Here is a 57671-nt window from a genome sequence, read left to right as displayed (position 1 = left end):
TTTAATTCCTCTGTTTCAAAAATAGAAGGTGTTGCGTCACGAATATCTCTATCAGTAACTAAACCAATTAATTGCTGATTCTGATCAATGATAGGAAGATGACGAATTTTTTTTTCATCCATTACCTGGATTGCCTCTGCAATACTATTATTCTCAGATAATGTAGTTATAGTCGTATTCATAATTTCTTCAACAATCACTTTACTTCCCCCCATTTATATAGAAGATAAAACTAATACATAAAACGGTTCTTGAAGCGAAGAAGGTCAAATTGCTGGATAGAATCTAAATCTACCCTTTTTCCGATTTTCGCCATAAGACAATTGGCTGGATGCGAGCTAATTTCTGGATCATCTGTTGCGTACCATACGAGGCCACCCGCATTCATCATTTTCTCCATTACTTTTCTATATTCCCATATATTTAACCCAGTCCCCTTTAAATCCCAATGCCAATAATACTCAGTTGTAATCGTAATATAATCTTCCATTGCATCATCCATCATCGAAACAATTAGCAAGTTCTTCCCAGTCCCGCTGCCTCTGAATGCCGGAATTACCTCAATTGCCCCAAGCTCGATTAAGTTGTCCATCTCCCCTTCAGACCATCTTTCAAGAGGATCTGGATACACATAGGTTACATACCCAACGATTGTATCTCTGAAACGAGCAATAATAATTCTTCCTTCAGGAAGCGCGGCAATTTCAATCAGTGCTTTTTTCTGTTGCTCTGGCGGACGAAAGGCAACGAGATCATGATGAAATTCGTATTCCATTAATTTCTCGGGAGAGACAGGACCCTCAATAATTAAATTTCCTTTTGGTGTCTTAATTTCTTTTGCGTTGTATGTTTTTTGATGTTCCATGAAATCACCGCCTGAAAAATTGATAGTTAATAATTCTATTATACATAAATTATTATATTTGTTAGAGCTTTCTCGACATTTTCTGTATAATTAGAAAATTTTTGTGACGAAACAGGGAGGAGAATATTTTAAAAATTGAGAATTAATTAAATGTATAATATAATATAACAATCTAAGAATTGTGAATGACGATTAACAATTATTTTTAGCAATTGAGATTTATGTGAATGTATAAGAAGGGAGATTACGATTTATGAAAATGGAAGCGTTGTCAGCTAAACAAGGGAATTATAATTTAAAAAATTATGATGAAGTGTATAAAAACTTTGAGTGGAAAGATGCTGAAAAGGTATTTTCTTGGCATGCAACTGGAAGAGTTAATATGGCGTATGAGGCAATTGACCGACATGCAGAAACCTTCCGCAAAAATAAAATTGCCCTTTATTTCAGAGAAGGCACTAGAAAAGAAAAATATACATTTAAAGAAATGAAAGAGCTCTCAAATAAAGCTGGAAATGTGTTAAAAACCTATGGGGATATCGAAAAAGGAGATCGGGTATTTATTTTCATGCCACGTTCTCCAGAGCTCTATTTTGCTGCCTTAGGGGCGATTAAGTTAGGGGCAATTGTAGGGCCATTATTTGAAGCATTTATGGAAGGTGCGGTAAAGGATCGATTAGGAGATAGTGAAGCAAAAGTATTAATTACTACCCCTGAACTATTAAAGCGCGTTCCAGTTGATGAATTACCAGCCTTGAAAACAATTTTCCTCGTTGGTGATCATATTACCGAAGATGGGCCATATATCAGTTTTAATAAAAGATTTGCTGAGGCAAGTAAGAATCTTGCCATTGAATGGGTAGAGCGGACAGATGGGTTAATTCTTCATTACACATCAGGCTCAACGGGAAAACCTAAAGGTGTTCTCCATGTTCATAATGCGATGATCCAGCATTATCAAACGGCAAAATGGGTGCTTGATTTACAAGAAGAGGATGTGTACTGGTGTACAGCCGACCCTGGGTGGGTAACAGGAACTTCGTATGGCATATTCGGACCGTGGCTGACAGGATCAGCTAATTTGATTGTTGGTGGAAGGTTTAACCCAGAATCATGGTATAAGATGATCGAAGAATATGGGGTTTCTGTATGGTATAGTGCTCCAACGGCATTTAGAATGCTGATGGGAGCGGGCGATGAAATTGTTAAGCGATTTGACCTAAGCAGTCTAAGGCATGTAGTAAGTGTTGGGGAACCTTTAAATCCAGAGGTAGTGAAGTGGGGAATGAAGGTATTCCATTTACGCATTCATGATACGTGGTGGATGACTGAAACAGGTGCTCTATTAATCTGTAATTATCCATGTCTGCCAATTAAGCCAGGATCGATGGGAAAGCCGATTCCAGGTGTGAATGCTGCCATTGTAGATGATCAGGGGAATGAACTTCCTCCATATCATATGGGGAATCTTGCAATTAAAAAAGGCTGGCCAGCGATGATGCAAACGATTTGGAATAATGAGCAGAAATATGAATCATATTTCATGCCCGGAGATTGGTATGTATCAGGTGATTCTGCTTATATGGATGAGGACGGGTATTTCTGGTTCCAGGGACGTGTGGATGATGTAATTATGACTTCTGGTGAACGTGTAGGCCCATTTGAAGTAGAAAGCAAGCTGCTGGAGCACCCTGCTGTTGCAGAAGCAGGTGTAATTGGAAAGCCCGATCCTGTAAGAGGGGAAATCATTAAAGCATTTATTGCACTATTGGATGGATATGAACCAACTGAAGCGTTGATCGAGGATATTCGCCAATTTGTAAAGAAGGGTCTTGCTGCTCATGCTGCTCCTCGTGAAATTGAATTCCGCGATAAATTACCAAAAACAAGAAGCGGGAAAATTATGCGTCGTGTATTAAAAGCTTGGGAGCTTGATCTGCCTGCAGGTGATTTGTCAACAATGGAAGATTAAATAGCATGATAAAGAAAGAACCGCTAGCCCGAATGGCTAACGGTTCTTTCTTTTTTGTTTAGGAACGCACGCTGTGGATAACTTTATGAGTAGTTTAGTCTAAGTCCAGCTCCGGCGCCAGTGCTTTTGTTCATGATACATGATAGGGCAGTTAGTCATTATTGCCATCAGCAGGCGGTTGTTCTGTATCGTTCCCTTGGTCATTTCCATTGCTATTCTCATTTCCAGGGTTTGTATTTCCGCCATCTCCAGGTGGATCCTTTGGTTTTTCTGTTTCTGGCGGAACATTATCTTCTACTTCTTTTTCAGGTGGACTTCCTACTTTATAAATATTTGATGGAGCAGATTCCTTGCCCGCAATATCAACAGCAGTCACATAAAATTCTCCATTTGGCACAGTATAAGATAAGGTGCCTCCTGCAGAAACAATGCCAATTTTCTTTGCCCCATTTTCTGTTTTCTCATAAATGCGGTAGCCAATTACATCCCCTTCAGGATGTTTGCCCCATGTCATTGTTGAATGGCTGCCACTAATACTAATTGTCGCAGGTGTTTTGCCATTCTCCTCTAGCTTTGATTCAGCAACAAGTAAATTCCCCCAACGTTCTAGATTCGGGATTAAGGCAGTTGGGTCCTTGATCGGAATGCCATATTTTGTTTCAAATAAAGTTGGGCTTAGCAATACACCTGATGACGTGAATTCATCCGGAGTGCTATCTAATGCAAGATAACGATTATCGCCAATTTGAACATATTTTCCGTTTGCAAAGCTATTATCAGAACCAGTAGGTACGAACTTTGCATTAAACCAATCTGATTCAACTAGCCCCGCATTTGAACAAGCTTCAGTAGGCAGAAGTCCTGATGCTGCACAGTAGGATCTGCGGACAATTCCACCAGGCATTTTAAATTGCTCTTCAGGGTCCACGACTTCAGGAGCGACATCATATGCTGCATTCATTAAATGTGCCCATAATAAAATTGTACGTGGACTATGATGAATGCCTTTATATCGAAGCTCTAGTGGTTTAGGTGTGTCGTATCCCGTCCAGATGCCAAAGCTAACATTTGGGTTCACAGCAACAAACCAAGTATCCTTTAGATCCTGCCCTGTTCCTGTCTTTCCTGCCCAGTCAGAGCTGAATTTTAATCGGCTTTTCAAGGAGTTTCCTGTTCCACTATTTATAACATCTCTCATCATATCAATGGTCAGAAAGGCTGTTTGTGGGCTAAATACCTCAACAGGCACTGACTCATGCTGATAAACAATATTTCCAGAACTGTCAACAATTTTATCAATCAAATAGCTATCAACGAAATTTCCGCCATTTGCAAATGTTCCAAATGCGTTTACATTTTCTTCGACTGTTACACCGTTCGTGATTCCTCCAAGTGAAAGCGAGGGATTTGCATAATCACTTTCAATGACCGATGTAAAGCCCATTTTTTCTAAATATTGAGCTGGCCGCTCATTCATAATCATTTTATACGTAAGCATAGCCGGCACATTGTAGGACATCTTTAATGCATGTCGTGCTGATACGAGTCCACTGTATCTCTTATCATAGTTTGTAGGATAGGGCACATCAGGTTTTGCTGGATTAAGGTATACAGGCACATCAGGAATAACTGACCCAGGTGCGAGAACACCAAGCTCCATAGCTGGTGCATATACGACTAGAGGCTTCATCGTAGAGCCATTCGGTCTTTTGGCATAGGTTGCATGGTTTAGCTGTTCAATTTCATAATCTCTTCCCCCGACAAAAGAAAGGATTTTCCCTGTGCTATTTTCAATTAGAATCGCCCCAAGCTGTACAGGCTCAATTACTTCTTTCATTTCACCTGTTTCAGGATCCTCCACCATTTCTACTTTATCACTACCATAATATTCATAACTATCTTTTGCATCCTGCATTGCATCATAGATATTTTTGTTAATTGTTGTATGAATTTGATAGCCGTTTTGTCGTAAATTACGGTCAGCTAGAATGGTATATTCATTTTGAAGCTCATTATCATCTTTTAAATCTTGCTCATCATATCCATCATTTTTGGCTAATTGTAAAGACATTACTTCAACTGCACGTTTTTCAATTTCGAATGTTAAGTATGGATAAGTTTCCACTGTGCTTTCGACACGAGGAATGAAATCCTTTGTAATATCATAGGCAATTGCCTCATCATATTGTTTTTGATCAATACGGCCATCATCGAACATCCGCTTTAGAACCGTTTGCATTCTCGATAAACCAGGCTCAATTCCTTCAGTAGACTTTAATTCACCCTTTTGTGTATAAGGGGTATAGCCAAATGGACTTTGTGGAAGGCCAGCAATGAAGGCTGCTTGTGGCAGATTCAAATCTTTTGCGCTTACGCCAAATATTCCTTTAGCTGCTGCCTGGACTCCAGCAATGTTTCTTCCTGAAGAGTTTCTTCCGAATGTAGAGACATTTAAGTACGCCTCTAATATTTCTTTTTTATCGAAGAACTTTTCAAGACGAAGTGCTAATAAAATTTCTTTTGCTTTTCTTTCAAAAGAAACTTCGTTTGTTAGCAGCTGATTTTTGATTAATTGCTGCGTAAGCGTACTTCCACCCGTTTGAACAGAGGAATTAGTCACTTCCTGGAAAATTGCACGCATAATTGCTTTTGGGACAACACCATCATGCTCATAAAAATACTCATCCTCTGTGGCGATTACAGCATTAATAATATAGTCGGAAACATCTTCAAGTTTGACCTCTTCACGTTCGAGATCGGTACGAAGCTTTCCTAAATAGACATTATCTGCAAAATATAATTCCGAGGTCTCTTCGTAATTATAAATGTCCTTTTTCATGCTTTCATAGGGTCGTATTTTTTCTTCCTTAACAAGTGAAGCAAAATATCCAGCACCAACACCACCTGCAAATGAACCGCCAAGGACAATTAAGATAATGAAAAGTAGTGCTAAATTCCATGTCACTTGTAGAGTGATGCTTGCGCCCTTCTTTGTTTTTTTATTCGTAAAAAGGCGTAATGACGACTTTAATTTATCTATTAAGTTTTGGTTTTCTTTCATTTAATCATCCTCCTAAAATCACATACATTATAGCATAAACTTGCATGGTGTAATGAGAAGGTTTTCCTTTTTTCAGATTTTCCCTCCATTAGTTTGTCGATTGTTTCCTTACAATTGTTTCATTAAATGATTGCTTTTTTTATTTGACATTCATTCATTAGTATGATAAAAAAGTGTATAACCTAATATAAATATGAGCTTTGATGGGATCTTAGTAATGCTTTTGCCTCTGTTTCAGAAAGCCGGCGGTTGCTGCAAGCCGGTACATGTAAAAGGATGAATTACCTCCCTGAGCTTTCACTGTCAATTTGCATTAGCAATAGTAGCGGTGAACGGTAATCCGTTATCATGTAATGAGTGGAGGAGTTTTTTCCTCAATTTGGGTGGTACCGCGCAAAAAAAAAATATGCGTCCCTGCAATTATGCAGGGGCGTTTTTGTTTTGGTCATCTAATGGATGATTGCGTTAGGGAATGTAAGTGGAAAAATAAGAGGAGGTATATGTAATGAGCTTACTTGAAGATTTACAATGGAGAGGCATTCTTTACCAGCAAACAGATGAAGCAGGTTTAAAAGAGACACTTGAAAAGGAGAAGATTTCCTTATACTGTGGGATGGACCCGACAGGTGATAGCATGCATATCGGGCATTTGCTGCCATTTCTAACGCTAAGACGATTTCAAAATCATGGGCATCGCCCAATTGTTCTTGTGGGAGGAGCAACGGGACTAATTGGTGACCCGAAAGCTACTGAAGAACGAACACTGCAAACGATTGAAACGGTACAACATAATGTGGAGTGCCTGACGAAACAATTGCATACAATTTTTGATTTCGAAGGTGAAAATGGTGCAGTGATGGTGAATAACTATGATTGGACTTCACAATTAAGCCTAATTGCCTTTTTAAGAGATTTCGGAAAACATGTTGGTGTGAACTATATGCTAGCAAAGGATACAATTGCTTCACGATTAGAAACAGGTATTTCCTTTACTGAATTTACTTACACGATCATGCAAGGAATGGATTTCAAGCATTTATACGAAAATCACCAATGTAAATTACAAATTGGCGGCAGTGACCAATGGGGAAATATTACGACTGGTCTTGAGCTAATCCGCAAAATGGTTGGAGACGGTGCAAAAGCTTACGGCATGACCATCCCGCTTGTGACAAAAGCAGATGGAACGAAGTTTGGCAAGACAGAAGGCGGAGCAGTATGGTTAGATCCAGAGAAAACAACTCCATACGAGTTCTACCAATTCTGGATTAATGCGGCAGATGCAGATGTCATTAAATACTTGAAATACTTCACATTCCTTTCTAGAGAAGAAATTGAAGCACTTGAGCAATCTGTTCAAGAAGAAGCACATCTACGTAAAGCCCAAAAAGCACTTGCTGAGGAAATGACTCGTATGATTCATGGGGAAGATGCATTAAATCAAGCGATAAAAATTTCTGAGGCTCTTTTCAGCGGCGAGATTAGTAATCTTTCTGCAGCAGAAATTAAGCAAGGATTTAAAGATGTTCCATCATACGAGCATTCAACAGGAGAAGAGATCAATATCGTTGATGTACTTGTTGAGGCGAAAATTTCATCATCAAAACGTCAGGCACGTGAAGATGTTAGCAATGGCGCCGTTTATATAAATGGCGAACGTGTAACGGAGCTTGAATATGTTCTTTCTGAAAAGGATCGGATTGAAGGGCAATTTACTGTCATTCGCCGCGGGAAGAAGAAGTATTTCTTAATTAAGTATTAAAAATAAAGCCCTTTATGGGCTTTATTTTTTTATGAATCTTAGTTCTGCAAGGGGAACATCTGAATTTGAAGTCCAATGTAAAATATTGCGGACTGTTGTTCCGCTATTTTTTAAAATCGTATTCGTTTCTTAGACTTCTGGACTCTGGTTCCGCTATTAGTGTTAAAGAGAGCGAATTTCAGCTGATTATGATCAAATTACGGAACTGGTGTCCGCTAACGTTGTAAATTCAGTGGGGATTATATAAATAGCGGAATAGGTGTCCGTTAAATTCCCGAAAATAAATAAAAAACCCTAGCACCATTAGGTTTCTAGGGTTTTTATTATTGCTATTAACGAGAGTAGAATTCTACGATTAATGATTCGTTAATTTCAGCAGGAAGCTCAGAACGCTCAGGTAAGCGAGTGAAAGTTCCTTCTAATTTGTCTGCATCGAAAGTTACGAAGTCAGGAACGAAGTTGTTTACTTCGATTGCTTCTTTAACGATGTCAAGGTTACGTGACTTTTCACGAAGTGTAATTGTTTGACCTGGAGCTACGCGGTATGATGGGATATCAACACGACGTCCATCAACCATGATGTGTCCGTGGTTAACAATTTGACGAGCTTGACGACGAGTACGAGCAAGACCTAGACGATAAACAACGTTATCAAGACGTGATTCAAGAAGAATCATGAAGTTTTCACCGTGTTTACCAGCCATTTTGCCAGCTTTATCGTATAAGTTACGGAATTGGCGCTCATTTACACCATACATATGACGAAGCTTTTGCTTCTCTTGTAATTGTAATCCGTACTCAGATAATTTTTTACGTTGGTTTGGACCATGTTGTCCAGGAGCGTAAGGACGCTTTTCTAATTCTTTACCAGTACCGCTTAGTGAAACACCAAGACGACGAGATAATTTCCAGCTTGGGCCAGTATAACGAGCCATAAATGACTCCTCCTTTAAATGTTTTTATTTTGGTAAAATAAAAACAGATGCACGCAACATTCATGTCCATTTTGTTTTCATGTACCTTCGCCTCAGCAGCAAGAGGTTACGCAGTACCCCATCCTCGGAAGACCGATTGAGGAACAAAATGAGAACATCAAGGCGCTCACATAGGCTGCAATATTTTACACAAATGTTATTATATAATTTTTGCGTATAATAAGTCAATGAATACTTATGATTTTTCTTGCAGTATCCAACTTTTTAACTATCCACTATTCTTAAATGTGGTATAATATATTTAGAAATAAACTAAATAAAGAGTGATTCAAATGAAAGAGTCGTCAAAAGAGAAACGTGTCCGATTGATATTAATCGGTTTTTTTATGTTTATAACTGTTTGTGCCTTTCTATACCGTGCGAATCTAACGCCTTTAGATGAAGAATTCCTGCCTCAAGTTGTCGTTCTTCAACAAAGCGAGAGTGTGGATGAGAATCCAATTGTTGCTTTATATGAGTATAAGAATGATCAACATGTTTTAGCGATATATGAAATTGAGCAATCCAATCGATATCAATTTAAAACAATCCAAGCAATTGAATTGCAGGCAGCACCGGAGCAAATGAAACCAGATCTATCTGGGAAAGGCATATGGCTGAATGTGAAAGGCGATTGGCAGTTCTACACGCAAAATTTAATCACAAAAACAAGGGATATTGCACAAATGAGTTCAAAATCACCATTTGAAGTCTCATTTCACTATAATGATAAGAATTCAACGATACAAATCGATAGTCAGCCATTTATTTCTATGGATGAAGAGGAAAGTCCCACGGAATTACATATGTTAGCTAAAGATCAGTCTTTATGGCTTATTACGATGGAAAAAGGCGTAAAAATCGCTGTGGTTGATACAAAATAGACAAATACTAGTGCGAACCTTCAGAAATATACATATATAATAAATGTCAGTATTACTAATAGGTGATGATAAAAATGAATCAAGATGAGCGGCAAATGATAATAAATTTAAAAAGTTATTTTTTTGATCTTATACAAATCGAAGATAGCTTATTAAATTATGAAGAAATAATCAAGGCGATGCTCGAGATTATAAAAAAAGTTACATGTGCAGCAGATGCTGCCTACTTCAGCAATAATAGCTGGCATCCGCAGTTATTTGGACTAGAAGATAAGGTGCCTAGTAATCATCATATTATAATGGCTGAACTCAGTCACCAAAAAATAGTGTATAGACAACCAATCGTTGGTTTGGAAGAGTATGATTTATTATTGTTACTGAAAACCGATGATAAAATAACAGGATGGATCGCATTAAAAGGAAATGATGATTCTTTCAATGAACTTTCAGATTGTGTACTTGAAAAATTAAGTGAAGTATCTCTCAAATTCCTTGAAAAGTATAGACAACTAATGAAAACGATTTCAGATAAGAGGCGTTATAAACAGCTTTATCGGGTCACAGATAAGTTTCATTCCTCAATGAATATGAACGATGTACTTGGTGAAATAATCTTTACATTACAGGAAGTATATCCATCCTTTACCTATTATTTGCTCCTATCACATGACAATCATCATCACGGCGATTTGCCGATCAAGGATTTGGAATATGATAGTGAAAATACGGCAGCCATGCAGGCATATGTGACAGGTAATTGTCAGTTTGAAGACTCACTTCAGGAAAAAAGGTCCATTTTATACACACCATTGAAAGGGAAGCAAGGGGTGTATGGGGTATTACAGGTTATTGCACCAAATACACTTTTGTTTCCAAATAGAGAAGTTGAATTTATCACTCTTCTAGCGAATACAGCTGGAACAGCGATTGAAAATGCCCAGCTTTACCAGCAATCCAAGCGTTTAATTAAAGATCTTCAATTAATTAATGAAACTTCTCATCGATTAAACTCAAATTTAAGACTAACCGAAACAATGTCATTTATAACCGAACAAATCATTCGATCGTTTGATGCTGAAGAAGTTGGATTTATTCTTTTTTCGGAAGATTTTAAGGAAAGTAAGATTTTGAAAGGAAGCACAGGTTTCTTCCTTCAGAAAGAGGCAGAAAGCTACATCAATCATATTAAAGGAAAAGTAGAGATTGAGAAAGAAGCGCTTTTTATAGGTGATTTCAATCAACAAGATGACCCTTTTGTGATGCAGTACAAATCGATAATGGCTGTTCCAATGATACAATCAGGCGTGCTTAAGGGAATTGCCGTCGTTATGCATTCATTGCCATACCACTTTTCCTTTGAGACATTTAAGCTGCTGCAGTCATTAGTTCATCACTCCACACTTGCTTTCACGAATTCAATGCTAAGAGAAGAACTAGAGAGAATGGTTGTCACAGATCATTTAACAAAGTTGCATTCTCGCAGTTATTTAGATGATAAAATTCATCAATCAATGAACGAAGATCATGAAGGTACGTTCATGATGGTGGACATTGATAATTTTAAACGAATAAATGATACATTTGGTCACCAAGTAGGAGACGATGTCATTGTCCAAGTAGCTAACCTAATTAAGTCAAGCATACGGGGGACAGATATTGGCGCTAGATGGGGCGGGGAAGAACTGGCTATTTATTTGCCAGGGGTATCTTTAAATGCTGGACTTATCATTGCAGAGAGACTTGTTAAGCGAGTTTCAGAATGTACGGAGCCACAAGTAACGATTTCATGCGGAATTTCACACTGGGATAGAGGAATTCAAGAATCGTATGCAGCCCTATTTAAGCGAGCAGACCATGCGCTGTATACCGCAAAGCAATCTGGGAAAAATCAGGTTGTTGTAAAGGAAAATAATAGTCAATATAAATAGAAACCTGCCATTTTTTAGAGGCAGGTTTTTTTGTTTAGGAAACTATAAAATCGCGCATTGTGTATAACTTTATGAGTAGTTTAGTCTACGTCCAGCTCCGGCACCTATCGCCTATCAAACTTCAGTACTGCTCCCCAACGATTGCGTCAAACGCGGTTAGCTCACGCTCACCGTGTTTCCTTTATCGAAAGGGACAGTTATCCACTTTGTACGGCGAGAACTTAGGAACCTGCGCATTTGTTCTTTAAGTTATTTTTGGATAATTGTTTAAAGTAAAGTACTTTCAAAATTTTCCGAAATGTCATATCCTGTATATAAGGATTACTTTTTTGAAAATTATTTGAAAGCGTTTGCATTTTAGAGAGGAGAGAAAAAATGAACGAGAAACATCCAACAACTCAATTTGAAACAAAACTAATCCATGAAGGGTATGAATCAGATAAATATGGTGGAAGTTTAGCACCGCCTATTTTTCAAACATCTACCTTCACATTTGAAACAGCTGAACAAGGAGCGAGACGTTTTGCTGGCGAGGAAGACGGATACATTTATTCTAGGTTAGGAAACCCAACAGTTACGATGCTAGAAGAAAGAATGGCTGCACTAGAGGGCGGGGAGGCGGCACTTGCCTTCGGATCAGGAATGGCGGCTGTTTCAGCTATTTTGCTTGGATTAACAAAAACGGGAGACCATATTTTATGCTCGCAAGGCGTATATGGCTGTACTTTCGGATTATTAGAGATGATGCAGGAAAAATATAAGATTGGCCATGATTTCTCAGCAATGGAAACAAAGGAGCAATTATTACAGGCAATACGACCAGAAACCGTATGTATATATGTAGAATCACCGATTAATCCAACAATGAAACTAGTAGATTTACAAATGGTTGCGGAAGTAGGAAAAGAAAAGGGAATCCCAGTCGTTGTCGATAATACGTTCTGTTCCCCATATTTGCAGCAGCCAATTATGCTTGGCTGTGATGTTGTGATTCATAGTGCGACGAAATATATATGCGGACATGGCGATGTCATTGCAGGAATGGCTGTTGGTAAAAAAGACTTCCTTGGGAAAATTGCGATGACAACACAGAAGGATATTGGTGGAGTGATGTCGCCATTCGACGCGTGGCTTCTGCTTCGTGGCTTGAAATCATTAGCTGTAAGAATGGACCGTCATTGTGAAAATGCTGAAAGAATCGCAAGCTTTTTGTTGGAGCATCCGAAGGTAGAAAAGGTCTATTTTCCTGGGGATGAAAGAAATGCTGATTATGCAATTGCTCAAAAACAAATGAAAAAGCCAGGAGGATTAATTTCTTTCTCACTAAAAGGGAAAAAAGAAACTGCACAAGTCTTAATGAATGAATTAAAACTTATAAAAATTGCAGTTAGCCTAGGTGATGCAGAGACGTTGATCCAGCATCCCGCAACAATGACTCATGCAGTTGTTCCAAAAGAATCTCGTGAAAAGATGGGGATTGATGATACATTGCTAAGGTTATCTGTAGGTTTAGAATCATGGGAAGATATTCGCAATGATTTGGAACAAGCGTTGAGTAAAATATAATCAATAGAAAGAAGAGCAAGCGACTAATGAATGATTCGCTTGCTCTTCTTTTTCTGGCTGTTTAAGGAAACAATAAAATTTAATTATTGTGGATAACTTTGCAACATATTCGGCGTCCAGCTCCAGCGCCTACTCCCTCGAGGTCACAAGCCAATCCTCTAAAGAAAGGTAAAGGACACCTTACTGTGAGGCTCGTCTTGTGCTATGCCTGAGGCTGATCAAGGCGCTTGCGCATTTGTTCCTTATAAATTTTTCACAAGAACTTCAACAAATTCTTCTAATTTTGATTGATCCAGCTCATCAAAACGATTTTTTTCTGGTGAGTCAATATCTAGTACCCCTATTAGTTTGCCATCCTTCACTAAAGGAATAACGATTTCGGATTGCGATGCCGCATCACAGGCAATATGTCCAGGGAACAGGTTCACATCCTCCACGCGTAAAGTTTCCATTTGCTTTGCTGAAGTACCACAAACCCCTCTGCCCATTGGAATACGAACGCAGGCAGGCAGCCCTTGGAAAGGTCCAAGAACAAGTTCGCTATCTTCGAGAATATAAAAGCCAACCCAGTTAATGCGATCAAGAAATTGATTCAATAGAGCAGATGCGTTGCTTAAATTCGCAATACGGTTTGGCTCTCCATCTAGCAATGCTGCAAGCTGCTTAATGACTAAAGTATAGTTTTCTTCACGGGTTCCTCGGTAAGATTCGACGTTAAACATCATATATCAACCTGCCTCTTCAATTTTTCTTTCAATTATAGCAAAAATAGAAGAAATAGGTGATACTTTGTCGAGAATTATATAAAGGAGAAGGAGAACTAAACAAGAATCTTAATAGTAAAAGGAGTGATCTGCATGGGAAAGAATACAAAAGAGGCGATCATAGCTGCATCAATAAGCTTATTTAATACAAATGGTTTCCATGGCACTTCAGTTAGAGATATTGCGAGTAAGGCAAAAGTCAATCCAGCAAATATTGCTTATTACTTTAATAATAAGCATGGATTACTGGAGTACTGCTTGACGATATTCTTTGAAAGATATGTCGCAGAAATCGAGGAAGGGTATGAACGAATTGAACAAGGTGCTACTATTTGTTTGAAAACAATTGCAAGAAATATTTTGTTTTTTCAATACGAAAATATCCATTTAACTAGAATGATTTTACGTGAAATAACGATTGACTCACAGGTCGTACGTGAGATCATGTCTACTTATTTAATGAAAGAAAGGTTTTATTTAAATCGTGTCTTTGAACGAGGAATGCAAACAAAGGAGTTCAGACATGTTACTCCAGATTATATGACTCTACAGCTTAAAGGGCTATTGAATATGCCTTTTTTAAATAGCCATTATATGAGCGAAGTGTTGCATGTCCATCCAAATGAACGATATTTTGCTGAAAAATATTTAAAAGAAGTGGATAGGTGGATTGATGGTGTGCTCTGTCGAAATGAATACGAACCAGCCTATTTAGCAGTAAATTAAGATTGGAGGGAGTCGGCATTATTCAAATCCTTTTCAAAAGTTTGTGAGGGCTTGACTGAGTTCGTTTATTTGTTGTGCATTAGAACCTTAATTAATTGGGATTCTCATAGATCCAGCTTCACTAGCAGCCTATTCTAGCGAGGGGATTATATATATTTTTTTTCCATGTAATCAATTTCCTATTCTTCAATATAATTACCCAATCCAGAATTACTTTTGATTCCTCCAGCAGATGTTCCCTTTTATCCTTGTTCCTTCATCTAAAGATGATTTCATTTCTGAATGCTTTAATATGCTGTCCTAATAGCATTAATGAATACATATAGCGATTGTCTATCCTCTGTAATGGAAAACTCCCTAAATCCTAATGAAAGTCTACTTTCCCTCATCTTCTTAATTGGCTCTTAAACTATGAATATGCCATCTTTTAATAGCAAAATAAACCCCTTTTAAAAAGAATGTTATAATTGTATAAGTTAAAGGTTGTTTGGAGCGGAAACAGCCACTACTTACTCGTCTTAGTAGCAAAAACAGTAAAAGTTTAAATAAAAACATTAAAATATTTGTAAAATTGTGCAAAATAGAGATAAAATATAAAAAACTAATTATTTTTTCACAATAATTTAGATAAAAAAATGAAATAAATAGTCAAAAAATGTCGTTTACATGGTATCATAAAAACATTGAACTGAACATGATTTTAAATGAATAAATATAGATGATCATATATCGGCTCGGAACAGAACAGGGGGCTTTATAAAGTGGAATGGATTATTGGCATTATCGTCATTCTTATCGGCTTATTTTTAACAGGATTTATATTAAAGAAAAAATATTATAAAGAAGTGGATCGGCTAGAAGCATGGAAGATGGATATTGTGAATCGCCCTGTTCTTGATGAAATGTCAAAAGTAAAGCAATTGAATATGACTGGACAAACAGAGGAATTATTCGAACGTTGGCGTTCAGAGTGGGATGATATTGTTACGGCACAATTACCAAATGTTGAAGAACGCTTATTCGATGCTGAGGAATTTATTGATAAATACCTTTTTAATAAGGCGAAGAAAGTTCAGCAAGATATAGGAACATATTTAACTGAAATTGAGGATAAGATCAAAAAGTTATTAAATGAACTGAATGATCTTGTCGGTAGCGAAGAGAAAAATCGTACGGAGGTTGAAGAGTTAAAGGATCTTTTTCGTGAGAATAAAAAAACATTGCTAGCTCATCGGCATACATACGGCAAGGCAGCAGATTTACTTGAAGAGCAATTGGATCTAACATTTGCAAAAGTAGATGATTTTAATGAAAAAACAAACAGTGGGAATTACTTAGAAGCAAGGGAAATAATTTTAATCATGAAGGGTGAAATTGAGTTAATAACAGAAAAAATGGAAATGATCCCTTCGTTAATGGTTGAATGCCTTTCGAAAATTCCAGTTCAAATCAAGGAATTAAAAGATGGTTATAAAGATATGCAGGAGCAAGGATTCATTCTTGATCATATCCAGTTTGAAAAAGAAACAGCTAGACTAGAGGAAGAGGTAACTAAATTTACAATTCTAGTTGAACAAACGGAAATTACAGAGGTTCAAAAGGGAATAACTGAAATAAAAGATAGTATTGAATTATTGTATGATCTTCTTGAAGAAGAGGTAAATGCAAAGCATTATATCATAAAACAAGATGATTCAATTAGAAATATTTTGTTTACTAATAGAGAAATTAATAAGCAGATTAGGGATGAGCTTGAAATTGTTCAGCAAAGTTATCATGTATCAGAACACGATATGGATGTACAGCCTAAGCTAGATAAAAAATTGACTCAGCTATTTAGCCGATTTGAAGTGCTTGAGCATAAAATTAATAGTCAAAATATCGCTTATTCTCTCCTAAAAGAAGAACTTGTAGGTATAAAAGAGCAGCTCGAAAGTATTGAGGATGAACATACGCTGCTGGCAGAAAAACTTCAAATGCTTAGAAAAGATGAAATGACAGCAAGAGAAAAAGTGAAAGAGCTTAGAAAAAGATTGGCTGAAACGACAAGACTTATTTCTAAAAGCAATGTCCCTGGACTACCGGAGGATTATAAATATTTAATCCAAGATGCGAAGGAAAGTATTGAAAATGTCGTGGCAAAACTAGAAGAACAGCCTTTAAACATACAATACATCCAGCAATACTTAGAAGTTTCTGTGTTAACAGTCGATAAGCTTGTTAATACGACAGAAGATATGATTGAAACAATAATCTTAGTAGAGAGAGTTATTCAATACGGAAATAGATATAGAAGCAGATATCCATCCGTAGAGAAAGGCCTCCTTAAAGCAGAAACAGCATTTAGAGGCTATGATTATAAGACTGCATTAGAACAGGCTGCCACATCAATTGAAGAAGTCGATCCTGGTGCAATTAATAAAATTGAAGATTTCATAAAGAGACAATAGTAATTTCGAATAGAAAAAGGTGAGGAAAAACCACTTGTTTTTCCTCACCTTTTTCATTTTTACTCAAGAGGAAGCAACTAGCTCTTAAGGTGATAGGTTAGTCTGTCATGAGGATTTAATAGAGCAATCTTGCAGCTAAACTCAACTTGATGTAATGGCTAATGATTGCTAAGTTACTTTCGGATATGTTATTTATAAAATAAAACAGGCTGTCTGCAAAAGTCATTTGATAGACTTGGCAGACAGCCTGTTTTTATTATTATATAGGAAAATATAAATTTAAATGTTGTGGATAATTTTGCGACAAGTTCTGCGTCCAGCTCCAGCGCCTACCCCCTCGAGGTCACAAGCCAATCCTCTAAAGATCGGTAAAGGACACCTTTCCGTGAGGCTCGTCTTGTGCTATGCCTGAGGCTGATCAAGGCGCTTGCGCTTTTGTTCTTTTTCAATTTAGTTCGTTATGACAACTTTCTTTGATTCCCCAGTTGCGATTGCAATGAAGTAACCGATGATTGCACCAATGATTGCTGGAACTAGCCAGCCGATGCCTTGTGCAAAGAATGGAAGGAATTCAAGTGCATTTGTTAGAGCAGAAACATTTAAGCCTGCAGCACTTAGACCATCAACTAGACCAATAATTCCAGTTGGGATTAATGCAAATCTGTAAACGAGTGAGTAGCCTTTAAATAAATTGTGAACAAATGATAGTAAAATTAACACAATAGCAAGTGGATAGATGAAAACTAATACTGGTACTGAGAAACTAATAAGCTGTGTTAAGCCTACGTTAGCAATTACCGCGCTGAATACTGCAAAAATGATAACGAAAGATTTATAAGAGATTTTCGGTAAAAGCTTATTAAAATATTGTGCACATGATGAGATTAATCCGATTGCAGTTGTTAAACAAGCGAATAAGATAGCTAGTCCAAGAATAACTGCTCCAAGAGAGCCGAATAAATGGTTAGCAGCTGCTGAAAGAAGTGAGCCACCATTTTCTTGGATACCAATTGCATTAGGGCTAGTAGAACCAATAAAAGCAAGAGATAAATAAACAAGTGCTAATCCAGCTGCAGCAACTAAAGCTGCTTGTATACAAAGCTTTGTTAATGATTTCTTATTTGAAACACCCATGCTCTTAATTGAAGCAATAACCATTCCGCCGAATACGAGAGAAGCAATTGCATCCATTGTTAAATACCCTTCAACAAATCCTTTGAAAAATGCACCATCTGCATAAGGGCCAACAGGTGCTTGGGCTTCACCCATTGGAGTAATAAAACTCTTTACAACAAAAATTCCTAGTACAATTAATAAGGCAGGTGTTAAAAGTTTACCAATACGATCAACTAATTTTGTTGGATTCATAGACAGCCATGCAGCAATGATAAAATATACAATTGTGAATACTAGAAGCCATACTCCTGTGGAAGATCCTTCAGGTAAAAATGGAGAAATCCCGATTTCAAAAGCAACTGTTCCAGTACGTGGAATCGCGAAAAGTGGTCCAATTACAAGATATAAGCTGACAGTAAAGATGACTGCGTATACAGGATGAACTCTATTCGCTAATGTTTCCAAGTCGCCAACCTTTGCGATTGCAATAACGCCTAATAATGGAAGTCCTACGCCCGTAACGAGAAATCCGATAATAGCAGGCCACAGGCTTGTTCCAGCATCTTGACCTAAGAATGGTGGAAAGATCATATTTCCTGCGCCGAAGAAGAGAGCAAAAAGCATAAGTCCGATTGCAGTTATTTGCTTTCCTGATAAAGTTGAATTCATTGTTATTTCCCCCTTGGTAGTAATTACAAAATGTTATGAAAATTTAAAACAAAATAATGATTATATTATTTCTTTATTAAGTATCTGCACATAGTTTTTCTATTTTAATAATAATCATTCTATATATCCCCCTTGATTAGTTGACTAAATTTTGTGACAATTTAGTGTAAAAGTTATTTAAGAATACTAAATTTATTATAAGTATATATTAAGTCGAAGATTCTGTAAATTAAAATTTTAAAAAAAATCATTCTAATTTTTGGAAAGGAGCAACCATGGTGGATTGCTCCTTTCCAAACTATTAATTCGATTATGCAGTCGTCTCTTCTGTTTTTCCTACTGCCATTGAAATGAAATAACCAATAAGTGCTCCAATGATTGCAGGTACAATCCAGCCAATTCCCTGTGCGAACAGTGGAAGGAAGCTAAGTGCGTCTGTGATTGCAGAAACATTGATTCCAGCAGTATTGAACCCGTCCACTAAACTAATAATCCCTGTTGGAATTAATGCACAAATATAAACTAGTGAAGACCCTTTAAACGCATGATCGAAAAATGATAATACAATTAGTACGATAGCTAAAGGATAGATAATAACTAATACGGGAACTGAAAAATTGATTAATTGTGTTAAACCAATATTCGCAATAACCATACTAAATATTGAGAAAATTAAAACGATCGTTTTATAAGAATAACGTGGCAATAACTTATTGAAATAAGTGGCACATGCTGAAACGAGACCAATAGAAGTCGTTAGACAGGCAAAAATAATGGCTAATGCAAGGATAACGGAACCAAATGATCCAAATAAATAGTTAGCCGCGCCTGATAGAATCGCTCCACCATTTTCCTTCAATCCAAGTGCCGCTGGTGCTGTAGAGCCAATATAAGCAAGAGCTAAATAGACAATTGCTAGACCTGCTGCTGCAATTAAACCGGCTTGTACACAAATTTTTGTAATAGACTTCTTCTCTATAACCCCTAATCCTTTGATTGAGCTAATGACAATAATCCCAAATACTAGTGCAGCAATTGTATCCATTGTTAGATACCCTTCAACAAAGCCTTTAAAGAATGCTCCATCAACATATGCGCCAGTTGGTGCTTGTGCATCACCTAATGGAGTGATAAAACTTTTAACAACAATAATTCCTAAAATGATTAAAAGAGCTGGTGTTAATATTTTCCCAATTGTATCTACTAATTTCGTTGGATTCATTGCGAGCCAAGCTGTGATGATAAAGAAAACAATTGAAAATAATGCCAAAGGTAATCTTGAACTGGCAGCGCTTTCAGATAGAAACGGAATCACACCGATTTCAAATGAAACCGTAGCTGTTCTCGGAATGGCAAATAATGGACCTATAACTAAATACATTACGACTGTAAATATTACGCCGTACACAGGGTGAACCCGGCTTGCCATTGTTTGTACATCTCCAACTCTAGCAATAGCGATAATTGCTAAAAGCGGCAATCCTACCCCTGTAATTAAAAATCCAATAATAGCAGTCCACACATGTGTACCTGCATCTTGTCCTAGAAATGGAGGGAAAATCATATTTCCAGCCCCAAAGAATAAAGCAAATAACATTAGGCCGACAGCCATTATTTGCTTTGATGATAATTTTGAATTCATAACTTCATCCCCCTGAATCAGTCCCCTAAATATTTTGAACATTTACATACTAACATAATTGTTAAAAAAATTGTCGAATATTATTAAAGTTTCAATTTTAAATATATTGGGATAATGTCGAATTTACTCTCTTCATCAAAATTAGTAATGATAAATGTTGATATAACGGGGTTTTTGAAATTTTTCAAAATAGAATCTTTTCCAAAAATATTATCAAATTAATAAAATAACTTATATTTATTATTCGAATTTTTCAACTCTATTATGTGTAAAGTACCCATGGAAAAATGAGGGGATTTAAAAGAGAGAGGAAATATGATATGATATACAGTTGCTAAAGGGTTTAAATCGGAAGGAGAAGACAATGATTTACTTTGATAATAGTGCAACAACAAAACCATATAAAGAAGCACTTGCCTCTTTTAATAAAGTTTCAACTGATTTCTATGGTAATCCTTCTTCCTTACATCGGTTGGGCGGCCAGGCTGAACAACTATTGTTACAGGCGAGAGAGCAAATAGCCAAGCTGTTAAATGTTCAAAAAGGAGAAGTTTATTTTACTTCAGGTGGAACCGAAGGAAATAATCTTGCAATTAAAGGAACGGCGCTTAAGTATAGAGATAGAGGTCGACATATAATTTCAACCGCGATTGAGCACCCTTCGGTAAGGGAATCGATGGAGCAACTAAAGGAATTAGGATTTCGAATTACGTATGTCCCTGTTAATAAACATGGGATTGTCAGTATTCATGATATTGAAAAGGCGATTACTGATGATACGATACTAGTCTCTGTTATGCATGTAAACAATGAAATAGGTTCTATTCAGCCAATAAAAGAGATCGGTCAGCTGCTTAAACGTTATACAAAGATACTATTTCATGTGGATGATGTTCAAGGGATTGGAAAAGTTCCGCTTCACTTACATGATAATCATATTGATTTGTGTACGATATCTGGCCATAAATTTCATGGATTGAAAGGAACAGGGGCTTTATTTATGAGACAAGGCATTACCATAACTCCTTTATTCTCAGGCGGGGGCCAGGAATGGAAGCATCGAAGTGGCACGGAGAATGTGGCAGGCATGGTTGCAATGGCAAAAGCTTTAAGGCTTACATTGGATAAACAAGAAATAAATCAAAATAGAATGGCTGAAATAAAAGATTTTATTAGGACAAAATTGGAAATGATAGAGGGGGTACAAATTCATTCCCCGCATTTACAATCAGCGCCACATATTATTAATTTTTCAATTAAAGGGTTCAAGGCAGAAGTATTTGTCCACGCACTTGAAGAAAAGGAAATATATGTATCGACAACAAGTGCATGCTCATCTAAAACACAGAAAGCAAGCAGTACGCTCCTTGCAATGGGTGTTCCAGAGGATGAGGCATTAAGTTCGATTCGCATTAGCCTTGCTTATGACAATACATTAGATGAGGCGAAGAAATTAGTAGAAGAGATTAAAGAAGCTGTCATTAGGCTAAGAAAGGTTATGAATTGAAATGAATTATGATCGTATACTTATTCGTTATGGAGAATTATCAACAAAAGGAAAAAACCGAAAAGTATTTATATATAAGTTAAGAAGAAATATTAAAAAAGTTTTACGGGATTTTGAACAGATAGAGATTGAGGCAACTCGTGAAAGAATGTTCATTCTCTTAAATGGGGAAGATGGACAGGAAATTGTTGAACGTCTAAAAGGTGTTTTTGGCATTCAATCTTTTAGCCCGGCGATTAAAACAGATAAAGAAATTGAAAATATGAAGGATGCAGCCCTAAGCCTGTTTCAAAGAATTTATCAAGAGGGAAATACATTTAAGATTACAACGAAAAGATCAGATAAAAGGTATCACTTAGATACAAATGGAGTTAATCAACTATTTGGAGCACATTTATTAACGAACATCCCTGGTTTAAAAGTTGATGTGAAAAAACCGGATATTAATCTGCAAATTGAAATTCGACATGAAGCTGTTTATTTTTCTTGTGAAAATATATTGGGTGCTGGTGGGCTTCCTGTAGGTTCAAGTGGGAAAGGCATGCTCATGCTATCTGGTGGAATCGATAGCCCGGTTGCAGGCTACCTATCAATGAAAAGAGGGGTCGAAATTGAAGCAGTTCATTTCTATAGCCCTCCATTTACAAGTGAGCGTTCAAAACAGAAGGTGCTTGATCTATCGGAAAAGTTAGCGAATATAAGTGGAGCAGTTAAATTGCATATAGTTCCATTTACTGCTATACAACAGCTTATCCAGCAGAAAGTTCCTGAAAATTATTCAATGACAACGACAAGACGGCTCATGCTCAAAATTACAGATGAAATTCGAAAGAGAAACGATGGGCTGGCCATTATTACCGGTGAAAGCCTAGGTCAGGTTGCAAGCCAGACACTTGAAAGCATGTATGCCATTAATGATGTCACAAATACACCGATCCTTCGTCCGTTAATTACGATGGATAAAAATGAAATTATCGATCTGGCGCAAATGCTCGATACATTCGATATTTCCAATCGACCATTTGAGGATTGCTGCACCGTCTTTGTTCCTGCTTCACCGAAAACAAAACCGAAAAAAGAAAAGGTGCAATACTTCGAGAGCAAAATTGATTTTGATACACTTATTACTCAAGCAGTAGAAGATACAGAAGTGATAACAATCGCTCCGAAATCTGTAGAAGAAAATGAGGTTAGTGACTTATTCTAATAAATCTGGCGTACACTGGATTCCTATGCAACAATTACCAATAAAAAATTGAATACGGCCATGTGATTCTACACATTCTATACTCACAAGGAGGTGAACATCACATGGCAAACAACAACAGCAACTCAAATCAGCTTCTAGTTCCAGGAGTACAACAAGCTCTAGACCAAATGAAATATGAAATTGCTTCTGAGTTCGGTGTTAACTTAGGTGCAGATACAACTTCTCGTGCTAACGGTTCAGTTGGTGGAGAAATTACAAAACGTTTAGTTCAAACAGCTCAACAACAACTAGCTGGATATGGTAAATAATAAAAAATAAATAATATGGCTACAAGGGGCAGGAATTAATTCCTGTCCCTTATTATATGTCAAAATAACAATTTAAAATCTTCCGATAATTTAGTATAATGATTGTAAAGATAATACTTCATGATCAGACATCTGTTCACTTACTTTACGAGGGGGAAACAGAATGAAACGAGAAGATCTATTAGCACCCGAAAAGTATAATCTAGTATCTGAAATGGAGCGCTTTGCCTCTGACCCTAATAGAATGGCGATTAGATGGGAAGATGAACAAGGCAATAAAAAGGAAATTACATATCGTAAGCTACTGAATCATGCGAATAAGATCAGCAATGTTTTTGCGAAAAATGGGTTGCAAAAAGGAGATGTCGTGTTAATTATTGTGCCACGACTAATTGAAGCATACGAAGTGTATGTGGCTGCATTGAAAGCAGGATTAGTTGTGATTCCGAGTTCTGAAATGCTTAGGCCAAAGGATCTTCAATACAGAATTACACATGGGGATGTAAAAGGGATCGTCAGCTACTATCCATATGCAGAACAGTTTTCGCAAATAAATGAAGCAGGGAATCTTCCGAAATTTGTAATTGGTGGTCAGGCGGAGAGTTGGATTGATTTAGAAGGAGAGATGATCCAAGCTTCTGAAGATTATCCTATAGCTGACACGAATCAAGGGGATATGGCATTCCTTTCTTACACATCTGGAACAACTGGGAATCCTAAAGGGGTCGTTCATACGCATGGATGGGCTTTTGCTCATTTGCGAGCGGCTGCTCCGAACTGGTTATGCATTGAAGATAGAGACACTGTCTGGGCAACGGCAGGTCCAGGCTGGCAAAAATGGATTTGGAGCCCGTTCCTATCAGTCCTTGGAACAGGTGCGACAGGGTTTGTCTACAATGGGAAATTTGAGCCGAAGAAATATTTACAGCTGCTAAGTGATTATAAAGTAAATGTATTATGCTGCACACCGACAGAGTACAGAATCATGGCAAAAACCGATCATCTTCATGAATATAAGCTTCCTCAACTTCGCAGTGCGGTATCAGCAGGAGAACCATTAAATCGTGAAGTCATTGATATATTTAAGAAGAATTTTGATGTGGATGTTCGCGATGGCTATGGTCAGACGGAAAATACATTGCTTGTCGGTGTCACAAAAGGAATGAAGTTAAAGGCAGGTTCAATGGGAAAACCGACACCAGGCAATCGTGTAGAAATCGTAAATGAATTAGGCGTGCCATGTGGGGTGAATGAAGTGGGAGACATCGCTGTTCATCTTGAAACACCCGCTCTTTTCAAAAATTATTATAAAGATGCGGAAAGAACGGCGATGCAATTCCGAGGAGATTATTATATAACAGGGGATCGCGCAAAAATGGATGAGGATGGATACTTTTGGTTTGAAGGGCGGGGGGATGATATTATCATTAGCTCTGGTTATACGATCGGGCCATTTGAAGTAGAAGATGCTCTCGTCAAACATCCTGCTGTCAAAGAGTGTGCGGTTGTAGCAAGCCCTGATGAAGTAAGAGGATACGTCGTGAAAGCCTTTATCGTATTACAAGAAGGAGTGAAAGAAAGCGAGCCAGACTTAATTAAGAACCTTCAAGAGCATGTAAAGGAACTTACAGCGCCATACAAATACCCAAGGAAAATTGAGTTTTTAGAGGAACTGCCAAAAACAACCTCTGGAAAAATTCGCAGAATTGAACTTCGAAATAATGAATTAAAAATAGCTGCACAGAACGAATAATAGTGGAGTGCAGACGAAGGCTTTCGTCTGCATTTTTGTTATCATTTAGGAAACGATAAAATCGCACGTTATGTATAACTTTATGAGTAGTTTAATCTACGTCCAGCTTCGGCGCCTATCGCCTATCAAACTTCAGTACTGCTCCCTACAATAAGTCAAGCACGGTATCGCTCACGCTCACCGTGTTTCCTTTATTTCAGTCGCAGTTATCCAGTTTGTACGGCGATGTTCAAGGCGCCTGCGCATTTGTTATAGTAAAAGAAAATGGAAAGAGGGGATCTTTAAATGGGGACAATCTGGTATGGTGGCTCAATTTATACACTACAGGAAGAAAAGGATCAAGCAGAAGCCGTTTTTACAAAAGGAAATAAAATTATAGCAATTGATACGATTCAAGCACTTGAAGAAACATATAAAGATGAAATAAAGCTTAGAGTAGACTTGAAAGGAAGAACAATGCTGCCAGGATTGACAGACAGTCATATGCATATAATTGGGCATGGTCAAAAGTTGATTCGCCTAGATTTATCTACGTGTCATTCGAGAGAAGAAGTCCTTCAAAACGTCAAAAGCTACGCAGCAAATGTGGAAGGAGGGGAATGGGTGGTTGGAGAGGGCTGGAATGAGAATCTATGGGATCAGCCTGACCCGATTACATTAAACGAATTAGATGCGGTTGTACCCGATCATCCAGTATTGCTTAAGAGGGTGTGCCGACATGCAATTGTGGTAAATACGCTTGCGTTAAAAAAAGCATCTATTGATGAAGAGACAGAAAATCCAGAAGGTGGAGTCATTGAAAAGGAAGGGGATGGAAAGCTTAATGGCCTTCTCAAAGACCAAGCCCAGGAATTAGTGTTTCAAGTTCTTCCTGAAGTCTCAAAAGATGATTTAGTTAAGGCTCTCCGTGCAGCGATTAAAGATGCGCATTCATTAGGCATAGTTGGTGCGCATACGGAAGATTTAAATTATTACGGCGGCTATGATAAGACTTTTCAGGCGTTCAAGCAAGTGATTGAGGAAGAAGGGCAGCTTTTTCGAGCACATCTTCTTGTCCATCATGAGGTTGTTGATGAAATGCTTCAGTCTGGAGAACACTTTTTAAGTGGAAATGAATGGATTGAATTTGGTGCAATGAAAATTTTTGCTGACGGAGCTTTAGGTGGAAGAACAGCATTGCTCAGTCATCCGTATGCCGATGACCCTTCGACATCAGGGGTTGCCATCTTTACACAGCAGCAATTAGATGCCCTTCTTGAAAAGGCCCGAGCTTATAAGCTGCCTGTTGCCGTTCATGCCATTGGTGATTTGGCATTTGAAATGGTGTTGGATGCTATTGAAAAACATCCTATGACAGGACCAGGAAGAGATCGGCTTATTCATGCCCAAATCTTACGTAAGGAGCTAATCCAGCGTGCGAAGAAATTGCCGCTTATTCTTGATATCCAGCCAAGATTTCTTGCTTCTGATTTCCCATGGGTCGTTGATCGGATCGGTCAGGAGCACATGGATTATTGTTATGCCTGGAAAACATTATTAACTGAAGGACTGCCGTGTGCTGGTGGATCAGACGCCCCAATTGAACCGTTAAACCCGCTTCTTGGCATTCATGCAGCTGTAACGAGGACGAATATCGATGAATCTAAGAAAAGAGTGTACGGTCAAAGTGAAGCTTTAACCGTTTATGAAGCGGTGTGCTTATTTACAAAGGGAAGTGCTTATGCTGCCAGTCATGAATGCAATCGTGGCATGATAATGGAAGATTTTTTGGCTGATTTTACGATATTGGAAGAAGATATTTTTCAAATAAGTCCAGTTGAAATTCCGAATGTAGCCGTCGCTCAAACGGTAATCGGTGGAGAAATTGTTTATGATGCTATGGAAGTAATGATTTAGAAAAAATAAACATTGTCAGCATCTTACAATTCAATCTATAATATAAATATTTCGATAATAGAAAGAATTGAGGCTCATGCTGATGAAGAATAATGAAGTACATATGGGAATTATTTATGCAGGATTTTCGTATTTTTTATGGGGATTATTGCCAATCTATTGGAAGCTTATCCAACATGTAAATGCAGATGAAATTTTAGCTAATCGAATTTTTTGGTCTTTTTTCTTTATGGCAGCTGTACTGCTTTTTACTAGAAAATGGGGAGGATTTATTCAAACAATTATTCATTTTCGTACGAATAAAAAACAGTTATTAGTGTTGGTGATTGCTTCTCTTCTTGTAAGCTGTAATTGGTTCATCTATATATGGGCCGTTAATTCCGAGCATTTAATTGAAGCAAGCCTCGGCTATTATATTAATCCGTTAGTCAGTGTCATCCTTGGGATGATCGTATTTAGAGAGAGGCTGTCTTTGGCACAGTATGCCTCATTTGGAATAGCATTCATAGGTGTGCTCGTCTTAACGATTTCATACGGGAAGTTTCCGTGGATTTCTATCTTTCTAGCATTATCATTTGGTTTATACGGTTTAATGAAGAAAATGGTGAAAGTAGATTCGGCGATCGGCCTAACACTAGAAACACTTGTTGTTGCTCCGATTGCATTCATTTATATGATTGTGTTATTTATGAACGGCTCACAATCTTTTTTAGCTGTGTCAGCTGGAACGGATTTATTATTAATCGGTGCAGGGGCAGCAACAGCCGTTCCCCTTCTTTATTTTGCAAAAGGGGCACAGAAAATTCCGATGTCTACTCTAGGATTCTTACAATTTATTGCACCAACATTGACATTAATTCTAGGTGTGTTTATTTATCATGAGCCATTTACAAAAATTCATCTTATTGCATTTATGTTTATATGGACAGCGATTTCGATCTTTACTCTCTCGAAAACAAAATACTATATTAAGCTGGAGTCAAAATGGAAGAAAGGCAAAAGTGTAGGAATTTAAACAAAGAATTGGTGAAGGAGCCATCATGCAATGGGAAATCAGACGATGCAAACAGCCGAGCAAATGCTCAATCTATTAAATGATCTTGTTTCAATTGGCAGTATTTCATTATCAGAAGCAGAAATTCAATTCCCTTTAAGAGTGGAGCACCACCTAAAGCAAATCCCTTATTTTAATGAAAATTCATCACTTATTACGAATCATTTAACAACGGATGGCAGGTCATTCTTAACGGCCTTGTACAAACATGATGAAGCAAGTAAAACAGTTGTCATGATTAGCCATTTTGATGTTGTAAATGTGGAGGATTATGGGGATTTAAAGCATCTTGCTTTTCAGCCGATGGAGTTAACGGAGGCTCTTTTTGAGCGAAGTGATGAATTTCCACTTGATGCGCGCGAAGATTTAGAGAGCAAGAAATGGCTTTTCGGACGTGGTGTGATGGATATGAAGTGCGGCCTTGTTCAGCATATGTCCTTGCTTGAAAGAGCAGCTTCTGAACAATGGAAGATGAATCTGCTTTTATTAACGGTACCAGATGAAGAAGTGAACTCAGTCGGGATGCGGGAAGCTGTTCCTAAACTGCTTGAAATGGCGGAAGAGCATCATTTAAATTACACTTTGTTTCTTAACTCTGAACCGATGTTTGCATTAGAACCCCAAGATAAGAATTATTATTTTTATACAGGGACAATTGGAAAGATCATGCCAGCTGCTCTTTGCTTTGGGAAAGAGACACATGTAGGCGAACCATTATCAGGAATCAATGCGGCCTGGATGACATCGATGCTGACAAATGATATCGAATGGAATGAAGTCCTTTGTGAGGAGGTAAACGGACAAGTAAGCCCTCCGCCAACATTATTATGGCAACGGGATTTAAAGAAGGACTATACTACACAAATTCCTCATCGTTCGGTCAGCTTGTATAATTTATTATTAATGAAAAGAAATGCGGCAGATGTCATGACGCAAATGAAGAAGATTGCTCAATCATCCGCAAGGAAAATGGAAGTGTTCATGAAGGATAAGTATGATGTTTTCCAGCTTGATTCAAGTCAGCTGCCAACAATAAAAGTTCTTCTTTATGAAGAATTACGAGCATATGCCTGTGAGAAAATGGGCGATGAATATATTACAAAGCTAGAACAGTCTGTTATTTCCCAATCAATCGGAGACAGTCGGGAACAATCGATTCAAGTTGTGGATCAATTGGCGATTCTCTCTCAAGAGCTTGGTCCAATGATTGTTTTATTCTATGCCCCTCCATATTATCCGGCAGTCAACTCAAGCGACAACCGAGTGATTCGGGAGCTTTCAGAAGAAATCATTCAATATTCAGATGAACAATTTAGTTATGAATTGCTTCCTGTTGAATATTTTAATGGAATATGTGATTTAAGTTATGCGGGTCTGCAAGGATCGCTTGCTGATATGCAACGCTATGATACGAATTTGCCTGGTGGGAAAGAGCTTTATGCGATTCCCTTTCATGAAATGGCTAAGCTAACAGCGCCAGTTATTAATGTTGGCCCAATTGGCAGAGATGCACATAAAAACACCGAACGTCTCTATTTGCCATTTGCTTTCGAACAGCTGCCAAAATTATTAACGCATCTTTTGTTAGCACATGAAAAACAATAGGAAAAAACTTCAATCAATGCTGCATTGATTGAAGTTTTTTTTAGTAGAAATTGAGTCTTTATAAAAAAGTCCTTTGTACTTTTTCCCAGAAGGAATTATCTTTAAGTTTGACCGTTTTAATTCGTTTTTCACTCAATTTAATTTCAATTTCTTTCACATGCCGTATGCTTATTGCCTCATTATCCATGCCCATTGTAGGATGCTCATTGCCATCTTGAACGACACTAAGCATCAGTTTACGTTCGCCACTTAGAATAAAGGAGGAGCCGAGTGTTCGGTAACGATTATTATTTAATGAAGCCATTTCACTGACCTGCATACATGGAAGCAGCGGGTCGACAATTGAGCCTCTTAATGATTTATTGTATGCTGTGCTTCCTGTAGGTGTTGCAACGATCATTCCATCTCCTCTAAATGTCTCAAAGTGAAGATCATCTATGTAAACATCAAGAAGAAAGGTTTTAATGATTGGCGATCGGATACTAAATTCATTTAAGCAATGAAAGGAAGTTTGATTATCAATCGTTACTTCAATTGTAGGATAACGACGTACTTCAATTTGCTCTTTTGTTATTGCTCCAAGCATTTTTGGTCGATCATCTAATTGGAAATCACAGTACATGCTTAGGCTGCCTGTTGTTGAAATTCCCGCATATAAACAATCATCGCGAAAACCTGTTTTACGAACAGCCTGCAGAAATGCCCCATCTCCACCAATACTAACAATAATATTGGCCTTTTTAGGATCGTTCACAATATTGAATTGATGAGCTTCTGCTAGGTCGTATAATGATTGAACCTTTTCAATCATTTTCGTATCCTTTTTATGATAAAAATATAAATTACGGCGAGCTGTCATCTGATAGCCTCCAGTCAAATAATAGTTGATTTATTATAATTTTAACATATAGCCAATTATTTGGTATGATAATGGATGTTGAAAACAGTTTCAAGTTTTTGAATCATTTTAAAGGGGAACCTCGTAAAGTGAATAGAGAACAGGAGGAGGATTTGATGAATGGAAAACGGTGGGCAGCATTACTAATTGCTGGTGCATTATTTGTGTTTTCAATTATTACGAATATTGCTACTGGGATTGCATTTAGTGATGTGGAAAGCTCGATAACAGAATTATTTGCAGGCAGTAATGATGTATTTATGGAAGAAGTAATTGAAGAAGGCAGTGAAATGAAGAAAATAGCTGTATTAGATGTAAACGGGACAATCCAGGATACTGGTGAAGCGGCTTCGATTTTTACTACCGGAGGCTACAATCACCGAGCATTTATGGACAAGCTTAACCAAGTAAAAGAAGATAATACGGTGAAGGCTGTCATTATTCAAGTAAATACTCCTGGTGGAGGAGTCGTTGAAAGTGCACAAATCCATGACAAAATAAAGGAAATCCAAGAGGAGACAAAGAAGCCTGTTTATATTTCAATGGGTTCAATGGCTGCTTCAGGTGGATATTATATTTCTGCACCAGCTGACAAAATCTTTGCAAGTCCAGAAACGTTGACTGGTTCCCTCGGTGTGATTATGCAAGGCATAAATTATGCTGGGCTTGCTGAAAAGTATGGGGTTGATTTCGTTACAATTAAAAGCGGTCCATATAAGGATATTATGAGTCCATCAAGAGAAATGACAGATGATGAAAAGAATATTTTGCAAACGATGATTAATAATTCCTATGAAGGCTTTGTGAAGGTTATTTCTGAAGGACGGAATCTGTCTGTTGAACAGGTGAAGAAAATTGCTGATGGCAGGATTTATGATGGACGTCAAGCATTAGAATTAAATTTAATTGATGGATTTGGCTATGTTGAGGGTGTAATCGATGCCTTGAAAGTGGATCATGAACTAGAGGGAGCAAAGGTTATTAAATATACGGATAACTTAGGCTTTGGCTCATTATTCAGTATGGGGGCGCAAAAGTTAATTGGACAGGACATGGAAATGGCGGGAGTAATGAAATTATTATCACAGCCTAATTCACCGCGCCTCATGTATTTATATGCTGAATAGGTGGTGTTAAGATGACTTTAAATGAGCAGAAGGATATGATTGGAAACCATATTCCCGTTCGATTTGCTGGATTTTGGATGCGCTTTTGGGCATATCTCTTAGATTTAATTGTAATTGGGAGCATTGATCGTTTGATTGTTAATCCGATATTTAGATTATTGGATATATCTTTAAAGGAACATAGCATCTTCGCACCGATTTCAATTATCACAGCGATTACATTCTATGGTTATTTTGTATTAATGACGAAATTTTTTAATCAAACGGTTGGGAAGATGGTATTTGGTTTAAAGGTAGTTGATTTAGAAGGAAATGGACTGTCGTGGCGGACAATACTCTTTAGAGAATGGATTGGTCGCTTTATTTCAGCCACTCTGATTATCAGTTATGTGATTATTGCTTTTTTACCAAAGAAGCAAGGACTGCATGATTTATTTTCAGATACAACAGTTGTTCATGAAAAATAGCTTTAAACCTGCCTTCTAGCAAGGCGGGTTTATTTTTTTTGTATTCGGAAATAATGATAAGCTGAAGGGGTGTGATGAGATTGAAGTGGCTGCTCATTGCCTTAATCATACTATTATTGCTCATTATTCTATTGATTGTTACGAGATTAAATATTTATTTATATTATTATCATAATAATGATAACGACCATTTAAAAATTGAATGTAAAGCATGGTTTGGACTTATAAAATATAAAAAAGATATTCCTTTAATAAAAGTGGATGATAACTCACCAACAATCGTTATGAAGGAAGAGAAATCGGCAGGGGAACAAGAAATTGAGACGAAGCAGTATTCAGCAAAAGACCTTCTAAATTCGATGCAAGATACAAATGAAATCCTTAACCATGTCATTTCTCTTCATAAAATTGTGCGCAAATTTTTGAAAAAGATTTCTGTAAAAAGGTTTGAATGGCACACGATGTTTGGATTAGGAGATGCAGCATATACTGGCATGCTCACTGGTGGGCTGTGGGCGGTGAAAGGGAGTATGATTGGGCTCCTAAGCAATTATATGAAGCTTAAAGAATCACCATATATGACAATTACTCCTCAATTTCAATTTGCCGTGTCACAGACGATTATTTCATGTATTTTTCAATTCCGAATCGGACATGCTATTGTTGCAGCATTTAAATTGATTAAATATTGGAAGGGCGGGAAGGCAAAGTTTAAAACGAAGCCTTTATCTGCTTTATCTAATGATAAAACAAAATCAGTATAGAAGGGCGGCTTAAGTATGTCAGATCATCCAATTCAAGGGCTTATGACAACTGCGATGGAAAATCTGAAAGAAATGATTGATGTGAATACAATCATTGGTGACCCTGTTGAAACACCTGATGGCAGCGTGATTCTAACGGTATCCAAAGTTGGTTTTGGTTTTGCAGCTGGTGGGAGTGAATTCAAACTTGATGGCCAATCAAATAGTGGAAGTCAAGGGCAAGGGCAAGGCCAAGGCCAATCAAGCGGACATCCATTTGGTGGAGGAAGTGGTGGCGGCGTTTCAATTACACCAATTGCCTTTCTCATTGTAAACTCAAATGAGGTGAAAATGGTTCATCTTGATGAAAGCACACATTTATATGAAAGAATTCTTGATCTGGCTCCACAAGCTGTTGATAAGATTCAACAAATGTTCGATAAGAAAAATAAACAAAAAGATACCCAAACCCAAAATCAGACAGATAAACAAGAGTATAACGGAGCAAAACAAGATTTAGACATATGATGTATAGGGTTAACTTCCAAAATAGGAAGTTAACTTTTTTCATGGTATTGTTAATGCGAGCAATTTATTAAAGATTTAATCTTTGCAAAAATGAGTCTAAAAAGATATGATTTACATTGTACATATGATGTTTAAGGAGGAAGAAAAAGATGGCGTCTATTACATTTAAAGGGAATTCAGTTACTTTATTAGGAAATGAAGTAAAGGCAGGAGAGAAAGCTCCAAATTTTAAAGTGCTTGCAAATGATTTATCTGAAGTAACACTTGATGATACAAAAGGACAAGTACGCTTAATTAGTGTAGTTCCTTCAATTGATACGGGTGTGTGTGATGCACAAACTCGCCGTTTTAATGAAGAAGCTTCTAAATTGGGCGATGTGAAAATTCTTACAGTGAGTGTGGATCTGCCATTTGCTCAAAAGCGCTGGTGTGCTGCTGCTGGAATTGAAAATGTGCAAACGGTTTCAGATCATCGTGATCTTTCATTTGGTGAAGCATATGGAGTAGCGATTAAAGAGCTACGTCTGCTAGCACGTGCCGTTTTTGTTGTTGATTCGAATGATACAGTTACATATGCTGAATATGTGAGTGAAGCAACTGATCATCCAAACTATGAAGCAGCGATAGAAGCTGTTAAGCAAGCAAAATAAATGAACTGCCTCGGGTGTAACTACCCGGGGCATTTTTTCTAACATAGCTAAAAATTCTTGTTGCAGCCTACTTCGGAGGGAGTGAAGTCTTTCCGATTTTACGAGTACAAATGGGCATGTTAAAATAGGACAGGAATTTAGAACGGAGGATGTAGGTAGATGAGCTTAGCGCCTGTAGAAGAATTATTTACTGTATTTAATGAAACAGCAATGATCATGCAAGAAGAATTAGCATGTACATATTTAGAAGCATTAGCTGAAACAGGAGAAAATCTATTTCAGGAAAGAATTTTGCAGAAGGATGAACTAAGTGAAGTAACGGTTAAAAGACTTAAGAAAAGTTATGATTCACTTAATTTACATACATATTCAAAGGAAAACATTCGTAAATCCTTTCAATTAGCAATTTTGAAGGGGATGAACGAGATCGTTCAGCCGAATCATCAAATGACGCCTGATGCGGTTGGGATGCTAGTAGGCTATTTAGTGGATAAGTTTGTTAAGGAAGAAACGTTCCGACTATTAGACCCTGCTGTCGGCACAGGAAATTTATTAACAACAGTGATTAATCATCAGCAAAAGAAAAATGTTGAAGCGATCGGACTTGATATAGATGATATCTTAATTAAGCTTAGCTATGTAAATGCGAATTTACAGCAGCATCCAATCCAATTCTTCAATCAGGATAGCCTTGAACCGCTTTTTATTGAAGAGGCAGATGTTGTTGTAAGTGATTTGCCTGTTGGTTATTATCCGAATGATGTGAGAGCATCAGAATATGAGATGAAGGCAGATTCTGGTCATACATATGCACATCATTTATTTATTGAGCAAAGCATGAGACATGTGAAGGCAGGTGGCTATTTATTCTTTATTGTCCCAAACGGTCTATTTGAAAGTGAACAAGCATCAAAGCTGCATACTTATATTCAGGAAAACGCAAATATTCAAGGACTTCTCCAACTCCCGCGTAGCCTATTTAAAAACGAAAAGGCAGCCAAAAGCATTTTCATTCTTCAAAAGAAAGGGGAAGGCGTAAAGCCGCCTAAGCAAGTTCTCCTTGTTAATTTACCGAGCCTATCAAATACAGCAGAAATGGAAAAAATCCTTCGTAAAATCGATGGATGGCATAAAGAGAATAAATAAAGAAGAAGCCGATTGCAGAAGTAAGTAGTTCGGTAGTGAAGTAGAAAAACGAATTTACAAGGTCAATATCAAGCTAAATTACATGCTTTTAGCGCACAGTAATCAGCAGTGGTTTTACATCCAGCAAAAGAAAAATAAGCGGAGATATTCCGCTTAAATGCAGTAAGAAGCCTGTTTTGGGGAGAAATAAGCGGATTTTTTCCGCTTATTCAATGTAAAAGCCTTTATTTTTTGATTTTTTGAGTAAATAGACGGAATTATTCCGCTTATTTACTCTTTTTTTATTAAAAATTACGAAATAAGCGGAGATTTTCCGTTTATATATCAGTTTGGCAGCTCAAGCTGATCCCCTAAAAGGTAAGTTAGGATCAATAAAAGAAGATCTGCAACTTTCTATCTCCTCCTTAGATTTATTTTCTAGCTTTGAATCGAACTACTTATTGCAGAAGTCGGCTTTTTCTTTATATTTCTGAAATATTTTACTTTGTCATGAAAACGATAACAAAATAATCTGCTCCTTGAAATGTTTGGTAGACAATGATTTAATGAGGAATTGAGAGATATTAATAACACTCATTGTACAAAATAAGCTTGTATGGTTATGGTGAGGTTGTTATATAAAAGGAGCGGTTGTAAAAATGGCAAAAATTATTGCAATAAACGCCGGTAGTTCCTCATTAAAATTTCAGTTATTTGATATGCCAAGTGAGGAAGTCATTACAAAGGGTTTGATTGAACGGATTGGCTTAAATGATTCAATCTTTAATATAGTTGTGAATGGAGAAAAAATTAAAGAAGTAGCAGATATACCAGACCATGCGGTTGCAGTGAAACTTATTCTAGAGAAATTAACAGGACTAGGTATTATCCAATCATTAAATGAAATTGAAGGAATTGGCCATCGTGTTGTACATGGTGGAGAAGAGTTCTCAGATTCGGTATTAATTACGGATGACATATTAAAGAGAATTGAAGAATTATCAGATCTTGCCCCTCTTCATAATCCAGCAAATATTACAGGTATTAAGGCTTTTCAGCAAGTATTGCCAAATGTACCTGCAATTGCTGTTTTTGATACTGCTTTTCATCAAACAATGCCTGAAAGTGCCTACTTATATAGTTTGCCATATGAGTATTATAAGGATTTTGGCATTCGAAAATATGGTTTCCATGGGACTTCACATAAATATGTGTCACAGCGAGCAGCAGAAATGCTTGGGCGTCCACTGGAACAATTGCGATTGATTTCCTGTCATCTTGGGAATGGAGCAAGTATTGCAGCTATTGAAGGAGGAAAATCACTCGATACATCGATGGGATTTACTCCCCTGGCAGGTGTGACAATGGGAACACGATCAGGGAATATTGACCCTGCTTTAATTCCTTTTATTATGGAAAAGACAAATAAAACAGCAGATGAGGTATTAGATGTCCTAAACAAAAAGAGTGGGATGCTTGCTGTATCTGGTTTTTCAAGTGATTTGCGTGACATTGAAATTCAGGCATCAGAAGGAAATGATCGTGCAAAATTAGCACTTGAAGTTTTTGCTGGAAGAATTCATAAATATATCGGATCCTATGCAGCGCGGATGTGTGGCGTAGATGCGATTATTTTTACAGCTGGGATTGGAGAAAACAGTGATGTCATTCGTGCACGTGTCCTTAGAGGGCTAGAATTTATGGGCGTCTACTGGGATCCATCACTGAACAAAGTTCGTGGGGAAGAGGCTTTTATTAATTACCCTCATTCACCAGTAAAAGTCATGATTATCCCAACAGATGAAGAAGTGATGATTGCAAGAGATGTAGTGAGATTATCTAAATAAATGATGGCCACAGCTTTAATGAATTGAGCTGTGGTTTTTTTGCGTTTTTTCGATGTAAAACTGAATATACAAGTCTGTCATTCAGTTTGTAGGGGATGTCAGCTTTCTTCATTCACCTCTTATTTCAAAGAAGAATTACCTAGTTTAACTATGCTATACTGAAGCAAAAGAGTTTTGGGATGGAGGAATGTATAATGGCATTGACGATGCGAGAGAATAAGGTTTTAGCCGAGATTCGCGAGTGGGAAACAAAGCTATACAATTATGAGCCCAATGACTTTGAATTAACATATGAGAAGTATTTGGAAAAGTCCTTTTCATTGCTTCCTGAAAATATGCAAGAGCAGTTCTTTTCGACCCTTGATAATTGGCTTTTTCATCTTCATGCGCTTGTTCAAGGCTCACAAATGCAAAGTGATGCAAAGATGAGAATATTAACAGCAGGAAGAGTGTTCGATTCTGAAATTGCAATGATTCGTGACCTCCAAGATTTAAGTATTGATCAGCTTCGATTTATTGCTGATCAGCAGATTGCTCGTCATAGGCTCTATTCATTCGCGCAAGGAGGATTGGCTGGCACAGGCAGTTCACTGATGCTTGGAGCAGATGTTCCAGCAATGGCGGTGATCAATTTAAGAGTAGTCCAGCTCATTGCGATGACATATGGAATTGAAGTAAATACACCGTATGAAATGATGACTTCACTCAAAGTATTTCATGCTTCAACCCTTCCAGCACGCATGCAAGGCAGCATATGGGATGAATTAATGAGTGAACTTCAAAATCAAGAAGATTATTATTTTTATGAAGGCAAAGAAGAACTTTCTGATGTGACGTGGATTGAGCAGCCTGCAAAACAATTATTGAAAGCAATAGCTATTTTTATTTTTCGTAAAAAGTCAATTCAAGGCGTTCCATTCATAAGCATGGCGATTGGTGCCAGTGTAAATTATCAACTGACTAGAAAGGTATCAGAATTTGCTCATAAATATTATCAATATAGATATTTACATAAGAAGAAAGGCTGAGATTCGATGAGTACGATTGAACATAAGAAAGAAGCACCAAAACAGGTTTCGTGTAAGGTGATTACTGTAAGTGATACAAGAGATAAAAATACGGACAAAAGCGGAAAGCTGATGATTGATTTTTTAGAGCAAGCGGGGCATATTGTACATAGTTATTCGATTGTAAAGGATGAAGCTGCTGAGCTTCGTAGAGAAGTTTTAGAAGGATGTAATGATCCGAATATTGAGGTTATCCTTACAAATGGTGGAACTGGGATTGCCTTACGGGATATTACGATTGAAACAGTTAAAGAATTATTTGATAAAGAAATCAGCGGCTTTGGTGAGTTATTTCGAATGCTTAGCTACCAGGAAGATATCGGCTCAGCAGCCATTTTATCTCGTGCAATCGCTGGGACAGTAAAAGATAAAGCGATTTTCTCTACGCCAGGTTCATCTGGGGCAGTGAAGCTAGCGATGAACAAGCTGATTCTCCCTGAGCTTGGACATGTTGTAAGAGAGTTGAAAAAGGATTTATAATTCTGAGCAAAGATGTACTTATCAAAATAGCATACAATAAAAAGTGAAATGAGGCGTTCAAAAGTCTAAAACTGACTTTTTGGACGCCTCTTATTAGCTATTTTTATTGATTTTACAGTCTGGATTGTTGCATTATCGACTAGTGAATTTTTTTACATATGAATCTTTTCGGAAATATCCTGATTTGTCCGGTACCAAAGCCAGAGGTCATTAATGATCGAAGCAAGCTCAGCGATCTCACTATTCAGTTCACAAGATTTATTAAAGTCTCCTTCATCTGAGAGCATTGCCTGTTTCTCATTGATAAGCTCCTCTAAATCTTTTATTCGGTCTGGAATGCTGCCTCTAATTTTTTCCCAATGAAATAAAATCATTTGCTGTGTTTCTTTTGAATAATCATCCCATTCCTTATTAAATGCTGGGATTGGGATACCAAGACGTTCGTTATATATAAAGAAATCCACGATTGCATAATCCTCCAACAAATAGGTTACTTCTATTCTACTATATTCTTAATATTGCCACCACTTTTGATAGTGGAAAATCAGATGATTAAATATTTATACATTTGTACGGATAAATATTGATTTATTTTTAAAGTGTGATATCTTATTAAATATAAATGAATAAAAATAACATCATAAGAATAATTATTCATAAAATAAGGAGGAAAAAAGATGTCAAATCCGAAAGTCGTACTTGCTTATTCAGGCGGTTTAGATACTTCAGTAGCAATTAAATGGTTAGGAGATCAAGGTTATTCAGTGGTTGCATGCTGTTTAGATGTAGGGGAAGGAAAGGATCTTCAGTTTATTCAAGAAAAAGCGTTAACTGTTGGAGCCATACAATCGTATGTCATTGATGCTAAGGAAGAATTTGCGAATGAATATGCATTAATGGCCCTGCAAGCTCATGCACTCTATGAAAATAAGTATCCATTAATCTCTGCACTTTCACGTCCGCTTATTGCGAAGAAGCTTGTGGAAGTTGCTGAAAAGGAAGGCGCAGTTGCTGTTGCTCATGGCTGTACAGGCAAAGGAAATGACCAAGTGCGCTTTGAAGTGGCCATCCAAGCATTAAATCCAGAACTTGAAGTTTTGGCTCCAGTTCGTGAGTGGAAATGGTCACGTGAAGAAGAGATTGAATATGCGAAGCAAAAGGATATTCCGATTCCAATTAATTTAGATTCGCCATACTCTATTGACCAAAATTTATGGGGAAGAAGCAATGAGTGTGGAATTTTGGAAGATCCATGGGCTGCTCCACCTGAGGGTGCATATGATCTGACTGTTAGTTTAGCAGAGGCACCTGATACGCCTGATGTTGTAGAAATTGATTTTGAAAAAGGAGTACCTGTCCGTTTGAATGGAAAACAATTCCCACTATCACAGCTTATTTTAGAATTAAATGCCCTCGCAGGAAAGCATGGGGTTGGAAGAATTGACCATGTGGAAAATCGACTTGTCGGCATCAAGTCACGTGAAGTGTATGAATGTCCAGGAGCAATGACTTTAATTCAAGCACATAAAGAGCTCGAGGATTTAACACTTGTAAAAGAAGTGGCACATTTCAAACCAGTCATTGAGAAAAAGATTGCAGAGCTTATTTATGAAGGACTATGGTTTTCTCCACTGCAAAATGCTTTGGCGGCTTTTCTGCAAGAGACACAAACCTTTGTTACAGGAACTGTAAGAGTCAAATTATTTAAAGGCCATGCCATTGTCGAAGGAAGAAAATCGCCATATTCTTTATATGATGAAAAGCTAGCCACTTACACATCAGAGGATGAATTTGACCATCATGCGGCTGTTGGATTCATTAAGCTTTGGGGTCTGCCAACAAAAGTGCAAAGCATTGTTCAAAAGAATAAGAAGGTGACCGTGTGAAAAAGCTATGGGGTGGCAGATTTACAAAATCAGCTGAAGAATGGGTCGATGAATTTGGCGCTTCCATTTCGTTTGACCAACAATTAGTGATGGAAGATATTGAAGGAAGCCTTGCGCATGTAACGATGCTAGCCACATGTGGAATTATTTCTGATGAAGAGGCAAGCACGATTAAGGATGGGCTAAAGCTGCTTAAGCAGAAGGCGGAAAATGAGGAGCTTTCTTACTCGGTTAAATTAGAGGATATTCACTTGAATCTTGAAAGTTTTTTAACAGAGCTTGTTGGTCCAGTAGGGGGCAAGCTACATACAGCAAGAAGCAGAAATGATCAAGTGGCAACAGATATGCATTTATACTTGCGTAAGCAGGTTCGTGTAATTATTGAACTCATTCAGGAAATGCAGGAAGCACTGATCCATCAGGCAGAAATGAATATTGAGACGATTATGCCTGGCTATACACATCTTCAAAGAGCTCAGCCCATTTCATTTGCTCACCATTTAATGGCTTATTTCTGGATGCTTGAAAGGGATAAAGAACGTTTCAATGAAAGCATAAAGCGAATAAATCTATCTCCATTAGGTGCTGGTGCATTAGCAGGGACAACTTTTCCGATTGATCGGAATGCAACAGCTGAATTGCTTGGTTTTGATGGCTTTTATGAAAATAGTCTGGATGCTGTTTCAGATCGTGATTTCATTCTAGAGTTTTTATCGAATTCATCTACTTTAATGATGCACTTATCAAGATTAAGTGAAGAATTCATTCTTTGGTCTAGCCAGGAATTTAAGTTTATTGAACTCGATGATAGCTTTGCAACAGGAAGCAGTATTATGCCACAGAAGAAAAATCCAGATATGGCAGAGCTAATTCGTGGGAAAACTGGTCGGGTTTACGGGAACTTGATGGGGCTTCTAACCGTACTTAAAGGATTGCCATTAGCCTATAATAAGGATATGCAAGAAGATAAAGAAGGCATGTTTGATACAGTGAAAACTGTATCAGGTTCACTCAAAATCTTTGCTGGCATGGTTCAAACGATGAAGGTGAACAAAGACTTTATGGAAAAAGCAACGAGAACAGACTTTTCTAATGCAACTGAACTTGCTGATTACCTATCAAATAAAGGGATTCCGTTCAGAGAGGCTCATGAAATTGTTGGAATGCTTGTGCTAACATGTGTCCAGCAAGGCTGTTATCTTGGTGATTTGCCATTAGCAGAATATCAGAAAGCGAATCCGCTTTTTGAAGAGGATATATATGTAGTGTTAGATCCTGTCACTGCTGTGAAAAGAAGAAATAGTGCAGGTGGAACAGGATTTGAGCAAGTGGCTATTGCACTTGAAAAAGCAAAAGCATTGCTGAATAGGAATCAAGAGGTTTATTAGTGAATAGAAAGAGGCTGGGAAAAAGGTTTTCATAAATTAAAAAAAGCCGAACTATTATTAGAAATGCTAACACTGCATTCTACAATAGTTTGGCTTTCTGTATTTATATAATAAAAAAGTGAATTTATCATTTGGCTTTGGACACAGATAAATTAGTTATTTCCAGTCTGTTTTTATTAAAAATTAAGAAATTTCCGATTATAAGTATGCTAAAATAGAATGGCAGCTGAATATTGTTTGGGTGGTTGGTTATCAGACTTCTTTCCGAAAAGGAAGGGAGGTGATAATTATGGAAACATTTCTTGAAATTCTACGAGAAATTCTGAAAGGGATTATGCGAGAAGTTGGTGCATATTTCTTTAGGAGGAACATTCTAGAAAACAAGAAAACCACCCTACGCCGTCGCAAGCTTAAGGGGGGTTCTCACAAAAGGTAACTTAACTTGACAACCAGCCACCCTGACGGTAGAGGCTGCAGGGAGAAGTGTTTGCTGCACTTCTCTCTTTAATATATATCCATTATACATAAATATATTCTTAATGAGAAGGAAATCGCAGAGATGCGATAAAAAGTTATGGCTGTGAGGAGATGTTGCTAATGTACATTAAAAAGTTCACGTTTACTGAAGTGGAAAGAACGAAGACAATGGAAGCATTCTTCAAAGATGGCATACTGAAAGAACTGCCAAGTAAAGAGAAAAGAAAGGTCATTATTTTTTTAGAATTAATTAAGAAGTTCGAGAGTGGAGTCACTTATTCGGAAAAGGAAGTGAATGAAAGATTGTCTTGTATTTACGCTGATTTTGCCCTTTTAAGAAGATATTTGATCGATTATCAATTACTTAAAAGAAGCAAGGATGGCAGGGATTATTGGGTAAATGAGGATTTAACAGACGATAAAAAATGATGCATGGATAAACTTCTCCATGCATCATTTTGTTCTCGTTTAGGAAACTATAAAATCGCACGTTGTGTATAACTTTATGAGTAGTTTAGTCTACGTCCAGCTTCGGCGCCTATCGCCTATCAAACTTCAGTACTGCTCCCTACGATAAGTCAACATCGGTTCGCTTACGCTCACCGTGTTTCCTTTATCTCAGTCGCAGTCCTTCCAGTTTGTACGGCGATGATCGAGGCGCCTGCGCTTTTGTTCATTCCTCTTCCTTATGCGTTCTAACAACTAATACATCACATTGAGCATGTCGGGTAATATTTTCAGAAACGCTGCCGATTAAGAAGCGCTCAACAGCATTCATCCCTGTAGCACCACAAATGATTAGGTCTACTTCATGCTTTTTAGCAATATCTTTTGGAATTTTAATCTTCGGAGAACCGTAGTCTACGACAAAATCTACTTGAGCGACACCTGCTTCTATTGCTTCGCTTTTGTATTTTTCCATTAATTCTCTTGCAAACATGTCCGCTCTTTCAGCAATCGTGCGGTCATAGGCTTCTACCGTTGCAAACGTGCGAGTATCGATAATATGAGCTAGCAGGATATATGAATCATTTCTTTTGGCTACTTCAATCGCTTTCTTAAAAGCCCATTCTGCCTCAGTTGAACCATCTACAGCAACAAGAATCTTCTTATATTTCATACCCATATAAATCTCCTCCTTTTCCTTTATTATACAATAACATTCGACGTATATCTGTAGCTAAAAATCGAACAATAAGAGAGTCAGTCTTAATTCACTTATAAAAGGAGATGTGCAGGATGAACAAACGTGAACCTGAAAATAAAGCGAATTTATTTTTTGATGAAGATGGGGCAAATATTGTAAGTGAACAAATTATGGATGTGTATAACAGCGGGGTAATTGATCAGTCGAATGCGAATTTTGACCTAGATGCAGGACAGGAAGACGCAGAAACGAAATAAAAAGGAAAGCTGTCATTTGAGTGACAGCTTTCCTTTTTATTATTTTATAATTTGCAGCTCTTTCGGGAATTTAGTTAGAATTTCTACACCATTCTTTGTTACGGCTAAATCATCTTCAATTCGAACACCAGCAACGTCTGGAACGTAGATGCCAGGTTCAATTGTGAACACCATTCCTTCTTCAAGCAACAAGGAATTTGTTTCTGTTAAGGAAGGATACTCGTGCACGCTAATGCCTAAGCCGTGACCGAGACGATGTGGGAAATACTCACCATAGCCTGCTTTCGCAATGATGTTTCTTGCAGTAAGGTCAACCTCAGAGCAGGCAACGCCTGGCTTACTTGCCTCAACTGCTGCAAGCTGTGCTTTTAATACGGTATCATAAATTTCCTTCTGTTTGTCATTAATATCCCCGTAGGCAACCGTTCTTGTAATATCTGAGCAATAGCCATTCCAGACGACACCTAAGTCAAAAAGAACGAGATCGCCTTTCTGAATCTTCGTCATGCCTGGTGTGCCATGAGGAGAAGCACCATTTACTCCAGTGAGAACCATTGTGGAGAATGACATTTCATTTACGCCTTTTTTCTTCAAGGCATATTCAATAGCCGCTAATACATCAAGCTCAGTCTTGCCTTCTTTGATTTCTGCACATCCTACTTCAATAGCAAAATCAGCTAATTCACAAGCTTCGCGGATCAATGCAAGCTCTTTCTCATCTTTAACCATCCGCAGTTTTCTTAGCTTTTCTTCAGCTGAAACGAATGTTGCTTCAGTAAAGAGACCGGAGATTGCTTCATATCGTTCTACATTCATATGTTCTTTTTCAATTGCTACTTTTGATACGTTTGAAATCCGCTTATTGATGGCCTTATGTATAAGCTCCCAAGGATTTTCAATATCACTATATCCGATAATTTCATTGCTCCAGCCAGCATTCTTTGCGTCAGGAACCTCCATTCCAGGACAAACAAGGAAAGGCTCCTCCTCTTGAAATACGGCCAAACCGAGAAGGCGTTCATGAGGATCACTTAAAAATCCGCTAAAATAAAAGACATTCTCAGGTGCAGAAACAAAGCATACTTGTACATCATTTTCTTTCATCCAATCGGATAGCTTATTTAATCGTGTATTCATAGGTAGACCTCCTTAAATGTGTATATAAAAAGAGTAGCAACTATAAGCGTAAAAGTAAACTTTAAGAAATTAATCGAAACGATCACTGAGAGACATCCTCTTATGTTTTGGTTAGAACAATTGCAATTAAAGGCAGGAAAAAATCAATTTCCGTTGAAGTAGACTATCATAGCATAGCATCTGAAAGGGGAATGAAAATGAAAGTATCCTATCACGGACATTCTGTTGTAAAAATTGAAGCAAATGGGAAAACGATTCTAATGGATCCATTTATTAATGGAAATGGTTTAACCGATTTAAAGGTTGAGGATGTTAAGCCTGATGTGATTCTTGTGACACATGGTCATGGAGACCATTTAGGTGATACGATTGAACTAGCAAAGAAAAATAATTCCTTAGTCATTGCCAATTTTGAATTGGCTACCTATTTAGAATGGCAAGGTGTGAATACACATGGGATGAGTATTGGCGGAGCCTACGAATTTGATTTTGGAAAAGTAAAGCTAACACCTGCTTTTCATGGGACAGGTTTAGAAACTGAAAACAATGAAATAATTTATCTAGGGATGCCAGCAGGGATTCTACTCACAATAGAAGGAAAAACAATTTACCATGCAGGGGATACAGGACTATTTTCAGACATGAAGCTGATTGGTGATCGTCATCCAATTGATCTTGCATTCCTGCCGATTGGTGATAATTTCACAATGGGTCCAGAGGATGCAGCCTATGCAGCAAAAATTTTAGGGGCAAAAAAGGTTGTTCCCATTCACTTTAATACGTTCCCGCCGATTAAACAGGATCCACATTTATTTGTTCAAATGCTTGATGAAGGAATTGGTCAGGTTTTAGAAGTTGGAGAAGCAATTGAATTATAATGAAAAAAGCGCAGCTATTGACTGCGCTTTTTTTATACATGAATTCAGCCTGTCCGCATAAATATTAAAGAAGAAGTGCAAGGAGGTTTAATGATGAATAAAAATCGTTATTTGCTTTGCTTGTTAGTCTGTGGTCTTCTCCTATATTATGCAGTGCCAAGGCTTTCTATTTTCAGTGAAGGGCTTGAGGGAATATTCGCTATTTCATGGCTAGCCTTTGCTCTAATCGTAATAGCTGGTAATTTGACTGCGATGCTTTACTCACCAAACAAAAAAAATTCTCGAATGAAAGCAAGGCCTGTTCAAACAAACAAAAAGAAAGCTCGTTCCTTCTAATAGTAAATAAATATAATTGATGACTTTTCCACATCGAATTGTATTTCAGGCGTTTCTAACCTTATAATGAACCTATAGGAATACGAGAAAAAGGGTGAACGTCTTGGCTACGAAACATGAACAAATTTTACAATATATCGATGAACTGCCTGTAGGGGAAAAAATATCTGTTAGACAGATTGCCAAGGCATTAACAGTCAGTGAAGGAACGGCCTATCGAGCAATTAAGGAAGCGGAGAATAAAGGCTATGTCAGCACGATTGAACGTGTGGGTACAATAAGAATTGAACGGAAGAAGAAGGAAAATATTGAAAAGCTCACTTTTGCGGAAGTAGTAAATATTGTTGATGGTCAAGTATTAGGTGGAAGAGATGGACTGCATAAAACATTGAATAAGTTTGTTATCGGGGCGATGAAGCTAGATGCGATGATGCGTTATACAGATGCGGGCAGTCTTCTGATTGTAGGAAATCGTGTAAATGCACATGAGCTAGCTTTAAAAGCTGGTGCTGCAGTGTTAATTACAGGCGGATTTGATACCGAAGATAGTGTGAAGAAGCTAGCAGATGAACTCCAGCTCCCGATTATTTCAAGCAGCTATGATACTTTTACTGTTGCAACAATGATTAACCGGGCTATTTATGACCAATTAATCAAGAAAGAAATTGTCTTAGTAGAGGATATTTTAACACCAGTCGAGAATACAATCAGTGTAAACGTAACCGATCGGGTCGCTGATTGGCTGAAAGTGAACCGTGAAACATTCCATAGCCGATTTCCTGTTATTGATAAAAACGCCAAAGTGGTTGGTATGGTCACTTCTAAAGATATTATGGGGCATAGTCCTGAAACACCTATTGATAAAATCATGACAAAAAACCCAATGACTGTTGGCGGAAAGACAAGTGTCGCTTCTTCATCTCATATAATGGTATGGGAAGGGATTGAAGTACTTCCTGTTGTCGATGATTCGAATAGACTTGAAGGGATTATTAGTAGGCAGGATGTTCTGAAAGCTCTTCAGATGATTCAGCGCCAACCCCAAGTCGGTGAGACCATTGATGATATTGTAACGAATCAGCTTGTACTTACACGAGGAAAAACAAAGGCTGACGATGTTTATCGATGCGAAGTGACTCCACAGATGACTAACTATCTAGGAGCGATTTCATATGGGGTCTTTACGACGATTGTGACAGAAGCTGCTAGCAGGGCATTAAGGAATTACAAAAAAGGTGATTTAGTTGTTGAGAATATAACAATCTATTTCATTAAACCTGTTCAAATTGAAAGCATGCTAGAAATTTTCCCGAAAATCCTTGAAGTGGGGAGGAAATTTGGGAAAGTCGATGTTGAAGTATTCAATGAAGGGGTACTCGTAGGAAAAGCAATGATGATGTGCCAACTGATTGAAAGATAACAAAACAAAATCGCTGAAGGTTTGTAAAAAAACAAAAGACGTTCCAAATGGAACGTCTTTAGCAATAAGAAAATTACGCTTCTTTCGCTTCTTTTGCAGCAAGAGGCAAATAATGTTTATACGATTTGAACCCAGCATATATGCTAAATCCACCAATTAGAATAAAAACAACAGCGACAATATATGTGACAGTGTTGCCATTTAAAAAGAACTGGTTTACACCGAATAAAGCAACAAAGAGACCGAGAGCGATGCTTGATTTTGAAGAAAGCCACTTTCTTTCTGCTGGACGTCTACTGCGCACATATTTTACTTTGTAGACTAAGTAAAAAGCAAATGAGAAAATGATTAATATAACTAATATAGGCATACTATTAACCTCCATGATTCGTCAATCTCTTTATATTTTAACGGCAAATAGACAAAAATGCTATTAATAGCTAAATAATTTCTATGTCCAATGATTAAATTGCTTGTGGGGTTAAGTAAAACAAAGGAGATAATGATGAAAGAAAAAATTTTAGCGACTATTAAACAATATGAAACGATTATTATTCATCGTCATGTACGTCCTGATCCAGATGCATATGGATCACAAGGAGGACTTGCTGAAATTCTAAAAGCATCCTTTCCAGACAAGAATATTTACACGGTTGGACAAGAGGAAGAGACACTTCATTACTTGCGAAGACTCGATCAAATTCCAGATGATACGTATGAAGGTGCTTTAGTTATTGTATGTGATACGGCAAATGCTGAGAGAATTTGTGATGATCGTTATCATCTTGGCGATAAATTAATCAAAATTGACCATCATCCAAATGTGGATCCATATGGGGACATGATGTGGGTAGATACAGATGCAAGTTCTGTTAGTGAAATGATTTATGAATTCTATCTTTCAGGAAAAGATGATGGATTAAAACTATCAGATGAGGCAGCAAGACTTTTGTTTGCAGGGATAGTAGGAGACACAGGGAGATTCTTGTTTCCAAGCACTTCAAGAAAAACATTTGCTTACGCAGGAGAACTGATTCATTATAACTTCTCTCGTCCAGAGCTCTTTGACAAAATGTATGAATTATCTCCAAATGTTGTGAAGTTAAATGGCTATGTCCTGCAAAATTTTGAAATGAATCAAAATGGAGTAGCTGTAATGGTTTTACGAAAGGAATTATTGGAGGAGTATCAAGTGAAGGCCTCTGAAGCTTCACTTCTCGTCGGTACGCTAGGAAATATCGCGGGGATTAAAGCGTGGGTGTTTTTTATCGAAGAAGAGGATCAAATCCGTGTGAGACTGCGTTCAAAAGGGCCGATTATCAATGAAATTGCAAGAAATTATCAAGGGGGGGGACATCCTCTTGCAGCAGGTGCATCCATCTATTCTTGGGATGATATGGGCTCAGTCATAAAGGAATTGGAAGCAGTATGCGGAAATTAATAGATGCCCGGCTAATGGCCGGGCAACTCATTTTATTATTAATAGGTTCTCAATCCAGTAAAATCTCAAGATGAATTTCTAATGTCGTATAGATGACCATGTCCCTTACCTCAAGGCGATAACGCTTTTCATTTACTTTAATCACCTTATTTCGGATGATCTTCTTGATCAATTCTTTGCTTTTATAGACAGTATCAATGTCTTTCGCTTTCATATTTCCAATATCCTCTTTTATTTCATCCTCTATTTCAAATACGCTAAAAGAGTCAAGCTTATATTTCTCACTGTTTGATATTTTTATTTTTATATCTTGAATGGTCAATAGCTCGCGATTTTTTTTATTTAGCTCTTTAAATTCCTCTTGCCAGATGACTATATCCTTTTGTAGGTCAGCAATATCTTCTTCCTGTTTTGCGATCTGTTTGCTGTACCTCTCTTGCCACTCACCAAATATATACAAGAATACAAACCAGCTAATCATTCCGCCGATGGCTAGTCCAGCGATAAAGCGCTGCCAGACAGGCTGGCGATAATATGGAGGAATTCTCATTAAATATGCTCCTGTGTAAGCCAGTTAATTAAGAGTGCGCCTGTCTGAGCCCCGCCCATGGCTGAAAGAATTAAGAGGAATTGTTTGAAAATATCTTTTGTTCCTCCATCTAGTAGCCCTTTTTCAAAGCTATATACAGTATCGAATGTCCCGCCTATGGCGGCAATAATTGCCCAAATTCGGATGATATTTGAAATCCGGTAGGCCTCTGTTAATGGAGGCTTTCCTGTAAGAAATGCAGCTAGGCTTCCGATAATTGAACCGCCAATTAAAACACCAAGAGCAATGAAATAACTATCAAATAAAGTTGCGAAAAAAGGCTGGATTTTCATGTGATCATTCCCTTACCTATAGATTGACCTTATAAATGGAAATCATCTGCTATTCCATCATATGGACAAACCATTAAAAATATGATGATTCGCGAAAGTATTTATTTAGCAAAAAGAGAACGTATTTTCCTTTTTTACGTAGTCGAATTATAATAGATATAGTAGAAGAAATAAGGACGTGAGTGTTTTGTCATTTATTCACCTTCATGTATATAGTGCGTATAGCTTGCTGACAAGCACAGCAATGGTAGAGCAATTAGTTGTTGATGCGAAACGAAAAGGCTTTCGTGCATTAGCATTAACTGATCGGAATGTTATGTATGGGGCGGTTTCATTTTACAAGGAATGCTTAAAGCAATCGATTAAACCCATTATGGGATTGACTGTTGATGTGCTTAGTGACGAACTTCCTTCCAAGTCATATCCGATTGTTCTGCTTGCAAAAAATCAAATCGGCTTTCAAAATCTATTAAAAATTACAAGTGTTGTTCAATCAAAATCACCTGAGGGAATACCAGTTAAATGGTTAAAAGCTTATTCGCAAGGTTTAATTGCGATTACTCCTGGATTGGAAGGGGAAGTTGAACAATATCTAGCAAATGAAGAATATGAAAAAGCAAAGCAGGCTGCTCGTACATATAGCCAGTTATTTGAAAAGAACGATTTTTATTTAGCACTGCATGATCACCGGATCGATGAGGAAATTAGAATAGGTCAGGACTTAATAAGAATAGCAAAGGAACTGAAGATTGAATTAGCGGCAACGAATCAAGTACACTACTTATCTAAAGACGATGCTTTTGCGCAGGAATGCTTATTGGCGATCAAGAATGGGGTCAAACTTCAGGATGACGATTGGGAGAGGCTAAAGAGTAAGGAATACTACTTGAAAACAGCAGATGAAATGGCTGAATTATTCACAGCTTACCCAGATGCACTGAAGAACACGGTGAAAATTGCAGAAAAATGCAATGTCATGCTCAAGTTAAATGAGCAGCATTTACCTAAATATCCAGTTGAAGGCAACCGTCATGCAGATGATCTTCTTGAAGAAATTTGCCAGCAAGGCTTTAAGGAACGGTATACTCACCCAACTGATGAGCATTATGAACGACTGGAATATGAACTTCAAATTATCAAAAAAATGAAGTTTAGTGATTACTTCTTAATCGTATGGGACTTCATGAAGTTTGCGAAGGATCATGGAATTCTAACAGGGCCTGGCAGGGGATCAGCGGCAGGATCGATGGTTGCTTATGTACTATCAATTACTGATGTCGATCCAATTGAGCATCAATTATTATTTGAGCGATTTTTAAACCCTGAGCGGATCTCTATGCCTGATATTGATATCGACTTTCCAGATCATCGCAGAGATGAAGTGATAAAATATGTCTCACAGAAATATGGCGAGCTGCATGTGGCACAGATTATTACATTTGGGACTCTTGCAGCAAAAGCTTCCCTACGAGATGTAGGCAGGGCATTTGGATTAAGCGTAAAGGAACTTGATAGTCTATCAAAAAAAGTCCCACAAAAGCTGGGCATCACTTTGAAGAATGCCTATACAGAGTCAGCATCATTAAAGGATTTCGTAAATGAATCGAGCATGAACCGCAAGTTGTTTGATACAGCATTGAAGCTTGAAGGGCTGCCTAGACATACATCGACACATGCGGCTGGGGTCGTAATTAGTGAAAATCCTTTAGTGAATGTGATCCCAATCCAGAGTGGACATGACCAAGTGTATTTAACCCAATATTCAATGGAGCACTTAGAAGATATTGGTCTATTAAAGATGGATTTCTTAGGGCTGCGAAATTTAACATTCATTGAAAATATATTATCATCGATCCAACGAAAAACAGGACAGAAATTAGCAATTACGTCCATTCCATTGAATGATAAAGCAACCTTTCAGCTCCTTTGTAAAGGGGAGACATCAGGTATTTTTCAGCTAGAGTCAGAGGGAATGAGAAATGTATTAAAAAGGCTTCGACCGAATTGCTTTGAAGATATTGTTGCTGTAAACGCGTTGTATCGACCAGGCCCAATGGAAAATATCCCCTTATTCATCGATAGAAAGCATGGGAAGAAGAAGATCGAATACTTGCATCAGGATTTAATACCGATTCTTGAGAATACATACGGTGTTATCGTCTATCAGGAACAGATTATGCAAATTGCTGCTAGGATGGCAGGATTTACGCTCGGTGAGGCGGATCTCTTAAGACGAGCAGTTAGCAAGAAACAAAAGGAAGTACTTGATAGGGAAAGAGCCCACTTTATAAGTGGAGCCTTGCGTAAGGGCTATGATGAAAAAACAGCGGATGAAATTTACAATTTAATTGTGCGTTTTGCCAATTATGGTTTTAACCGAAGCCATGCGGTAGCCTATAGTTTTATTTCCTATCAGTTAGCCTATTTAAAGGCACACTATCCCCTTCATTTTATGGCTGCACTTCTAACATCAGCTATTGGGAATGAAGGAAAGGTTTCTCAATATATTAGAGAGCTAAAGCAAATGAGCCTTAAGGTTCTCCCTCCTTCAATTAATTATAGTGGTTATTCCTTTACTGTTGAAAAAGAGGCGATTCGATACAGCCTAGCAGCAATTAAATGGGTTGGCGCTGCTGTGCTGAAGGAAATCTTCCAGAAGCGGAAAAATCAACGTTTTGAAGATCTATTTGATTTATGTATTCGAGTTCCCTCAAAAGCGATGAACCGTAAAGTAATCGAAGCACTTATCCATTCTGGCAGTATGGATGAATTTGGAGAAGATCGAGCCGTTTTATTAGCAAGTCTGGATGCTGCGATTGACCATGCCCAATTAATGAAGATTGAAGATGACCAAGGGGACTTCTTTTCAACAGATGACTTTTTTCCAAAACCAAAGTATACGAAGGTGGAAAGAATCCCAAATGAAGAAAAGCTTGCGCTTGAAAGGGAAGTGCTTGGACTTTACCTCTCTAACCATCCCGTATCTATATATGAAGAGAAATTTGCCATTTTAAATGCACAGCCTCTTTTCAAATTAGCACCACCAGTTAAGAAAGGTCGATCGATTGTTTATTTGACCGAGGTAAAAAAAATCCGTACAAAAAAAGGTGTTCCAATGGCTTTTCTGTCTATTAGTGACCAAACAGATGAGATGGAGGCCGTCGTATTTCCAAATGAATATACTCGCTTCTCCTCCTTATTAAATCAAGGAAGTGTCCTATTTATAGAAGGAAAGATAGAAGAACGAGATGGAAAACGACAATTGGTTGTCCAGGTGCTTGAAGATGTTCAAGCGGCGATTGAGAAGGAAGAACAGAAAGACCCTATTTTGTATTTGAAAATAACAAAGGAATTAGAAAAAAGGGATTTACTCTATGAGTTAAAAAATGTATTTAGACAAAATGCTGGAAATATTCAAGTCGTTATTTATTATGAAAGCACGAAAAAGAGCATTCGTTTAGGGGAAGAGGATCTTATTCAACCGTCAGCCCAACTAATAAATAAATTAAAAGATATACTTGGGGGAAATAATGTTATCCTTAAACGCTAGCACTTTACAACCTCATCATTTATGGTATATTTGTTAAGAGTAATGGTCAGACCACCTATGATAAAACACTTGAGCTGTAGGCTAGAAACTATCATTCGAATAATCAGCATTTAGCTTATTTTACTTATAGTTTTTTTAGTATAAAGTGATAATAATGACTGGCTAAAAAATAAGGAGTGGTATTTAGATGACTTTACGTGAAGAAGCACTTCATATGCATAGGATAAATAAGGGAAAATTAGAATCAAAGTCTAAGGTAGAAGTGAAAAATGCAAGAGATTTGAGTCTTGCCTATTCTCCTGGTGTTGCCGAGCCTTGTAAAGAAATCTATGATAAGCCAGAAACCGTATATGAATATACGATGAAGGGCAATATGGTTGCTGTTGTTTCAGATGGAACGGCTGTACTTGGTCTTGGAAATATTGGGCCAGAAGCGGCGCTTCCAGTAATGGAAGGGAAGGCTGTACTATTTAAAAGCTTTGCAGGCGTGGATGCATTCCCTATCTGCTTAAATACAACAGATGTTGATAAAATAGTAGAAACAGTTAAGTTACTAGAACCGACATTTGGTGGCGTTAACTTAGAGGATATTGCTGCACCACGTTGCTTTGAAATTGAAGAACGACTAAAGAAAGAAGCAAATATACCTGTTTTTCATGATGACCAGCATGGAACAGCGATTGTAACGGTTGCAGGCCTTGTGAATGCATTAAAGATTAATGGAAAGAAAATAAATGAAATTAAAGTAGTGGCGAACGGGGCAGGTGCTGCCGGTATTGCCATCATCAAGCTTCTTTACTCATATGGTGTGAGAGATATTATCATGTGTGACCGAAAAGGAGCTATTTATGAAGGTCGTTCTGATGGAATGAACGATATTAAGAATGAAGTTGCAAAATACACAAATCGTGAGAATAAACAAGGCAGTCTTGCAGATGTAATTCAAGGGGCAGACGTCTTTATTGGTGTTTCAGCAGCAGGATCATTAACAAAAGAAATGGTTGAAACGATGAATGAGGCACCGATTATTTTTGCAATGGCAAATCCAGTTCCAGAAATTATGCCTGAAGATGCAAAAGCGGCGGGGGCATCTGTTATTGGTACTGGAAGATCTGACTTTCCAAACCAAGTGAATAATGTACTTGCATTCCCTGGGATTTTCCGAGGCGCTTTAGATGTACGAGCAACTCACATTAATGAAAAAATGAAAATTGCAGCTGTGGAAGCAATTGCTAATTTAGTAAGTGAGGAAGAATTAAATACGGATTATGTGATTCCGGCGCCATTTGATCCAAGAGTCGCTCCAGAGGTTGCAGCAGCAGTCGCAAGAGCGGCAATGGAAACAGGTGTTGCACGTTTGAAAGTGGATCCAGAAATAATTAAAGAAAAAACGAGAAATTTAGCTGTTATTGGGAAAAGTGAGTGATTAATTAACGTGAGCAAGCCCAACAGTGATTCGAAAGTTTATGTGGAAATTGTTAAACAACTAAGGCTATTAATCGAAAAGAATCATCTTAAGCCTGGGGATAAATTACCTTCTGAACGTGAACTATCAGAGCGCCTAAATGTAGGGCGCTCGTCTGTTCGGGAAGGACTTAGAGCCCTTGAACTGCTTGGTCTAATTGAAACAAGAAGAGGCGAAGGCACATTTATTCGTGACTTTGAAGGACATCAGCTTGTCCAATTATTAAGCACGTTCATTTTGCAAGATGATAAAGCGAAAAAGGATATTATGGAGACGAAGTATTTAATCGAGATTGATTGTCTATGGTTAAATATGTATAAGGCAACCGACAATGAGCTAACTGAACTGAAGGTGTGGGCTGAAACTGCCACTTATACAGATGATGAATTCTTCTTAAAAGTAGTTCAATATGCTAAAAATCATTTATTTTTAAGAATATGGACAATTTTAAAGGATTATTATAACTCTCTTCAAATAGCACAGGAAACGCCTAAAAAAACGGATTATTCCCAATTGATTGAGGCATTGTTAAATAGGCGAGAATCTGAGGTAAGAGAAGCATATCGAACATTGAGAAAATTGTCGAATATTTAACGACAATTTTTTGCACATTTTGTAACCAATTTATTTTATAGTGAATAAGATAAGACAGGCTATGCTCCGAATTTTATTAAGGAGAATATTTTTTGCCGTAGGTGGTCAGACCACTTAATCGTTTGCATTATGGGGAGGTTTCACTTTGCTAAAAGTTTTTACAAAATCAAAGAAGAAGAAATATGCGACAATTCCTTCAGAAATGGCAAAGCAGGATGTACCCGAAGGAATCATGACGAAATGTCCGAACTGTAAAAAAATCATGTATTCGAAAGAACTAATCAAAAATTTAAAAGTTTGTTTCCACTGCCAATACCATCATTCTATGAATTCAAAAGAACGATTGGATAGTTTCCTTGATGAAAATAGTTTTGAAGAATTAAATGCAGGGATGATCTCAGAAAACCCATTGAATTTTCCGGATTATCTTGAGAAAGTTGAGAAGGACAGAAAAAAGACAGCCATTAATGAAGCCGTTGTGACAGGAATTGGTGCAGTAGAAGGTCAAGTGATTGCCGTAGCTGTAATGGATTCTACATTCCGTATGGGAAGCATGGGATCTGTAGTAGGAGAAAAAATTACGCAGGCGATAGAAAAGGCGGACGAATTAGCTGTTCCATTTGTTATTTTTACAGCCTCAGGCGGTGCGAGAATGCAAGAAGGTGTGCTAAGTTTAATGCAAATGGCTAAAACAAGTGTTGCGTTGAAAAGGTTTAGTGACAATGGTGGACTGATTATCTCAATAATGACGCATCCAACAACTGGTGGTGTTTCGGCGAGCTTTGCTTCACTAGGTGATTATAATCTTGCAGAACCAGGTGCGTTAATCGGCTTTGCGGGCAGACGGATTATTGAACAAACGATTCGTGAAGACTTGCCAGAGGATTTCCAAACAGCAGAGTTTCTTCTAAAGCATGGACAATTAGATGCGGTGATTTCAAGAGTAGAGCTGAAGGAAAAGGTAGCAAATATTTTATCTATGCATCAACAAGGTGGTGAACCCGAATGGTAGGGGAGCTTGAATTTGAAAAGCCAGTAACCGAACTAAGAAAGAAAATCACAGAACTGAAAGAATTTACAAAGGATGCAGATGTCGATTTAACTTCTGAAATAGAGAAGCTTGAACTGCGCTTGAAAAAATTAGAGATTGATATATATGAAAATATGAAGCCGTGGGATCGAGTTCAGATTGCTCGTCACCCTGGACGTCCAACTACATTAGATTATATTGCTCTCCTTTTTACCGACTTTTTCGAATGTCATGGAGATCGAACATATGGGGATGATGAAGCGATTGTTGGCGGGATTGCTAAATATAAAGGGCTTCCAGTCACTGTCATCGGGCATCAGCGTGGGAAAGATACGAAGGAAAATATTCGCAGAAACTTTGGGATGCCACATCCAGAAGGCTATCGCAAAGCGCTTAGACTTATGAAACAAGCAGATAAATTTGGAAGACCTATTATTTGCTTTATTGATACAAAAGGTGCTTATCCAGGAAAAGCAGCAGAAGAGCGTGGGCAAAGTGAAGCAATAGCGCGCAATCTATTTGAAATGGCTAGCTTGCAGGTGCCTGTAATCTGCATCGTCATTGGAGAAGGTGGAAGTGGTGGTGCGTTAGCATTAGGTGTAGGCAACCAAATTCATATGCTCGAAAACTCTACTTACTCTGTTATCTCCCCTGAAGGAGCTGCTTCCATTTTGTGGCGGGATGCAACGCAAGCAAAAAAAGCAGCAGAAAGCATGAAAATTACAGCTCCTGACTTAAAGGAATTAGGAATTGTGGATCAAGTAATTCCAGAAGTAAAGGGCGGTGCCCATAAAGATGTAGCGGCACAGGCAGAAGAAATTGATTTTGTTCTTATGCAGTCTTTAAAGGAACTTAGAGCGTATAGCAAGGAGCAATTAGTTGCTCATCGCTATGATAAATATAAATCAATTGGTAAATACTCTTTTATAAAGGAGTTTATAGGAGTAAACTAGAAAAAACGTGCTTTTTGCACGTTTTTCCTTATTATGGGTTCGAAAACCCCTGGCTATGCCGGGGGTTCTAAAGAGCTTCAAGCGTGGTATTAAAAAACCTCACTTCATATGGTAGGATAAAGTTGGTTTCCCGACCACTTTACCTCGCCATAGAAGGAGGAATGCCCTTTGAAGGACATGAATAGT

General features: G+C 37.7%; 50 protein-coding genes and 1 other annotated feature (1 of these 51 running past the window's edge). Of the genes, 36 read left to right on the top strand and 14 right to left on the bottom strand.

Annotated elements, in window-relative coordinates:
- Positions 1–200 carry the beginning of a CBS domain-containing protein gene (locus J2Z40_RS09805; protein ID WP_066396836.1) on the bottom strand. The gene continues 448 nt to the left of window position 1, outside the view, so 200 of the gene's 648 nt are visible here — the first part of the coding sequence; its start codon is at positions 198–200; its stop codon lies beyond the left edge, outside the window.
- A 32-nt stretch (positions 201–232) separates the two neighbouring features.
- The gene (locus J2Z40_RS09800; RefSeq protein ID WP_066396833.1) at positions 233–865 is read right to left on the bottom strand and encodes a GNAT family N-acetyltransferase; all 633 of its coding nucleotides are present in this window, start codon (positions 863–865) and stop codon (positions 233–235) included.
- A gap of 253 nt (positions 866–1118) precedes the next feature.
- On the opposite strand from J2Z40_RS09800, the gene acsA reads away from it, so the two are divergent.
- Positions 1119–2837: an acetate--CoA ligase gene (acsA, locus tag J2Z40_RS09795; protein ID WP_066396831.1), complete on the top strand. Its 1719-nt coding sequence runs from the start codon at positions 1119–1121 to the stop codon at positions 2835–2837.
- A 151-nt stretch (positions 2838–2988) separates the two neighbouring features.
- On the opposite strand, the gene J2Z40_RS09790 is transcribed toward acsA, so the two are convergent.
- Entirely contained in the window at positions 2989–5898 is a 2910-nt protein-coding gene (locus J2Z40_RS09790; RefSeq protein ID WP_066396829.1) for a transglycosylase domain-containing protein, read from the bottom strand.
- 191 nt (positions 5899–6089) lie between these two features.
- Positions 6090–6317 (top strand) — a binding site (T-box leader).
- A gap of 86 nt (positions 6318–6403) precedes the next feature.
- Between J2Z40_RS09790 and tyrS the strand changes: the two genes are divergently transcribed.
- Positions 6404–7660 (top strand): tyrosine--tRNA ligase, encoded by a 1257-nt coding sequence (gene tyrS, locus J2Z40_RS09785; RefSeq protein WP_066396826.1) that lies wholly within the window; start codon positions 6404–6406, stop codon positions 7658–7660.
- 332 nt (positions 7661–7992) lie between these two features.
- Here the strand turns inward: tyrS and rpsD are convergent, their stop codons facing one another.
- Complete coding sequence (gene rpsD, locus J2Z40_RS09780; RefSeq protein WP_066396823.1) at positions 7993–8595, bottom strand: 30S ribosomal protein S4; 603 nt, start codon at positions 8593–8595, stop codon at positions 7993–7995.
- A gap of 332 nt (positions 8596–8927) precedes the next feature.
- Between rpsD and J2Z40_RS09775 the strand changes: the two genes are divergently transcribed.
- The 3 genes from J2Z40_RS09775 to megL all read left to right on the top strand — a co-directional run bounded on the left by J2Z40_RS09775 (position 8928) and on the right by megL (position 13012).
- A complete protein-coding gene (locus J2Z40_RS09775) occupies positions 8928–9518 on the top strand; it encodes a hypothetical protein (protein ID WP_066396821.1) in 591 nt (196 codons plus the stop codon).
- 74 nt (positions 9519–9592) lie between these two features.
- Entirely contained in the window at positions 9593–11446 is a 1854-nt protein-coding gene (locus tag J2Z40_RS09770) for a sensor domain-containing diguanylate cyclase (RefSeq protein WP_066396816.1), read from the top strand.
- A gap of 375 nt (positions 11447–11821) precedes the next feature.
- A complete protein-coding gene (gene megL / locus J2Z40_RS09765; protein WP_066396813.1) occupies positions 11822–13012 on the top strand; it encodes a methionine gamma-lyase in 1191 nt (396 codons plus the stop codon).
- A 242-nt stretch (positions 13013–13254) separates the two neighbouring features.
- On the opposite strand, the gene J2Z40_RS09760 is transcribed toward megL, so the two are convergent.
- Complete coding sequence (locus tag J2Z40_RS09760; protein ID WP_066399467.1) at positions 13255–13734, bottom strand: GAF domain-containing protein; 480 nt, start codon at positions 13732–13734, stop codon at positions 13255–13257.
- 135 nt (positions 13735–13869) lie between these two features.
- Here J2Z40_RS09760 and refZ point away from each other — a divergent pair, with 135 nt between their 5' ends.
- Entirely contained in the window at positions 13870–14502 is a 633-nt protein-coding gene (refZ, locus tag J2Z40_RS09755) for a forespore capture DNA-binding protein RefZ (RefSeq protein ID WP_066396810.1), read from the top strand.
- A gap of 761 nt (positions 14503–15263) precedes the next feature.
- A complete protein-coding gene (gene ezrA / locus J2Z40_RS09750; RefSeq protein WP_066396808.1) occupies positions 15264–16952 on the top strand; it encodes a septation ring formation regulator EzrA in 1689 nt (562 codons plus the stop codon).
- A gap of 450 nt (positions 16953–17402) precedes the next feature.
- On the opposite strand, the gene brnQ (J2Z40_RS09745) is transcribed toward ezrA, so the two are convergent.
- Positions 17403–18737 (bottom strand): branched-chain amino acid transport system II carrier protein, encoded by a 1335-nt coding sequence (gene brnQ, locus J2Z40_RS09745; protein WP_066396806.1) that lies wholly within the window; start codon positions 18735–18737, stop codon positions 17403–17405.
- Positions 18738–19047: 310 nt separating this feature from the next.
- On the bottom strand, positions 19048–20379 hold the full coding sequence (gene brnQ / locus J2Z40_RS09740) for a branched-chain amino acid transport system II carrier protein (protein ID WP_066396804.1): 1332 nt from the start codon (positions 20377–20379) through the stop codon (positions 19048–19050).
- 364 nt (positions 20380–20743) lie between these two features.
- Between brnQ (J2Z40_RS09740) and J2Z40_RS09735 the strand changes: the two genes are divergently transcribed.
- The 7 genes from J2Z40_RS09735 to J2Z40_RS09705 all read left to right on the top strand — a co-directional run bounded on the left by J2Z40_RS09735 (position 20744) and on the right by J2Z40_RS09705 (position 29712).
- Positions 20744–21886, top strand: coding sequence for a cysteine desulfurase family protein (locus J2Z40_RS09735; RefSeq protein ID WP_066396802.1), 1143 nt, complete (start codon positions 20744–20746; stop codon positions 21884–21886).
- A 1-nt stretch (position 21887) separates the two neighbouring features.
- Positions 21888–23093 (top strand): tRNA uracil 4-sulfurtransferase ThiI, encoded by a 1206-nt coding sequence (thiI, locus tag J2Z40_RS09730; RefSeq protein WP_066396799.1) that lies wholly within the window; start codon positions 21888–21890, stop codon positions 23091–23093.
- Between the two features lie 104 nt (positions 23094–23197).
- Positions 23198–23404 carry an alpha/beta-type small acid-soluble spore protein gene (locus J2Z40_RS09725; protein ID WP_066396797.1) on the top strand — a complete coding sequence of 69 codons (207 nt, stop codon included), beginning with the start codon at positions 23198–23200 and terminating at the stop codon, positions 23402–23404.
- A 163-nt stretch (positions 23405–23567) separates the two neighbouring features.
- The gene (mbcS, locus tag J2Z40_RS09720) at positions 23568–25157 is read left to right on the top strand and encodes an acyl-CoA synthetase MbcS (protein WP_066396795.1); all 1590 of its coding nucleotides are present in this window, start codon (positions 23568–23570) and stop codon (positions 25155–25157) included.
- A gap of 285 nt (positions 25158–25442) precedes the next feature.
- Positions 25443–27053, top strand: coding sequence for an amidohydrolase (locus J2Z40_RS09715; RefSeq protein ID WP_066396793.1), 1611 nt, complete (start codon positions 25443–25445; stop codon positions 27051–27053).
- Positions 27054–27135: 82 nt separating this feature from the next.
- Positions 27136–28068: an EamA family transporter RarD gene (rarD, locus tag J2Z40_RS09710; RefSeq protein ID WP_066396791.1), complete on the top strand. Its 933-nt coding sequence runs from the start codon at positions 27136–27138 to the stop codon at positions 28066–28068.
- 30 nt (positions 28069–28098) lie between these two features.
- The gene (locus tag J2Z40_RS09705; protein WP_066396790.1) at positions 28099–29712 is read left to right on the top strand and encodes a M20/M25/M40 family metallo-hydrolase; all 1614 of its coding nucleotides are present in this window, start codon (positions 28099–28101) and stop codon (positions 29710–29712) included.
- A gap of 58 nt (positions 29713–29770) precedes the next feature.
- Here the strand turns inward: J2Z40_RS09705 and J2Z40_RS09700 are convergent, their stop codons facing one another.
- Positions 29771–30571, bottom strand: coding sequence for an NAD kinase (locus J2Z40_RS09700; RefSeq protein WP_066396789.1), 801 nt, complete (start codon positions 30569–30571; stop codon positions 29771–29773).
- Between the two features lie 155 nt (positions 30572–30726).
- On the opposite strand from J2Z40_RS09700, the gene sppA reads away from it, so the two are divergent.
- From sppA to J2Z40_RS09655, 9 genes are all read left to right on the top strand, one after another.
- Positions 30727–31737, top strand: coding sequence for a signal peptide peptidase SppA (sppA, locus tag J2Z40_RS09695; RefSeq protein ID WP_066396787.1), 1011 nt, complete (start codon positions 30727–30729; stop codon positions 31735–31737).
- An 11-nt stretch (positions 31738–31748) separates the two neighbouring features.
- Positions 31749–32204: an RDD family protein gene (locus J2Z40_RS09690; protein WP_066396785.1), complete on the top strand. Its 456-nt coding sequence runs from the start codon at positions 31749–31751 to the stop codon at positions 32202–32204.
- A gap of 74 nt (positions 32205–32278) precedes the next feature.
- Complete coding sequence (locus tag J2Z40_RS09685) at positions 32279–32968, top strand: DUF2953 domain-containing protein (RefSeq protein ID WP_342590328.1); 690 nt, start codon at positions 32279–32281, stop codon at positions 32966–32968.
- 15 nt (positions 32969–32983) lie between these two features.
- Complete coding sequence (ytfJ, locus tag J2Z40_RS09680) at positions 32984–33475, top strand: GerW family sporulation protein (RefSeq protein WP_066396777.1); 492 nt, start codon at positions 32984–32986, stop codon at positions 33473–33475.
- Between the two features lie 149 nt (positions 33476–33624).
- On the top strand, positions 33625–34125 hold the full coding sequence (gene tpx / locus J2Z40_RS09675) for a thiol peroxidase (RefSeq protein ID WP_066396774.1): 501 nt from the start codon (positions 33625–33627) through the stop codon (positions 34123–34125).
- Positions 34126–34284: 159 nt separating this feature from the next.
- Positions 34285–35271 (top strand): class I SAM-dependent methyltransferase, encoded by a 987-nt coding sequence (locus J2Z40_RS09670; protein ID WP_066396768.1) that lies wholly within the window; start codon positions 34285–34287, stop codon positions 35269–35271.
- Positions 35272–35909: 638 nt separating this feature from the next.
- Positions 35910–37097, top strand: a complete 1188-nt coding sequence (locus J2Z40_RS09665; protein ID WP_066396766.1) for an acetate kinase — start codon at positions 35910–35912, stop codon at positions 37095–37097.
- A gap of 194 nt (positions 37098–37291) precedes the next feature.
- Positions 37292–38125 carry an EcsC family protein gene (locus J2Z40_RS09660; RefSeq protein ID WP_066396763.1) on the top strand — a complete coding sequence of 278 codons (834 nt, stop codon included), beginning with the start codon at positions 37292–37294 and terminating at the stop codon, positions 38123–38125.
- Between the two features lie 6 nt (positions 38126–38131).
- Entirely contained in the window at positions 38132–38644 is a 513-nt protein-coding gene (locus tag J2Z40_RS09655) for a MogA/MoaB family molybdenum cofactor biosynthesis protein (RefSeq protein ID WP_066396761.1), read from the top strand.
- Positions 38645–38796: 152 nt separating this feature from the next.
- Here the strand turns inward: J2Z40_RS09655 and J2Z40_RS09650 are convergent, their stop codons facing one another.
- Positions 38797–39111 carry a hypothetical protein gene (locus tag J2Z40_RS09650; RefSeq protein ID WP_066399465.1) on the bottom strand — a complete coding sequence of 105 codons (315 nt, stop codon included), beginning with the start codon at positions 39109–39111 and terminating at the stop codon, positions 38797–38799.
- A 210-nt stretch (positions 39112–39321) separates the two neighbouring features.
- Between J2Z40_RS09650 and J2Z40_RS09645 the strand changes: the two genes are divergently transcribed.
- From J2Z40_RS09645 to J2Z40_RS09635, 3 genes are all read left to right on the top strand, one after another.
- Positions 39322–40530, top strand: a complete 1209-nt coding sequence (locus J2Z40_RS09645) for an argininosuccinate synthase (protein ID WP_066396758.1) — start codon at positions 39322–39324, stop codon at positions 40528–40530.
- Positions 40527–41918 carry an argininosuccinate lyase gene (argH, locus tag J2Z40_RS09640; RefSeq protein ID WP_066396756.1) on the top strand — a complete coding sequence of 464 codons (1392 nt, stop codon included), beginning with the start codon at positions 40527–40529 and terminating at the stop codon, positions 41916–41918. The genes J2Z40_RS09645 and argH overlap by 4 nt, the downstream gene beginning before the upstream one ends.
- A 597-nt stretch (positions 41919–42515) precedes the next feature.
- Positions 42516–42824 (top strand): DUF2087 domain-containing protein, encoded by a 309-nt coding sequence (locus J2Z40_RS09635; protein WP_066396755.1) that lies wholly within the window; start codon positions 42516–42518, stop codon positions 42822–42824.
- A gap of 244 nt (positions 42825–43068) precedes the next feature.
- Here the strand turns inward: J2Z40_RS09635 and J2Z40_RS09630 are convergent, their stop codons facing one another.
- Positions 43069–43521 (bottom strand): universal stress protein, encoded by a 453-nt coding sequence (locus J2Z40_RS09630; RefSeq protein ID WP_066396750.1) that lies wholly within the window; start codon positions 43519–43521, stop codon positions 43069–43071.
- Between the two features lie 113 nt (positions 43522–43634).
- Between J2Z40_RS09630 and J2Z40_RS09625 the strand changes: the two genes are divergently transcribed.
- On the top strand, positions 43635–43799 hold the full coding sequence (locus J2Z40_RS09625) for a hypothetical protein (RefSeq protein WP_162840496.1): 165 nt from the start codon (positions 43635–43637) through the stop codon (positions 43797–43799).
- Positions 43800–43838: 39 nt separating this feature from the next.
- Here the strand turns inward: J2Z40_RS09625 and J2Z40_RS09620 are convergent, their stop codons facing one another.
- On the bottom strand, positions 43839–44936 hold the full coding sequence (locus J2Z40_RS09620; protein ID WP_066396739.1) for a M24 family metallopeptidase: 1098 nt from the start codon (positions 44934–44936) through the stop codon (positions 43839–43841).
- 197 nt (positions 44937–45133) lie between these two features.
- On the opposite strand from J2Z40_RS09620, the gene J2Z40_RS09615 reads away from it, so the two are divergent.
- From J2Z40_RS09615 to J2Z40_RS09605, 3 genes are all read left to right on the top strand, one after another.
- Complete coding sequence (locus J2Z40_RS09615) at positions 45134–45814, top strand: metal-dependent hydrolase (protein ID WP_066396736.1); 681 nt, start codon at positions 45134–45136, stop codon at positions 45812–45814.
- 90 nt (positions 45815–45904) lie between these two features.
- Positions 45905–46150: a hypothetical protein gene (locus J2Z40_RS09610; RefSeq protein WP_425351387.1), complete on the top strand. Its 246-nt coding sequence runs from the start codon at positions 45905–45907 to the stop codon at positions 46148–46150.
- A 103-nt stretch (positions 46151–46253) separates the two neighbouring features.
- The gene (locus J2Z40_RS09605) at positions 46254–47570 is read left to right on the top strand and encodes a CBS domain-containing protein (protein WP_066396728.1); all 1317 of its coding nucleotides are present in this window, start codon (positions 46254–46256) and stop codon (positions 47568–47570) included.
- A gap of 73 nt (positions 47571–47643) precedes the next feature.
- On the opposite strand, the gene J2Z40_RS09600 is transcribed toward J2Z40_RS09605, so the two are convergent.
- Positions 47644–47940: a YtpI family protein gene (locus J2Z40_RS09600; RefSeq protein WP_066396726.1), complete on the bottom strand. Its 297-nt coding sequence runs from the start codon at positions 47938–47940 to the stop codon at positions 47644–47646.
- A 135-nt stretch (positions 47941–48075) separates the two neighbouring features.
- Between J2Z40_RS09600 and J2Z40_RS09595 the strand changes: the two genes are divergently transcribed.
- Entirely contained in the window at positions 48076–49011 is a 936-nt protein-coding gene (locus J2Z40_RS09595; RefSeq protein ID WP_066396724.1) for a DHH family phosphoesterase, read from the top strand.
- Between the two features lie 49 nt (positions 49012–49060).
- Here the strand turns inward: J2Z40_RS09595 and ytrI are convergent, their stop codons facing one another.
- Positions 49061–49561 (bottom strand): sporulation membrane protein YtrI, encoded by a 501-nt coding sequence (gene ytrI / locus J2Z40_RS09590; RefSeq protein ID WP_066396717.1) that lies wholly within the window; start codon positions 49559–49561, stop codon positions 49061–49063.
- Entirely contained in the window at positions 49561–49893 is a 333-nt protein-coding gene (ytrH, locus tag J2Z40_RS09585) for a sporulation membrane protein YtrH (protein WP_066396711.1), read from the bottom strand. The genes ytrI and ytrH overlap by 1 nt, the downstream gene beginning before the upstream one ends.
- Positions 49894–50080: 187 nt before the next feature.
- Between ytrH and dnaE the strand changes: the two genes are divergently transcribed.
- The 5 genes from dnaE (at position 50081) to accA (ending at position 57485) form a co-directional block, all read left to right on the top strand.
- On the top strand, positions 50081–53443 hold the full coding sequence (gene dnaE, locus J2Z40_RS09580) for a DNA polymerase III subunit alpha (protein ID WP_066396709.1): 3363 nt from the start codon (positions 50081–50083) through the stop codon (positions 53441–53443).
- Positions 53444–53630: 187 nt separating this feature from the next.
- Positions 53631–54869, top strand: a complete 1239-nt coding sequence (gene ystJ, locus J2Z40_RS09575) for an NADP-dependent malic enzyme (RefSeq protein ID WP_066396707.1) — start codon at positions 53631–53633, stop codon at positions 54867–54869.
- A gap of 9 nt (positions 54870–54878) precedes the next feature.
- Positions 54879–55502: a GntR family transcriptional regulator gene (locus J2Z40_RS09570; protein WP_066396705.1), complete on the top strand. Its 624-nt coding sequence runs from the start codon at positions 54879–54881 to the stop codon at positions 55500–55502.
- Positions 55503–55704: 202 nt separating this feature from the next.
- Positions 55705–56514 carry an acetyl-CoA carboxylase, carboxyltransferase subunit beta gene (accD, locus tag J2Z40_RS09565; RefSeq protein WP_066399462.1) on the top strand — a complete coding sequence of 270 codons (810 nt, stop codon included), beginning with the start codon at positions 55705–55707 and terminating at the stop codon, positions 56512–56514.
- The gene (gene accA / locus J2Z40_RS09560) at positions 56508–57485 is read left to right on the top strand and encodes an acetyl-CoA carboxylase carboxyl transferase subunit alpha (RefSeq protein ID WP_066396703.1); all 978 of its coding nucleotides are present in this window, start codon (positions 56508–56510) and stop codon (positions 57483–57485) included. The genes accD and accA overlap by 7 nt, the downstream gene beginning before the upstream one ends.
- Positions 57486–57671: the final 186 nt, after the last annotated feature.

It is taken from the genome of Cytobacillus eiseniae, from assembly GCF_017874625.1.
GTDB classification, from domain to species: Bacteria; Bacillota; Bacilli; order Bacillales; family Cytobacillaceae; genus Cytobacillus; species Cytobacillus eiseniae.
The sequence above is the reverse complement of the archived record's forward strand: the minus strand, read 5'-3'. Positions and strand labels throughout refer to the sequence as shown.

Excerpts from the sequence above, each read along its gene's own strand:
- J2Z40_RS09800 (WP_066396833.1), bottom strand. The coding sequence starts at position 865 with ATGGAACATCAAAAAACATACAACGCAAAAGAAATTAAGACACCAAAA.
- acsA (WP_066396831.1), top strand. The coding sequence starts at position 1,119 with ATGAAAATGGAAGCGTTGTCAGCTAAACAAGGGAATTATAATTTAAAA.
- J2Z40_RS09790 (WP_066396829.1), bottom strand. The coding sequence starts at position 5,898 with ATGAAAGAAAACCAAAACTTAATAGATAAATTAAAGTCGTCATTACGC.
- tyrS (WP_066396826.1), top strand. The coding sequence starts at position 6,404 with ATGAGCTTACTTGAAGATTTACAATGGAGAGGCATTCTTTACCAGCAA.
- rpsD (WP_066396823.1), bottom strand. The coding sequence starts at position 8,595 with ATGGCTCGTTATACTGGCCCAAGCTGGAAATTATCTCGTCGTCTTGGT.
- J2Z40_RS09775 (WP_066396821.1), top strand. The coding sequence starts at position 8,928 with ATGAAAGAGTCGTCAAAAGAGAAACGTGTCCGATTGATATTAATCGGT.
- J2Z40_RS09770 (WP_066396816.1), top strand. The coding sequence starts at position 9,593 with ATGAATCAAGATGAGCGGCAAATGATAATAAATTTAAAAAGTTATTTT.
- megL (WP_066396813.1), top strand. The coding sequence starts at position 11,822 with ATGAACGAGAAACATCCAACAACTCAATTTGAAACAAAACTAATCCAT.
- J2Z40_RS09760 (WP_066399467.1), bottom strand. The coding sequence starts at position 13,734 with ATGTTTAACGTCGAATCTTACCGAGGAACCCGTGAAGAAAACTATACT.
- refZ (WP_066396810.1), top strand. The coding sequence starts at position 13,870 with ATGGGAAAGAATACAAAAGAGGCGATCATAGCTGCATCAATAAGCTTA.
- brnQ (WP_066396806.1), bottom strand. The coding sequence starts at position 18,737 with ATGAATTCAACTTTATCAGGAAAGCAAATAACTGCAATCGGACTTATG.
- brnQ (WP_066396804.1), bottom strand. The coding sequence starts at position 20,379 with ATGAATTCAAAATTATCATCAAAGCAAATAATGGCTGTCGGCCTAATG.
- J2Z40_RS09735 (WP_066396802.1), top strand. The coding sequence starts at position 20,744 with ATGATTTACTTTGATAATAGTGCAACAACAAAACCATATAAAGAAGCA.
- thiI (WP_066396799.1), top strand. The coding sequence starts at position 21,888 with ATGAATTATGATCGTATACTTATTCGTTATGGAGAATTATCAACAAAA.
- J2Z40_RS09725 (WP_066396797.1), top strand. The coding sequence starts at position 23,198 with ATGGCAAACAACAACAGCAACTCAAATCAGCTTCTAGTTCCAGGAGTA.
- mbcS (WP_066396795.1), top strand. The coding sequence starts at position 23,568 with ATGAAACGAGAAGATCTATTAGCACCCGAAAAGTATAATCTAGTATCT.
- J2Z40_RS09715 (WP_066396793.1), top strand. The coding sequence starts at position 25,443 with ATGGGGACAATCTGGTATGGTGGCTCAATTTATACACTACAGGAAGAA.
- rarD (WP_066396791.1), top strand. The coding sequence starts at position 27,136 with ATGAAGAATAATGAAGTACATATGGGAATTATTTATGCAGGATTTTCG.
- J2Z40_RS09705 (WP_066396790.1), top strand. The coding sequence starts at position 28,099 with ATGGGAAATCAGACGATGCAAACAGCCGAGCAAATGCTCAATCTATTA.
- J2Z40_RS09700 (WP_066396789.1), bottom strand. The coding sequence starts at position 30,571 with ATGACAGCTCGCCGTAATTTATATTTTTATCATAAAAAGGATACGAAA.
- sppA (WP_066396787.1), top strand. The coding sequence starts at position 30,727 with ATGAATGGAAAACGGTGGGCAGCATTACTAATTGCTGGTGCATTATTT.
- J2Z40_RS09690 (WP_066396785.1), top strand. The coding sequence starts at position 31,749 with ATGACTTTAAATGAGCAGAAGGATATGATTGGAAACCATATTCCCGTT.
- J2Z40_RS09685 (WP_342590328.1), top strand. The coding sequence starts at position 32,279 with ATGAGATTGAAGTGGCTGCTCATTGCCTTAATCATACTATTATTGCTC.
- ytfJ (WP_066396777.1), top strand. The coding sequence starts at position 32,984 with ATGTCAGATCATCCAATTCAAGGGCTTATGACAACTGCGATGGAAAAT.
- tpx (WP_066396774.1), top strand. The coding sequence starts at position 33,625 with ATGGCGTCTATTACATTTAAAGGGAATTCAGTTACTTTATTAGGAAAT.
- J2Z40_RS09670 (WP_066396768.1), top strand. The coding sequence starts at position 34,285 with ATGAGCTTAGCGCCTGTAGAAGAATTATTTACTGTATTTAATGAAACA.
- J2Z40_RS09665 (WP_066396766.1), top strand. The coding sequence starts at position 35,910 with ATGGCAAAAATTATTGCAATAAACGCCGGTAGTTCCTCATTAAAATTT.
- J2Z40_RS09660 (WP_066396763.1), top strand. The coding sequence starts at position 37,292 with ATGGCATTGACGATGCGAGAGAATAAGGTTTTAGCCGAGATTCGCGAG.
- J2Z40_RS09655 (WP_066396761.1), top strand. The coding sequence starts at position 38,132 with ATGAGTACGATTGAACATAAGAAAGAAGCACCAAAACAGGTTTCGTGT.
- J2Z40_RS09645 (WP_066396758.1), top strand. The coding sequence starts at position 39,322 with ATGTCAAATCCGAAAGTCGTACTTGCTTATTCAGGCGGTTTAGATACT.
- J2Z40_RS09635 (WP_066396755.1), top strand. The coding sequence starts at position 42,516 with ATGTACATTAAAAAGTTCACGTTTACTGAAGTGGAAAGAACGAAGACA.
- J2Z40_RS09630 (WP_066396750.1), bottom strand. The coding sequence starts at position 43,521 with ATGGGTATGAAATATAAGAAGATTCTTGTTGCTGTAGATGGTTCAACT.
- J2Z40_RS09625 (WP_162840496.1), top strand. The coding sequence starts at position 43,635 with ATGAACAAACGTGAACCTGAAAATAAAGCGAATTTATTTTTTGATGAA.
- J2Z40_RS09620 (WP_066396739.1), bottom strand. The coding sequence starts at position 44,936 with ATGAATACACGATTAAATAAGCTATCCGATTGGATGAAAGAAAATGAT.
- J2Z40_RS09615 (WP_066396736.1), top strand. The coding sequence starts at position 45,134 with ATGAAAGTATCCTATCACGGACATTCTGTTGTAAAAATTGAAGCAAAT.
- J2Z40_RS09610 (WP_425351387.1), top strand. The coding sequence starts at position 45,905 with ATGATGAATAAAAATCGTTATTTGCTTTGCTTGTTAGTCTGTGGTCTT.
- J2Z40_RS09600 (WP_066396726.1), bottom strand. The coding sequence starts at position 47,940 with ATGCCTATATTAGTTATATTAATCATTTTCTCATTTGCTTTTTACTTA.
- J2Z40_RS09595 (WP_066396724.1), top strand. The coding sequence starts at position 48,076 with ATGAAAGAAAAAATTTTAGCGACTATTAAACAATATGAAACGATTATT.
- ytrI (WP_066396717.1), bottom strand. The coding sequence starts at position 49,561 with ATGAGAATTCCTCCATATTATCGCCAGCCTGTCTGGCAGCGCTTTATC.
- ytrH (WP_066396711.1), bottom strand. The coding sequence starts at position 49,893 with ATGAAAATCCAGCCTTTTTTCGCAACTTTATTTGATAGTTATTTCATT.
- ystJ (WP_066396707.1), top strand. The coding sequence starts at position 53,631 with ATGACTTTACGTGAAGAAGCACTTCATATGCATAGGATAAATAAGGGA.
- accD (WP_066399462.1), top strand. The coding sequence starts at position 55,705 with ATGGCAAAGCAGGATGTACCCGAAGGAATCATGACGAAATGTCCGAAC.
- accA (WP_066396703.1), top strand. The coding sequence starts at position 56,508 with ATGGTAGGGGAGCTTGAATTTGAAAAGCCAGTAACCGAACTAAGAAAG.